The sequence below is a fragment of the Kribbella catacumbae DSM 19601 genome (assembly GCF_000372465.1).
In the GTDB taxonomy this organism is placed as follows: domain Bacteria; phylum Actinomycetota; class Actinomycetes; order Propionibacteriales; family Kribbellaceae; genus Kribbella; species Kribbella catacumbae.
This window is the reverse complement of sequence record NZ_AQUZ01000023.1, coordinates 57,672-112,768: the sequence shown is the minus strand read 5'-3', so window position 1 is coordinate 112,768 and position 55,097 is coordinate 57,672. Positions and strand designations below refer to the sequence as shown.

Below are 55,097 nucleotides of genomic sequence, written 5' to 3'. Positions count from 1 at the left end.
GCCTCACTCGAGCGCCTGATCGAGCATCAGCTCGCGGCCGGCGTCCACGGCATCTTCGCTCTGGGCAGCTCGGGCGAGACAGTCTTCCTCACCGATGCGGAACGCGACCGCGCTCTCGAGGTCATCGTCAAGACCGTCGCCGGCAAGGTCCCGGTCATCGCCGGGTGCATCGAACCGTCGACGCAGCGCGTCATCGACCGCGCCCGTTCTTCCCTGCGCCTGGGCGCCGACGCGCTCGTGACCACAGCGCCGTTCTACGCGATCGTCGGACCGCACGAGACCGAACGACACTTCCGGTCCGTGGCGACGGCGACCGAGCTACCGCTGCTCGCCTACGACATTCCGGTGTGTGTGCACACCAAGCTGTCGGTGGACCTCGTCACGCGGCTCGTCGCCGAAGGTGTCGTCGCCGGCGTCAAGGACTCGAGCGGCGACGACGTCGCATTCAAGCAACTACTGCTGTCGGTGGCGGACAACGCCCCCGAGGCGAGCTTCAGTGCCCTCACCGGCCACGAGATTGTCGTCGACGCGATGATGCTCGCCGGAGCATCCGGTGCGGTGCCCGGTCTGGCCAACGTCGATCCAGCCGGCTATGTGCGGCTCTACAACGCCTGCGTCGCAGGCGATTGGGCTACCGCCCGGGTCGAACAGGATCGGCTGACTCGCCTGTTCCGCATCGTCGACGCCGCGGATCCGGCGACCGCCGCAGGCGCCACTCGGGGAGTTGGCGCGTTCAAGACGGCACTAGTGCTGCTCGGCGTAATCGACAGCAACGCGGTCTCCCTTCCCCTGCGACCGCTTGACGCGGAGGAGACCGGCCGCGTGCGCACGCACCTGGAGCAGGCGGGACTCCTCTAGCAATGCAAGTCACTGAAACGGTCGCCGCGGTCGATATCGGCGGTACCAAGACCGCGGCTGCCCTCGTCACTCGCGCAGGCGAGATCGTCACCCGGACCAGCACGCGCACCCCCGGCGGCGAAGGCGCCGCGGCGATCCTGCGAACCGCGGCTGCGCTCCTCCAGCACCTGCGAGCAGAGTCGGCTGCCCTCACCGTGCGGGCACTCGGCGTGGGTAGTGCCGGCGTCGTCGATGCCGGCACCGGACGAGTGCTCGGCGCCACCGAGGTACTCCGTGGTTGGGCCGGCACAGACCTGCGCGGCGCGCTGACCACCGCGACAGAACTCCCGACGACGGTGATCAATGACGTGCACGCTCACGCCATCGGCGAAGCCAGACACGGGGCGGGCGCCGGCGCGCCCACAGTCCTGTTCCTGGGGGCGGGTACCGGGATCGGCGGATCGTTCGTCATCGACGGTGAGGTGATGACCGGTGCCCACAGCGCCGCCGGACACGCTGGTCACCAGCCGAGCCCGTACGCCGCGAAGCTCCGGTGCACCTGCGGCGGTTCAGGGCACCTTGAATCCATCGCTGCCGGACCCGCTCTGGTAGCCGAGTATCAGCGTCGTTCTGGGGCAGCCGTTGCCGACCTGCGCGCCGTGTCCGCACTGGCTGGACAGGGCGACTCCATCGCCCTCGACACGATCGCCCTCGGAGGTGCTGCTGTCGGCTCCGCGATCGGAGGGCTGGTGAACGTCCTCGACCCACACATCGTCGTCGTGGGTGGTGGCGTCAGCATGCTCGGTGAGGTCTGGTGGAGCGCTTTGCGCACCGAGATGCGGCGCGAGACCCTGCTGTCGCTGATCGACGTACCGGTCCTGCCAGCCGCGCTGGGCATCGACGCAGCCTTGGTCGGAGCGGCCGAGCTCGCCTGGGGAGCCCTGAGGTGACCGAGTTGCTCGATGCTATTCGCGGAGGGCTCGTGGTGTCCTGCCAGGCCTACCCTGGTGAGCCGATGCGCAATCCCGACACGATGTGCCGGGTCGCCCAGGCGGCGTCGCTCGGAGGCGCCGCCGGCATCCGAGCACAGGGGCTCGACGACATCGCAGCGATCCGCGCCGTCGTCGACCTACCGCTGATAGGCCTGTGGAAGGACGGCGACGATGACGTCTTCATCACCCCCACGCTCGAGCATGCCCTGGCCGTTGCGAAGGCAGGCGCGCACATCGTTGCCATCGATGGGACCGCCCGGTCACGGCCGGACGGACTGTCGCTCGCCGAAGTGATCAGGGGTATCCACGAGTTCACCGGCGCACTGGTGATGGCCGACTGCGCCACCCTCGAAGAAGGCATCGCCGCAGCAGCGAGCGGAGCCGACCTGGTCGGTACGACGCTCGCCGGCTACACCGCGTACACGACGAAGGGCAGCGGGCCGGACCTGGACCTGGTCGCCAAGCTGGCGGCAGCGGTCGACGTACCGGTCGTCGCCGAGGGGCGCATCCACACCCCCCAGCAGGCGGCTGCTGCCATCAACGCAGGGGCGTGGACGGTTGTCGTCGGCACCGCCATCACCCACCCCACGACCATCACCGGCTGGTTCGCCACTGCCATTGCCACTGCCAACATCCAGTAGCCAGACATCCCCGCCCGGGTCAATCGGCGACGAGGTCGCCCTCAGGAAAGGTTCAGGCATGACAAGATTCCGGCGCGCTCGCGCCCTCCTGCCACCAGTCGTCGTCGCGATCGGCCTCGCCACGGCAACCGGCGCGTCAGCCACCGGTGGGGTGCCCATCCCCGACGGCGGCGCTCCCCTGTATGCCGAGCAGAACCTCGCGGTCAACGGCCAGGGCGGTTTCCCGAACTATCGCATCCCCGCGCTGACAACCACGCCGAACGGAGATCTGCTGGCCTCCTACGACGGGCGGCCTACTGCGATCGACGCCCCTGGGCCGAACTCCATCCTGCAGCGCCGCAGCACCGATGGCGGGCGAACCTGGGGCGACCAGACCGTCGTCGCCGCCGGCAAGACCACGCAGCCGATCAAGGGCTACTCGGACCCGAGCTACCTCGTCGACCGGCAGACCGGCGCGATCTTCAACTTCCACGTGTACTCACAGAATCAGGGCTTCCTGGGCAGCAGGCCGGGCACCGATCCAGCGGACCCGAACGTGCTGCATGCCAACGTGGCCAGGTCCACCGATGACGGCCACACCTGGACCCATCGGACGATCACGGCGGCGATCACGCCAGATCCGGGCTGGCGCAGCCGGTTCGCCGCGTCCGGCGAGGGTATCCAGCTCCGCTACGGCCCGCACGCCGGGCGACTGATCCAGCAGTACACGATCATCAATGCCGCGGGTACGTTCCAGGCCGTCAGCGTGTTCAGCGACGACCACGGTGAGACCTGGCGAGCAGGCGAGGCCGTCGGCACCGGCATGGACGAGAACAAGACCGTCGAGCTCTCGGACGGGCGGGTCATGCTCAACAGCCGGGACTCGCAGCGCAGCGGGTACCGCAAGGTCGCCGTCTCGACCGACGGCGGTCAGACCTACGGGCCTGTCACGATCGACAGGCAACTTCCCGACCCGACGAACAACGCCTCGATCATCCGCGCCTACCCGGACGCGCCCAAGGGCTCGGCCCGGGCCAAGGTGCTGCTCTTCTCCAACGCAGGCAGCCAGACCGCGCGCGCCAACGGGACCATCCGGCTGTCCTGCGACGACGGCCGGACGTGGCCGGTTTCCAAGGTCTTCCGGCCCGGCTCCATGTCCTACTCGACCCTCACCGCCCTTGCCGACGGCACCTACGGGTTGCTGTACGAACCCGGTTCCGGAATCCGGTACGCCAACTTCAACCTCGCCTGGCTCGACGGTATCTGCGCTCCCATGACCATCGATGACGTCGCCGTAGACGCCGGCGGCCAGGTGACCGTGCCGATTGCCATCGACAACCAGTCCGGCCTGACCGTCCCCCGTCCGGAGCTCACGCTCTCGACCCCCGACGGCTGGAGCGTCCGCGACGCCGCCTCGGACCGCCTCATGCCCGGGCAGCCATCAAGGGCGCGCGCGACCATCTCGGTACCGGCCGGCACTGTGCCGGGTGAGTACCCGATCACCGCGACCCTGCGTACAGACAGAGGAACCACCTCGCAGGCATTCACGGTCACCGTCGGCCTGCTCGACCAGAGCCGAATGAGCATCGCGGAGGTCAACAGCGAGGAGGTACTCGGCGAGAACGGCCGCGCAGCCAACATCCTCGACGGTGACCCGGCCTCGATCTGGCACACCCAGTGGTCGACAACGGACCCCGACCCGGGCTACCCGCACCACGTCACCGTCGACTTGGGCGGCACCCAGCCGATCAGCGGGATCCAGTACCTCCGCCGAGCTACCGGCAGCAACGGACTGGTCGGCGATTACGCCATCTACACCAGCCTGGATGGCCAGAGTTGGGGCGAACCAGCTACCACCGGTCGGTTCACCTCGGCCAGGCCCGCCCAGCGCGCCACCTTCCCGCAGGTGGAGGCCCGCTTCGTCAAGGTGGTGGCGCTTTCCGAGCTGAGCAGCCAGAGGTGGGCCTCGATCGCAGAGCTCAACGTGGAGGGCAAACGCTGAACACGGCGGCCTCGACCGGACTTCGTGGCCACCATGGTTTCCGGGCCGGTACGCCGCTGTGCTCTGGCGGCACACGAGCTACAGGCGCGTCGACCGGACCTTACGCCGAGCGTGCAGATCGACGGCGAGCTCGTCGCATCCCATTAGGTGCGGGCCCGCCGCTGGCCAGCAGTTTTTGCTGTACCCGGCGGCCTTGCGCGACCACGAGCGGCGTGGCGGCGAGGCCGAGCGCCGGCACGGCGTCGGCGAGTCGGGCTGCCAGGCCACGCCACCTCGGTACGGGCGCGACGAGGTGCGGCTTGTCGAGCACCTTGCCGATCGCCTTGACTACCTCCTCGGGGTACAACAGCTTGCCGGAGAAGGACATGGCCGAGCCGGGGTCGTCGAGCTTGTCGTGCAGCATCGGGGTCCAGATGCCGTCGGGGCAGACGCAGGAGATGTTGATGTCCTTGATGTTCGCGGCCCGCAGGTCCGCCATCGTGCTCAGGCTGAATCCCATCGCGGCGTGCTTGGAACCGCAGTAGACGGCCTCGCCGGTGACCGCGGTAAGGCCCGCGAGCGAGACGATGTTGACGATGTGGCCCCCGCCGGAGCCGCGCATCGCGTCGATCGCTGCCACGGTGCCGTTGATGGTACCGAGGGCATTGACCTCGAGCATGAGCCTGCGCACGGCGGGATCCTGCTCCCACGCCGGGCCGGTGGCAAGGACGCCGGCGTTGTTGACCCAGGTGTCGAGTCGGCCTGCCCGGTCGACGATCTCGTCTCGGGCTGCCTCGACCTGGGCATGGTCACGCACGTCCACGACCCGGGCGAAGGAACGCGTACCCAGTTCCGCCGCGGTTGCCTTGGCCGCTTCTGCGTCAATGTCGGTGACAAGCACGGTGTGGCCCCGGGAGACGAGCAGTTCGGCGATCTGCTTGCCTAGTCCGCGGCCGGCTCCTGTGACGACGGCGCCGGCGAGTACGGGGTTCATCGCAGCCCAGCCCGGATCTCGCCGTACTCGATGCCACCGTGGAAGAAGGTCGGCACGACGGGCCAGAACCGCTTCCACGGCGCCAGTTCGCTCGAGGGGAGGATCTGCAGCCAACGCGGGTCGCGCACGCAGGGGTCAGCGAGTGTCTTCTCCTTGACCATGGAGTCGTACTGGTCGAGGGAGTCCTCGAGGGTGTTGGCGTTGGGGCAGACCTCCCGGCCGAAGTCCTCGTGGTAGCGCCGGACACCGGGAATCTTCGAGAGCTCAGGCTGCCAGTTGTCCAGCGCGACGCCGTTCTCCGAGGAGACCCAGACGCCGTCGGCGGTATTGATCGCGAGCGAGTGGTTTCCGTCCGTGTGGCCCGGCGTCCACAGCAGCGCGATGCCCGGACCGAGTTCGATATCGCCGTCGAAGGTGACGAACCTGGCAGGGTCGACGCCGTCAAGTCCACCGTCGACGTACCACGCCCATTGCATCGGGTGCAGCGACTGCAACGTGGCGAGCTCCCGGCTGTGCACCAACATCCTGGCGTCGCCGAAGAGCGGTCGGCGAGGCCCGGCCTCGCCCGCGATCACCTCGGTCGAGCCGAGGATCATCCTCGGGTCCTGCACGTGGAGGTGGTCGAACGTGCAGAAGTCGATGTCACCGGCGGACAGCCCGACCTGGGCCAGTCCGTTGGCCGGCTCGTTGTAGTACTTGAGCACCACCTTTTCGATGAGCTTGCCCCCCGGCACCCTTCCCATCAGCTTCTGAAGGTTGCGATAGAAGGGAGCCTCGGCCGACCCGTCGGGCACCGTAGGCTCGAAGAGCAACGTGCGTGGGCTTCCTCTCCAGTCGTCGTACTGCACGATGATCATTCGGTTGATCATCGAGATCAGGGGCAGGCTCGGCATCGATACAGCGTCGTGGAACGCATACTTGACCGGGTACGGCGCTGCCGCGATGTCGACGGACTTCACGGCGTGCACCTGGCCCTGGCTCTTGAACCGGGTCTTGTACGCCGCGGCGGCCGCGCGCACCGCCTGCAACCGTTCGCCGCGCGGCCAGACGTCGTGGACGCCGTCGAACTCGGGAATCGGGCGGGCGCCGATCTCAGTGAGGTCCTGCTTTGCCGACTGCTGCGTAACCATGCTGCAAGCCTGCGACGCCATGAGGTCCGAGACTTGTTTCCAGACGACAATCCCTCAGGGATGTTGCCGCGCTCTAGCCCGCAGCTCCCGCGGGCTGGTCCCGTGCCATCTATGCACGGCATGGCTGAGGGTCGATTGCTCGGTGAACCCGATGAGCAGCGCGATCTGGCCCAGCGGGAGGTCGGTGGTGGTGAGATAGCGGTGGGCAGCTTCCCGCCGCACCTCGTCGAGGATTTCCTCGTACGTGGTTCCCTCCTGTGCCAGCCGCCGCTGGAGGGTACGCGGGTGCATCGCCAACAGCCGGGCACAGTGGACCAGCGACGGTACGGCGACACCCAAACTCTCGGCCAGGGCCCACCGCACCCGCACCGACACACGGCCTCCCGGGTCGGGATAGTGCCGAGTGAGGTACTCCACGGCGACCTGCCGGACCGCGGCGTCGGCACTCGCGAATCGTGCGTTCAGCAGTTGGTGCTCGACCCGCAGGGCCGCCGTGGGCGCCCCGAACTTCACGTCGGCGCCGAAAAACTCGGTGTAGCGGTGCACGGGCGAGAGCGGCTGGTGCGGGATCTCGACCGACCGCAGGCCAGTGCTGCCACCGACGAGGCGCACGGCCAACTGATGGAAGAGTCCGAGGCCGAGCTCTGTCGCCTGAGGGGAGTAGGAGGATTCGCGCAGGTCCTTGCCGTAGGTCAGGGCGACGACACCTCGCCACCCCCGCGGGTCGGGCTCGACGCCGACGCTGAGGGCAGGACTGTGCACGAACATGAAACGGCACGCGCACTGAAGGGCCTCGGCCGCCGTCGCCGATGACTCGATGGCCAGCGCGAGTGGGCCGAGGATGGCGAGGTCCTGACAGACCGCCAGTCGCAGGCCCAAATCCGGACAGCCGAGCTCCTCGGCCGCCGCGTCGAGCATCAGGTCGTGCTCGGTGATGGGAATCAGCCCGTCGTCGGAAGCCAACGTGGCGGCGGAGATGCCGAATCGCCGCAGATAGTCCTCAGGGTCGCCGGAGAGCGCTCGGACGAGCGGCACGAAGCCGCGCAAGCTCGCGGCCCGGATCATCGGCGCCATGGTGCACAGGGTAGGTCCGGAATCTACTGATTCGAAGCCGACGCCGAAGTCTTGACGGGGCACTAGCCTCTCAGGACCGTCGGTGAGGTGCGAGCGACCCGCAGCGCCAACTGCAGTGCGAGACGAGTGTCGCTGTGCGCCAAGGAGGTACCAAGAATCGTTTCGGCGCGCGCGATCCGGTGGGCCACGGTGTTCCGGTGGACGCCGAGTACCCGCGCGGTTTGCATCGTCGAACAGGATCGGTCCAAATATGCTTCCAGCGTCTCGAGCACTTCGCTCTCGGCAGCGTCGACCAGCGGCCGAAGGATTTCGGCGGCGTAGTCGCCGAAGGCGCTCCCAGCCGTCCGTCCGCTCGACCAGCGCGTTGAGGTGCACTCCGGCATCGCTCAGCCTGGTCGCCAGCGTCCCAGCGGCGAAGGCCGGTACCGCGCTGCCCTCCGGAAAGCGGAAGTGGATCCCGGTGTGCCATCCCGACAACTGCCACCCGGCCATGGTCGCCTGCTCCGCGACGCCCTTCGGAATCGCGTCACCGTGCTCCAGGATCTCAGTGAGCAACGTACTTCGCAGGCGGGCGTCACGCTCCGCATCGGACTGGCGATGGGCCAACCAGCCAAGGATGCCGCCGCGGGCGAGGGTGAGCGCTTGCACCGCGGTACGGCGCCAGAGCAATCCGACGTTCCGGCGTTCCGCCACCACCCACAGCGATGGAGCCGCGCCGATGCCGGTCACCGGCAGCACCGCGGTACTGATGCCGTCTTCGTCGAAGAACACCGGTGACCGGGCAGTGACGATTCGGCTCAGCTCTGCCCAGGGCCTCATCCGCCGCTGACTCAGCAGCAACAGCAGTCGAGGCAGGAACTACTCGCGGCCGCCGCACCCGCAGGGCTGACCTGTACGCCGGGGGGTGTACGCCGTCCGGCGTACCCGCGTCGCCGTCGGGGTCCTGACCCACTCCCCCGGCACGACGCGCCGACCCCTTGCCGGCGACGAGGGTTGGGCCATGACCACTTCACTTCTCAGCCGGGCTCTGAAGGCCCTCCACGCAGCCCCACGTCGTTCACTCGTGGCGATCTTCTTCTTCGTCATCGTCGCCGGCGTCCTCGGCGGCCCCGTCGCCGGTGCTCTCGAGACCGAAGGCGGCTTCGTAGCCTCGAGTGCCGACTCCGTCCGCGCCGTAGAGCGGGTCGAGGCCGCCACGGGACGCAGCCCGTCGGCCGGCATCGTCCTCCTTGTCAATGGCGGGTCCGAAGGGCCCGCGATCGACGCCGCCGCCAACACCCTCAAAGCGGTCGACGGCATCGCCGCCGTCGACCGGGGTGGGTCCGCGACGGATGGCTCCTCGAGCCTGGTCACCGGCACCCTCCGGGCCGGCGCCAGCAGCGACGAGGTCGCGACCGACGTCCTGGAGGCGTTCGCCGACGACCCCGCCGTCACCGTCGGCGGCCAGGCCGTCGCCGGCGTCCAGCTCAGCGAGCGGGTCGCCGAGGACCTCAGCCGCGCCGAACTGATGGCCTTCCCGATCCTGATCGTGCTGTCGCTGCTGATCTTCGGCGGTCGCGCCGCGGTCCTGCCACTGGTCGTTGGCATCACCACCGTCATGGGCACCTTCCTGGCGCTGGCTGGGATCAACCAGGTCTACGGCCTCAGCGTCTTCGCGCTCAACCTGGTGATCGGTCTCGGGCTCGGGCTGGCCATCGACTACACCTTGTTCCTGGTCAGCCGCTACCGCGAGGAACTGGATCGCCAGGGGCCGACGTTCGGCGCCGTTGCCACCACCATGCGCACAGCCGGCCGCACAGTGGCCTTCTCGGCAGCCACTGTCGCGGTCGCGCTGATCACGCTCACGGTGTTTCCCCTGGGCTTCCTCAAATCCATGGGCCTGGCCGGCGCGGTCGTCGCGGTCGTCGCCGCCGTCGCCTCGCTCGTCGTCACCCCGGCGATCTTCGGCCTCTGGGGCGCGAAACTGGCCCGCCGGTCCCGGCGTACGTCGGGATCCGAGCGCCGCTGGTACCGCCTCTCGCAGCTGGTCATGCGCCGCCCCGGGCTGGTCGCCGTCGCGACCGCCGCGGTGATGGTCGCGCTCGCGGTACCGGCGCTGCGGGCCGAGTGGACCCCGGTCGACGGCACTGTGGTGCCCACCGATCTCAGCGCCCGCGTGGTCAGCGACACCGTGGCGCAGAAGTACGACGGCTCTGGCAACACCCCCGTGACCGCTGTGGTGAGCACCGGTGACGCTGCCGAGGCTGCGGCCTTCGCTGACGCGGCCTCGTCCGTGGAAGGTGTCGAAGTCCCTGCCAAGGCCGTAGACCTTGGACAGAACACCTGGCAGATCGACCTGGTCGTCGTGGGTGACGCCGCCGGGGACGTCGCCCAGCAGGCCGTCGCCGACGTCCGCGACCTGGCCACCGACCAGGGGGTCGACGCCCTGGTCACCGGACCCGCCGCCGAGTTCCTCGACCAGCAGGCGGCCATCGCCGACGGCCTGCCGCTCGCGATCGCGCTACTGGTCGGGCTCACCATGCTGGTGTTGTGGCTGATGACCGGATCGGTGGTACTGCCGGTCAAGGCGGTGGTGATGAACGCCCTGACCGTCGGTGTCGCCCTCGGAGTACTGACCTTCATCTACCAGGACGGACGGCTGACCGGCCTGCTCGGTTACACCCCCAACGGCGGTGTCGAACCGACCGACTTCCTGGTGGCCGCCGCTGTGGTGTTCGCCCTGTCGACCGACTACGGAGTGTTCCTCCTCGGCCGCATCCGGGAGTCCCGCGAGGCCGGGCTCTCGGAGCGTGACGCGGTGGCGACCGGTCTGAGCCGCACCGGCAGCGTCGTCACCGCGGCGGCGATCCTGCTGGCGGTCGCGATCGGAGCGTTCAGTACCAGTTCGATCTCCTTCATGCAGCAACTCGGCCTGGCCACCGCGGTCGGCGTCCTGGTCGACGCCTTCGTCGTCCGCTCGCTGCTGGTGCCGGCCCTGATGGGGCTGATGGGCAAGTGGAACTGGTGGGCGCCGATGCCGCTGCGCCGGCTCCACGACCGGATCGGCCTGTCGGAGGGCGAGTCTGACGCGGACAAGCACCTCGCGCAGGCTGAGGCAGACCGCCTGGCACATACTCCCTGAGGACGACGCCGCTCGGGTCACGCCCCGCTACAGTCGGGGCGTGACCCGGGCCGCTGAGCGTCGCGATCTCTTCCGGTACGCCGTCGCTGACGGCGTACCGGCGCTGCTGTGTGTGGCGGCCATGGTGGTGGAACTGATGCTGCTCGACCAGGCCCGGGCGAGTGTGCTCGCGGTGGCCACGATCGTGGTCGCTTCGCTACCGCTACTGCTGCGCCGACGGGCACCCGAGTGGGCGCTGGCCCTGGCGATGCTCACGCTGGTCGGCGTCCTGGTGACCGCGGAGATCTACAACACCGTGGCGTTCCCCGCCGTGCTCTGCGCCTACGCGCTGGCCACCCGGCGAGGCCGCCGGACCGCCCTGGCTGCGGCGATCCTGCTCATGCCGGTAGTGATCGTCATCCTGCAGACGCGCAGCCCGCACGGCGTGCTCACGTGGGACACGGTGCGCAACCTCAGCCTGGTCGCGCTCCCTCTCGCACTCGGAGTGGCGACCCACGAGCGGCGGGCCTATACCGCCGCTCTGCTCGAGCGGGCCCACACCGCCGAGCGCACCCGGGAGGAGGAGGCTTTGCGCCGGGTTGGAGAGGAGCGGCTCCGGATCGCTCGCGACGTCCACGACGTCGTCGCTCACGCGATGGTGGCGATCAACGTGCAGGCCGGCGTCGGAGCGCGCCTGCTTGACCGGAACCCCGAACAGGCTCGCGGCACGCTGCAGGACATCAAGCGCGTCAGCGGCGCCGCTCTGAACGACCTGCGCTCGATGCTGGGGGTACTACGCGAGAACGACGGTCCCGATGCATCTGCGCCGGCGCACCCGACCCTCGACCTCGACGGTCTCACCGACCTGCGCGAGAGCCTGCGGTCCGCCGGCCTCGACGTCGACATCGCGATCGATCTCGGCGCGGAAGCCGAGGCCGGGGCTCTCCCGGCGACAGTAGGCGCGACGGGCTACCGCATCGTGCAAGAGGCGCTGACCAACGTGCTCCGGCACGCGGGCCCGACCTCGGCGCACGTGCGGGTGACCCGGCGCGATGACCTCGTGGTCTTCGAGGTAGAGGACGACGGGGGTTCGGCCGGGGCTCCGGCCGGCGCCGGTACCGGAGCAGGCCAGGGCCTGCGAGGGATGCGAGAGCGGGCTGCCGCTCTGGGCGGCTCGCTGGAGGCCGGGCCGCGCCCGGGCGGCGGCTGGCGGGTGGCCGCGTCGCTCCCCGTTGGGGCCCCATGATCCGGGTGCTGCTGGTCGACGACCAGACATTGGTGCGGGCCGGCTTCCGGGCCCTGCTGGACGCCGAGGACGACTTCGAGGTAGTCGGCGAGGCCACCGACGGCGGCGAGGCCGTCGAGCTGGCCGCACGGACCACGCCCGACGTGGTTCTCATGGACATCCGGATGCCGCGGGTCAACGGGCTCGAGGCGACCGCCCGCATTACGGCCGATCCGCAGCTCACGGGCACCCGGGTGCTGGTGCTGACGACCTTCGAGCTCGACGAGTACGTCTTCGGCGCGCTGCGCGCCGGGGCCTCTGGCTTCCTGCTCAAGGACGTGGACCCCGCCGCCCTGCTCGACGCGGTGCGGCTGGTCCACGACGGGCAAGCGCTGTTGTCCCCGCAGGTCACCCGGCGGCTCATCGAGGCCTACATCGCCGCCACCCCCGTCGCCACGCCAGAGGTTCCCGCGGCGGTGTCTCCAGATCGCGACGGGCGCCTCGACATGCTGACCCCGCGGGAGCGGGAGGTCCTGGGCCTTGTAGGGCGGGGCCTCTCCAACCAGGAGATCGCCGAGCACCTGGTGCTCTCGCCGCTGACTGCGAAGACCCACGTATCGCGGCTCTTCCTCAAGCTGGCCGCCCGAGACAGGGCCCAGCTCGTAGTGACGGCCTACGAGACAGGCTTGGTAACCCCCTGAAGCAGAAGGGGTAGTGCCTGCTCTACCCCCGGCTGGCCAGTAGGCAGCATGGTCCCGCCATAGTGTTTTCCGTGTGCTCACCATCCAGAGCACGACCACGGAAAGGATAGACCTCACTTAGCCTCGCCGACTCAGTTGCTGATGCGCTCAGCTCGCGACGGGGAGTTCGGCTAGGCGCCACTCGAGCATCCCGTCGCTCAGACGCGCCGCGGACAGCCCTTTGGCGGCCAGAGTGCGCACGGCTTCGTGGGCCATGACGCAGTAGGAGCCGCGGCAGTACGCCACGATCGCCGTACCGGCAGGGAGCTCGGCCAACCGGTCGGTGAGTTCGTCGAGCGGGATCGAGACAGCGCCGGGGATGTGTCCAGCGGTGTACTCCTCGCCGGGGCGGACGTCGACGACCGTGACGTCACCGGCTTCCAGCCGGCGCAGCAACTCATCTCGGGTCACCTCGGCGACGTCATCGTCGCCCAGATAGGCGCGACGCGCGCGATCCACCTCGGCCAGGTGCGCCGAGGCAACGTCGCGCACCTGCGACCACAGCGCGGCGACATCGCCGCCTGCCAGCCGGTAATGGACCTTCGTGCCGTCCTTGCGACCGACCACCAGCCCGGCCTGCCGCAACAACTGCAGATGATTCGATGCCGTGGTCAGCCCCAGCCCGGCCCGCCCAGCGAGCACCTCCACCGACCGTTCACCTTGGGCAAGTAGATCCAGCAACTCAAGCCGCTTCGCACTGCCGAGCGCCTTGCCGACCTTCGCGAACTGCTCGAACAGTGCCGCCTTGGCCACCTGATCACCCATTGACATTCCTCCAAAGATTCATGGAATAGTGTAGGAGTGGATGGTGAGCCGAGCAAGAGGATCGTTTCGCTGGTAGATGGTGGGCTGGGCAACTCGTCGTACCTGGTCGATCTGGGCGACGGGCGCGCTCTGGCTGTCGACCCGTCGCTGGATCTGCGCGATCTACGGATCGCGGCGGAGCGCCGCGGTCTGACGGTGGCGTTCGCTGCCGATACGCACCTGCATGCCGACTTTCTGTCCGGTGCGGTACAACTTGCGGCGCTGGACGGAGCGAAGCTGCTGGCATCGGCCGCGGGCGGCCGGGAGTTCAAGCATCAGCGGCTGGCCGATGGTGATGAGGTGGACCTGGGCGGTATGACGTTGCGGGCTTTGGCGACGCCGGGCCATACGGGTGAGCATCTGTCGTTCGAGCTGCTCGACGGGCCTGCTCGCCTGGGAGTGTTCACCGGTGGATCGCTGATCGTCGGTGGCGCCGCCCGGACCGATCTGGCCGGCGCCGATCAGACGGAGCAGTTGTCCCGGTTGCAGTACCGGTCGCTGCGGCGGCTGGCCTCGTTGCCCGAGGCAACGATGGTGTGGCCGACTCATGGGGCCGGATCGTTCTGTTCAGCACCGGGAGGCGGTAAGCGGACCACCACGATAGGCCAGGAGAAGCGGACGAACCCTCTGCTGCAGGCGCCGGATGAGGACGCGTTCGTCGAGCAACTACTCGCCGGGCTGGGCAGCTTCCCGCCGTACTTCCTGCACCTGCCAGAAGCCAACCGTCGCGGTCCCTCGCTGCTCGCGGACCCACTGCGGGTACCGGCGCTGCCCGCCGACCAGTTCACCGCCGCTGTCGCCGCGGGAGCGGTGGTGGTCGACGTGCGCCCGATCGGCGACTTCGCCGCCGGTCATATCCCCGGCTCGATTTCGATCGCCCTGCGCGCACAGTTCGCGTCCTGGCTCGGCTGGCTACTTGAGCCCGCGACGCCCTACTTGGTGGTGCGCAACCGCGATCAAAACCTGGATGACCTGGCCTGGCAGGCGGTGAAGATCGGCTTCGGAATACCGCGGGGTGAACTCGCCGGCGGGATGGCCGGCTGGAGTGGCGAAACCGCCCTGACTCCGCTACTGCAGCCTGCTCAGGTTGCCGACGGCCGCGTGCTCGATGTCCGCCAGGACAGCGAGTACCACTCCGGGCATGTCCCGGGCGCAGAGCACCTCGAACTCGGAGCGCTGCCCGGACGTGCTGGCGACCTCGAACCCGGCCCGTTGGTGGTGATGTGCGGGCACGGCGAGCGGGCGATGACCGGCGCCAGCCTGCTGCAGCGGGCAGGACACCGTGAAGTGCGAGTGCTCGACGGCGGCCCTGACGACCTGGCCGCCGCTTCCGGCCAAGCCCTGGTATGACGACCTCGGCCAAGAACCCGCACCTCGGGCTGCGCGCCAACCTCGCCCAGTTCGTCCTGCTGGTCGCGGTCAACGCTCTGGTCGGCGGCATGCTCGGCCAGGAACGCATCGTCTTGCCTTTGCTGGCTGACCAGACCTTCGGTCTCACCAAGTACACCGGGGCGCTCACCTTCATCCTCGCGTTCGGCGCCGTGAAGGCCGCGACCAACTTCTTCGCCGGTACGTGGTCGGATCGCTACGGCCGCAAACCGGTCCTCGTCGCCGGCTGGTTGATCGGCCTACCCGTTCCGTTGCTGCTGATCTGGGCTCCGAACTGGGGCTGGGTGATCGCCGCCAACGTCCTGCTCGGGATCAACCAGGGGCTGACCTGGTCGACCACCGTCATCATGAAGATCGACCTCGTCGGCCCGGCCAGGCGCGGCCTGGCCATGGGGCTGAACGAAGCCGCCGGGTACCTCGCCGTCGCCGCCACCGCCATGGCCACCGGCTACCTGGCCGACGCCTACGGGCTGCGCCCAGCACCGTTCCTGCTCGGCGCCGCATTCGCTGCACTCGGCCTGGGGCTGTCCACGCTGGCTGTGCGCGAGACCCGCGGCCACGCCGACCACGAAGCAGCGCGCGCCACACCGGAAGGCGCAATGACGACCGCGCAGGTCTTCAAGCAGACCAGCTTCACCGAGCCGGCTCTGTCCTCGGCCTCGCAAGCCGGGTTGGTGAACAACCTGAACGACGGCATGGCCTGGGGCCTGTTCCCCATCTTGTTCGCCACCCATGGCCTGTCCGTTGCACGCATCGGACTACTGGGCGCGCTGTACCCAGCGGTCTGGGGATTCGGCCAGCTCGCGACCGGCGCCCTTTCGGACCGGTGGGGACGCAAGTGGCTAATCGCGACCGGCATGCTGCTGCAAGCTGGTGCGCTGGCCCTAGTAGCCGCCGGCGACACCTTTGGTCAATGGACAGTCGCAGTGGCACTGCTCGGTCTCGGGACCGCGATGGTCTATCCGACGCTGCTGGCCACGATCGGCGACGTCGCGCACCCCGCCTGGCGCGCCCGGGCTGTCGGTGTCTACCGGCTGTGGCGCGACGGTGGCTTCGCCGCCGGCGCACTGCTCGCCGGAGGCGTCGCCGACCTCTGGGGGATCCCGGCCGCCGTCTGGACGGTCGCGGCCCTGACTGCTGTGTCCGGCCTGGTCGTGGCCGCCCGCATGTACGAAACGCATCCGAGGAAGAACAGGACCGACCGCGCCTAGAGCCACGGCCTGGACGCCAAACCTCGCACGCTCCGGAAACTCATCGAGCGAACTGTCGTATTCGCTGCCGTGCCGATTCGTCTCCCTGATGAGAGCCAGGAGGAGACGCAGATGAAGTACGTGCTGATGTTCATTGAAACTGAGCAGTTCGCCAAGGACCTCGCGGCGATGAGCCCGGACGAGCGCGAACAGGCGTACCAGCGAGTGAACCAGTGGTTCATCGACCACGCCGACAAGATCCGCGGCGGCCGCAAGCTCCAGGGCCCGCAAAGCGCCACCACCCTCCGGCTCGACGGCCCGGCGCCGGTAGCCACGGACGGCCCATTCATGGAGGGCAAGGAAGTGGTCAGCGGGTTCACCGAGATCGAGGCCACCGACCTCGACGAGGTCCTGCGGATCGTCAAGAGCTGGCCGGGCTGTCCTGTCGTCGAGATCCGTCCAGTGGAGTCATGACGAGCAGCCCGGCCGCCGACGAGTTGGCCCGCGTGGTCCGCGACCAGGCGGGTCGGCTCGCGGCATCACTCGTCTCGCTGCTCGGCGACTTCTCCACCGCCAGGAGAACTACCGGTCCAAGCTGGCGCAACTGCAGTGGCCGGTCCGGCCGGCGGCCGATGACCGGCTGCGGCTGATCTTCACCTGCTGCCACCCGGCGCTGGCCCGCGAGGCGCAGATCGCGCTCACCCTGCGCGTGGTCTGTGGACTCACCACCGCTCAGATCGCCGCCGCGTTCCTCGTGCCCGAGGCTACCCTGGCGCAGCGCATCACCCGTGCGAAACGCAAGATCGCCAATGCCGGCATCCCGTCCCGGGTCCCCCGCGCCGACGAGCTACCCGAACGCCTCGGTGAGGTACTCACTGTCATCTATTTGCTGTTCAACGAGGGCTACCTGTCCAGTACCAGCGATCGTGCCCACTCGCGCGACCTGGTCGACGACGCCGAATGGCTCACCGCGAAACTGCCCTTAGCGAGTTGCACCAAATGCAGAGCGAACTTGACAGCTATCCGCTCTACCACGCGACCCGTGCTGAACTGCTTCGCGCGATCGGCGACGCAGCCCAGGCAAACAAGGCGGACCGCCGCGCCCTCAAGCTCACGACCAACCCCGCACAGGCCGAGGTACTGCGGGAACGGCTCGCCAGCACTGTCCAGTCGACAGGCACCGTCCACCGGCGAGATCCCACGGCCTGCCAGATCCCGTAATCTCCACGCCCTGCCATGACATCGGCAGCTGAACGACGCACAATGTGGGCTGAGGCTTCGAGAAAGGCGGCAGGACCGGTGTTGAGGGATGACCTGATCCCGCCCAGCGAGGAGGAGCGGCTCGCTGCGCTACGCCGTTACGACGTACTCGATACCCCGCAAGACGGCGCATTCGACCGGATCACCGCGCTCGCCGCCCGCTATCTGCAGGCACCGATCTCGGTCGTTTCCCTGGTCGATGCCGACCGGATCTGGTTCAAGTCCCATCACGGACTCGACATCGACCAGACCGGCCGCGACCCCGGCCTGTGCGCCTCAGCGATCCTGCAAGGCGAACCGTGGGAGATCTCCGACGCCGCAGTCGACCCGCGCGCCCTGCTCAACCCGCTCGTGACCGGAGAACTCGGTCTGCGCTTCTACCTCGGCATCCCACTGACCACTCACGACCACCACAACCTCGGCACCCTATGCGTGATCGACCGCGAACCCCGGCAGGCGACCGCCGACCAAATCGACACACTCAGCGACCTGGCCGAGATCGTGATGGACGAAATGGAGCTGCGTCTGTCGGCACGGCGACTGGTTGCCCTGGAAGAACAAGCCCGACTGGATGTCGAAGCCCTAGCCGCTGCCGCGCAGCGTGAAGCGGACACACTCCAAGGCGGGATCGACACCAACCGGCAGATCGGCCAGGCACTTGGACTGCTGATGGAGCGCTACCAGATCGACGCCGACCGTGCCTTCGAGGTCCTCAAGCGCTACTCCCAAGACAGCAACCGCAAACTCGTCATCGTTGCCGAGGAGCTCATCCTCACCCGCGAACTGCCCCCAGATCCACAGGCCTCATCGAACCAAGAAGACCGCTGACCGGCAGGCTGGTCCGGTGGACTATGACAGAGACCGCCGGGCGCGGCTCACTGCGCGACTACCCCCTTCGCGAGCGATCTTGCTGACGGGTCGGCACGAGGCTTCTTGTCGGCAGCGAGGTTCGGAAAAGACACCTGGATACAACACCGGAAGCAACCGGCGAGTTCCGGCTTGGTCAGCACACGGACGCAGTTCTCGAAGGTCATCGAAGGCGGTGGCGGGTCCACTCTCGAGGCGCTGACGGATCTGCGTGGCGCACTCCTACGGAGTGAGCACGCTGGTGTCAACCTCGAGGTCGTAGGAGGTCTACCGGGCCGACACCGCGCACTGCTTGGCATACGCAGATTCCGGCAGGTCCTTGAGCCCCAGGATCAGTCCGCCGTCACCGGTCAACTCGACCTCGCCGGCGTCGATCCTCGACCGCATCCAACGCGCCAACTGGCGGGGTTGGCCCGGGCTGGCAGGGTCGCACTGATCGAACGTTACGCAGACAGATCGCCAACAAGCGGCGACGTGAATGGCTCGATGGGGTGGATCTGTACCGGCGGCTTGCCAGCGATGGTCGGGTCGCTTCGTCTGGCTGCGTAACAGACGATTGCCACCTCTTCCTAATCCGGCTAGACCTCCTAGCGTGGACAGCGGGGTGGGGAAGTGATCAGAATCACGTCGGATGCGTTGCAAGCTGTCCCGGCAAGGACCCGGAAATGCGGCGCGATATCGATAGCTGCGGCCGCGGAAGTCCGTGGCGCTGGCCAATGTCGGGAGGGCCCACTGGCCAGGTGCGCTGGTTAGCGTCACCGGGTTGCGACCGATGCGCGATCAGTCGCATAGGAGCCCTCGTCGAGGCCGCCGCGATCGATCCAGGCACTCTGCAGTGGGATCTGGCGTGGGTCGCTCGGGGGATCGGTTGGGCGGGCTCGCTCTTCGATCGCAGTACGGGATTTCCCCGGCCCAATTCCTGGCGCCGCATTCGTGGCGTCTATCGATCGTTGGAGGGGTGGGAAATGAATCAGTCACGTGCCTTGATGGGGCTCGCCGGCGTACTGGCGCTTGTTGCGCCTTTGCTCACGGTCCCCGTGGGATCAGCGTCAGCCTTCGTGGACATACAGTGCAAGTTCACGACCAGCAATCTGAAATGGAAGGATTCCACCACGCGGTCCAGTTACGCCGTGCCCGGCGCGAACGCTACCGCTGCGTGGCACGCCACGCCGACCGCCATTGTGCTCACGCAGGTCTCCTCAGGGGCAAATATTTCTGTCGCCGACGGCAATTTCGGTCCAACCACCTTCGACGGCGTCACATTCAAGACCTGCCAGAACGGCTACAACACTACGGGGGCCGTATCCTGGTGGAATCGGCAGTATACCGATGGCTATGCAAGTGTTGTGCGAAAGTCGCTTATGGTGCACGAGGTCGGCCACGCTCTGGGGTTGGGTGACGTAGACGCAAACAGCTGTGTCAATGTCCCAATCATGCAAGAAGACACAGCTACGCGATGGACTGCGTGCCTGCGGCAGATTCCTCAGCCCGACGACATCAACGGGATCAACTTCCTGTACTAGCTGCAGCGTGCACGAATTCGAATCAAAGAGAGAGGCGGTCGGAGTGATGCGTTACATCCGGAGTTTGCTCGCCGTGTCGCTAGTGGTAGGGATCGGTCTCGTCCTCGTGGCGGCCGGAGTCAGCAATTCTAAGATACTACCGGCTTCCGCGGCTGAGGATCCGGTCCGAGGTGAAATACGAGTGAACTACATAAAGAGCTACTCGACCTTCGCCGCCCTGCGGGCCGATAGTTCCGCGATCGTCAAGGTCACTGCCGGGGAACGGAAGACAAGTGAGGTCGATGGACTCCCGGTCACGGTCACGACCGCGACGGTCAATAAGGTCGTTTGGGGGGAACTCGCCGGTGGGCCAGTCATCGAACTGAGGCAGGTCGGTAATACGGATACTGTTGGAGTCAATACATCAAGGCTTCTTGAGTCCGGGGGTGAGTATCTTGTTTTTGTGGTACCGAGTACAGGCGCCACCGATGCCTCACCCAATCGCTACCTGATCGCGGGCGAAGCCGGCGTGTATCAACTGCAGGCTGATCAATATGTGTTTCGCGGAGGGAATGTTCCCCCCGGCGGAAGCAGACCGTTGCCTGCAACCCTTCAGGGCGCCGGGGCCGAAGCTATTGTGATTTCGTAGGCTCCCGATCGGAGGCTCGGGTCGGAATCGTTGAAGCTGTCCCCGATGAGGGGACGGCCGAGGAGGCTACTCGCCAGGACACCCCTAGGAACAGCCGAGGTTGTCGAAACAGCCCGGAACGCTGCACGAGCGGCTTCAGCAGCTTGTGCAGCCCCGGGTGCCGGGTTCTGGCGGACGTAGGGGTGCGGGAGGTGCTCGGACAGGGATTCGTCAGGTCGGCTCCGCGTTGGTGCTTCGCTCGCTGCCGCGACGACTGGGGCGGCGTGGGACACCGGTTGCTCAAGATCCGGTGAGCGCGAACGCTGGATCGTGTTGCCGACAAGTACTTTGTGCGATGACTGCAAACGTGTGACGCGGACGGTGAGGGAGATGGATCGCGACGAGGAGCTGATGGTGCTATCTCGCCGTGTGCCGTCCGCTTTCGAGCCACTGGTGGAACGCCTAGGGCCGGCGGTTCACGCATACCTGGTTCGGCGTGCCCCAGATGCCGCTGACGAGTTGCTCTCAGAGGTATGGCTGGCTGCCTTCACTAGCCGCAGTGGCTTCGATCCAGCGCTTGGCAGCGTGAGGGGTTGGTTGTTCGGCATCGCACGTCATGTTCTCTTGGCCCATTACCGTCGAGCGGCCCGCCACGTTGGAGTCGCCCTGCCCGAGCCGGCGAGCACCGATTGGGCAGCAGTCGATGCTCGCCTGGATGCTGTCGCTTCCGGGCAGGCGCTCAAGGAGGCGTTGGCCGCCCTGCCGCAGGTCGAGCGGGAGTTGCTCCTGCTCGTGGCCTGGGAGGAGCTCACTCCGAGTGAAGCCGCACGCGTGGTTGGCATCCCGGCGGGTACCGCTCGCTCGCGGTTGCACCGGGCGCGAGAACGGATGCGCGAACGCTTGACTCGCAGCGAACAAGTATTAGGTGAGAGAGGTTTGGACGGGGAGGGAGATCCACCGTGAACGACGAGCCGATAAACGATCTGTCCACCGTGCCCGGATGGGAGCAGTTGGTTGCTGCTGGCAACGTGACGTCTGTGGATCCCCAGGTGCTGGAGCGCGCCCGCGCCGCAGTGCAGCGCGCGGCGGTAACCCAGGAAACGGCAACCGTCGTCGCCACTCCGAGGTCACGTCGTCGGCGTCGGCGCAGCCTCGTCTCGGCTCTGGCGGTCGCGGCGTCGACGGCCGCAGCAGCCGTGGTCGTTGTCGTGGCCCAAACCTCCCCGCCGCCGGTCGCTGGACCAGATCAGCTCCCAGGTTCGGCGAGTGCGACACCTCGGCAGACAATCCTCAACCCTGGGCAGAGCACGAGTTGCGTCGAGAGCTACACCCTCACCAACCTCGCGCACCGAACGTTCGCTTTCGACGGCACCGTCGAAAGCATCACCCCGGTTGCCGAGCCACCCGACGCCCGGTTTGGGCGCGCCGAGGCGACCTTTGTTGTCAACCAGTGGTTCCGAGGCGGTGCTGGCGCGCGTGTCACCGTCATCATGCCCGGTAGCGGCGATTGGCCGAAGAACGATCTAACCTACCGGGCTGGCACCAGGTTGTTGGTCTCCGGCGAGAACCAATCCCACGGTGAACCGCTGGCCATGCCGATCGCCTGGATGGGATGCGGCGGATTCACCCAACCCTACGATGCTGCAACGGCCGCCGACTGGGCATCCACCCTGAACAGATGAGCAAACAGGACGCACTTAGGTGATCTGGCGGCCAAGGATTGTCGGAGGGGCCCGCTGGCGAGCCGGGCCGGAACGGTGAGGAACTCCCGAGGCTTCAAGTGGCTAGCGTGGACCGGCGCCGGTGTTGAGCCGGGTCATGAGTTCGCGGTTGGCTGCGCGGGCCGCCGCGAGTTTGTCGCTGCGTTCTTCGAGTTGTGGGGCGCAGCTCGAGGAGTTTGTTGCTCGCGGTCTGTGAGCGCGATCTGCAAGCTGCGGATCTCGTCAGGTGCGCCGAGGCCGCTGTCGCGAAAGACCGCCTCACCAAGGCTTTCCGACAGCCGGTCTCCAGGGTCCGGATGTGTTGCTGCAGCCGGGTATTGTGCGCGCGAGTGTTGAGCAGGTCGGCGCGAAGAGATGCGACGCTGACTGCGCTGTTGCTGGCGGCCGGTTCTGCTGGGAAAGCGGCTGCGGCCAGGACAGCGGCGTGCAGGTCTGGGTGGCGGTGGATGACGCTTCGATGTACTCGGGCAGCACGCGCGACCGATGACACGGTGATCTCGGCACCGGCGGAGATCTGTTCCGCGATCGCGTTGTGGACCTGCAGACGTCGCCGCGCGGTGTCGCGCCGGCGAGCCACACCATGACCTGGCCACCGGGTATGTCATGGCGCTGTTCATCGCCACCCAGTTCGTTGGCTGGGGCGAGGAAGGCATGTTCCGCGGCATCGGCGTCACCACGCTCCGGTCCCATGGCTTGACCGAAGGCAAAGTCGCGCTCTGGTCCAGCGCCATCTTCGGCGCGGTGCACCTGTCCAACGCCCTCACCCACGGCGCACAAGCCATCCCGCAGGCCTTCGCGGTCAGCTGCGCCGGCTACTTCTTCTACCTGACCCGCCGGGTCGCCCGCACCAATGCCGTCAACTCGATCCTGCACGGCCTCTTCGACTTCTCGATCCTCAGCGGCACCGTCGTCCTCGTCGACCAGGATCCCTACATCGGAGTCGCCGCTGCCATCCTGGCCTACCTCGTCGTCGCCGCCGTCCTTCTCGCTCGAAGGCACCACATCGAGCCACACGCACAAGCACACTGACCTATCCGGGACAGTGTGTGGTTCGAACTAGTGATGTCGGTCAAGCTTTCCGGTGCCGGGCCTGCCATCCGATGCAAGGTGCACTTTGAGGAAGGGCTGGTCGCGCTACGCGACGGCGACCTCGCCTACCTGCACGTGCACCCCGCAGGCGCACCTGAACTTCAAGCACAACGGGAAAGTCCGGACGGCCGAGTTCACCATCAACACCGCAGCCCGCAGTACTACGACGCCGTCCGCCACTACTGGCCAGGCGCACCACGGCGGTCATGGCTGAGAGAACTGATCGCGGACGGCGCGGCGATACCGCCTTTGACCGAATCGCCGCCCGCGACCGCAAGCTGATCATGTTGACCCGCCGTTCCGCTGCAGGTACTGCGGTTGGGGGTGCGCCTGCGTTGGCAGTTCGGTACGACGTCTGCTCGCTCCCGGGGGAGGCGGGTTTCGGGCCCGAAGTCGAGGACCACGCTTTGCTCTTTGTCTGCTCGGAGAGCAAACCGCACCGCGCTCGTCTTTACGAACTTGTGGTGCAGATGCTCCCGTCGTCCTACGACCGGGTCGGGCCGGCGGTGGATCGTCGGCTGGAGCGGCTTGCTCTCGCTCGCTGACGTAGCAGGGACGGAATGCAGCGGGCGCGGTCGGTCACGGGAACTGCCCTCCGCGCCAGGGGCAGGTCGCAATTGCAGGGTCGGTCGCGAGGCATCGGTCCTGGCAGGGTGGGCGCCTACTCTCGGTTCGCGCGACGGAGGAGCGCATCACCGGGTGGGTGGGAGCGTCGAGTGGTGAGCGGCGGAGGAGCGAGCGGCGAGGCAGCGCGGGGTTTCTTTGGTTACTTGAGGTCGGCTGAGGTTTTGCCGAGGAGTTTGCGGGCGATGATTAGTTGCTGGATTTGTTGGGGCCTTCCAAGATGTCGAGGACTTCCCGGTACAACAGAGGACAGGTCGGCCATCACCGCCGATTTGCCCTCTGACCTGCGGTTTGTACCCATCCGTTCCCAACCCTGATCATCCTTTGCCAACGTCCCACGGAGCAGTGACGGAGCAAGCCAGGTCTCCCACGACAGTCACACTCGCCTCCTGCACAAGCTGGCACTCCTCTAGGAGAGGCGCAAGGCCGGCTTGGCGGCAGCAGGCGCGCCGTCGCCACCGACGACGTACTGGTTGTCAGGTCATCGTCGGCTGGCGGCGCCGTTCGAATGTTGCCCTGACAGGTTCGCGGTGAACAGCTGCGCAAGTAGGACGTAAGCCGCGCCGCTTGCCAGGGCCGAAGGCGCTGCGACGGTCACCTCGATGTGTGGCGCAGCGGTGTAATGCGGATCGTACTGCCGACGAAAAGCCCCCTCGGTTCGGGTGGTGAGACCCGGGAGGTTCATCTCTGGGGCGAACGCGAGTACGACCTGTTCAGGCCCGAAGATCTTGGCCGCGTTGGCCATTGCCTTGCCCAGCTGCAGGGCTCCGGCTGCCAGCACCTCGTCAGCAGGCTCGCGGCCCAGCTCGGCAATGCTCACCTTCCGACGCTTCAGCTCCTGCTCGATTCCCCATCGGCTCCCCCAGCACTCCAAACAGTCGGTCGCGCCGCAGTGGCATGGTCGCGCCATGCCGTCACCGACATCGACGCGCGAGTGCGCGAATCCGCCGGCTGAACCATTGAACCCGCGGTGAATGTGTCCTCCCACCACAACGGAGGCTCCAAGACTGGTCGCCACGCTGAACACCAGGAGATCCCTACCGTCCAAGCTTCGATCGAACAGCAACAGGCCCAGCGTCAGGGAGTTCGCATAGCTGTCGATCACAACCGGAGCGTCGAGCATCTCAGCCAGTTGGGCCTGGAACGGCACCGTCTCCCAGCCAAGGGCCCCACTGTGCCGCACAATCCCTTCGGCATGGTCCACTACACCGGAGATGGCGACCCCGACACCGAGTAGCGTCGCCGACGCCCGCCCGGCCGCCGCCGCGTCGACTGCCTGCACGATCGCCTCGGCGGCCAGATCAGGAGAGGTCGAGGCCAGCGGCGCTTGACCGGTGGCAACCACCTCGCCCCGCAGGTTGACGAGCACCGCAGAGGCTTCGCTGCTCGACAGCCGAACACCGGCAGCGAGCACCCGGTCGTCACCCAGGTCCAGCAGGCGGGCGGGACGTCCTCCGGTATCGCGCTGCGTCTGGGTCTCCACGAGCAACCCCGCCTCCACCAGTTTTGCGGAGATACCGGTGATCGTTGCGGGACTCAGGCCGGTCTGTGCCGCGATCGTCGACCGCGCCACCGGACCGCGCGCACGCACCACGTTCAGCACGAGAGCCTCGTTGATCTCCCGGATCAACGCCTTGCTGCCGGGCCGCAACTTCAGCGTCGCGGGGCCTGTGGAGTCAGTCGCCATAGATGAACCTCTACCAGGTCGATGGGGCGGGACGATCACATCGTACTTTATTTTGTCATTGACAGAACTACTTGGACCCACCTACGTTGACGGACCATGAGCCACCGTCACGACGCGCCACCTCCTTCCACCCGGTCCAGGCTGCTCGTCTGTGTCCCTGCTGCCGAGACGGATGCCTTCTTCCCGCCGGCCACCCAAAACGCCCTGGAGAAACTCGGCGACGTCGTACGCCGTGAGCCGGTGGATCTCCTGAAGCCCGAAGCGTTCCAGGAGGCGTTGAACGGCGTGGAGGTGCTGATCACCGGCTGGGGCTTCCCCCGGCTCGACGGCGCCCATCTCGCGCTGGCGCCGCAGTTGCGGTTCGTGATGCACTCCGCATCGTCGTTGCGGGCGCTGATCAGCGATGCGTTCTGGAACTCCGGCATCCCGGTCTCCCAGGCCGGCGCCGCGATGGCGCCCGCCGTCGCCGAGCTCTCCTTGACCTTCACCCTGTCCTTGCTGCGTCGCACGCATCGTCTCGACCATGCCTTGCGCTCCGGCCAGGGCTGGCAGCAAGCACGCCGGATCGAGCGGGCAAGAGAACTGGGACAGGCGCGGATCGGAGTGATCGGTGCATCGCGAACCGGACGGAGCTACGTTGCCGCGTGCCAGGCGCTCGGCGCCGAGGTCCAGCTGTACGACCCGCACCTGTCGCCCGACGACCCGCTGTCCTCCCTGTCGGTGACGTTGCCCCAGTTGCTCGCGACCAGTGACGTCGTCGCCGTCCACGCGCCGGCCACCGCCGAAACCGCGGGCATGATCGGCGCGGGCGAGATAGCCGCCCTCCCGGACGGTGCCGCCGTCGTGAACACCGCACGGTCCTCGATCCTGGACATGGACGCGATGTTCGAGGCAGTGGCCAGCGGCCGGATCGACGCCGCGCTGGACGTGTTCGACCTCGAACCGCTCCCCGAGGCGGATCGCTGGCGCTCCCTCCCCAACGTCTTGCTGACACCTCACCTGGCTGGAGCGACCAGGGAATCGCGGTGGCGCGCGGGGTGGATCGTGGTCGACGAGATCCGCCGCTACCTCGCCGGCGAACCGCTGCAGCACGCGGTGAGCCGGGCGGACTTCGAGAGGATGGGGTAGCCGGTATGAATAGAAACATCCTGCTGCTGCACTGCCACGACCTGGGTCGATTTCTCGGCGCGTACGGCGTGCCGACCGTGGTCACCCCGGCCCTTGACGCCCTCGCTGCCGAGTCGGTGGTGTTCGATGCCGCCTTTTCCACCGCACCGACCTGCAGCCCGGCTCGGGCGTCGCTGTTCACCAGCACCTATCCGCAGACCAACGGCGTGCTCGGTCTAACCCACCAGCCGTTCGAGTGGGACCTGAGCAATCCGACCGCTCACCTCGCTCACCGGCTGAAAAGCCGCGGCTACCGTACCGAGCTCGTCGGGGTGCACCACGAGTCCCGGGCCCTGCCCGACAACGTGGTGGCTGATCGCCTCGGCTTCGACCGGGTCCGCACCGGAGGTGACCGTGATGTGGTCGTCCAGCGCACCGTCGAGGCGTTGGACCAAGCGGCTGCGGGGGCTGCCCCCTTCTATCTCCAGGTCGGCTTCCACGAGCCACATCGAACCCCCTCCAGCCAGGATCCGCCCGGTGTGATGGGGTTCCTGGGTCACAGCATCGAGCCCGACAGCTCCCTCGGGCACACGGTCCCCGCATTCCTTCACGACGACGCCGGCGCACGGGCGGAGATCGCCGAACTCCAGGGCGCGGTGCGCCACTTGGACGAAGGAGTCGGCCGGATCCTGGCCCATCTCGCGAGCCTGGGACTGGACGACGACACGATCGTCGTCTTCACCACCGACCATGGTCTGGCGTTGCCTCGGGCGAAGTGCACCCTGTACGACGCCGGTCTCGGTGTCTCACTGATAGTGCGCGTACCGGGACGCGTCGAGTGGGCGAACCGCCGGGTCGACTCCATGGTCAGCCACCTCGACGTACTGCCCACTCTGTTCGAGCTCGTCGGCCTACCCGTACCGATCGATGCCGCCGGGAAGAGCCTGGTGCCGGCGGTCGAGGGTGGCGGCGGGGTCCCGAAGTACACCTTCGGGCAGCAGAACCACCACACGTACTACGACCCGAGGCGTTCCGTCCGCTCGACGAGGCACAAGCTCATCGCGAACTTCGGCAATGCCCCGCGGGTGATGGATCCGACCCAGTCGTGGGCGCCCCGCAGCCAGCCGGTGGACATGCGACAGCCGACGATCGCCAGCAGCCCGACGTTCGAGCTCTACGACCTCGTCGAAGACCCGCACGAACTCGACAACCTCTTCACCGACCCAGCCCGCGCCAACGTCTTCGCCCGTCTGGCGGCGAAGCTACTTGGCTGGATGCGCGAGACCGAGGACCCGCTCTGCACGGCCGATCCGCAGTTGCCACGCCATCAATTCGCCCTCCGCACGCTCGAGGACGCCGCTCGACGCGGCGGCGAACCAGAAAGAGAAACAGCATGAACAAGCTCCTGCCGTGCGTCGCCGCGGCCACCGCTGCCACCCTCGCCGCCCTCACCGGCTGCGGGCCCGGCGCCTCCACCGGGGGCGACTCCGGGCGCACGACCGTGACGCTGTGGATGTATCCCGTGATCAAGGACGGGGCCGTCGGAAAGAAGTTCTGGACGGAGGCCGAGGCCGACTTCGAGAAGAGCCACCCGTCGGTCGACCTGACGATCGAACTGCAGACGTTCGACAAGCGCGACGCACAGATCTCCGCCGCTCTGGCCGCGAACTCCGGGCCCGACATCGTCCTCGTTACCCCCGACCAGGCCGCCACCTACCGCAACGTCCGCGGGCTGCTCCCGGTCGACGAGGCGGTCAAGGACCAGAAGGACTCGTTCTACCCGGCGACCCTCGACGCCGCGACGTTCGACGGCGAACTGTATGGCGTCCCGCTGTTCCAGAACATCAACACCACTGCCTACAACACCAAGATCTTCAAGGCTGCCGGTCTAGGGCTGCCGAAGACCTGGGACGACGTCCGGACCGCCGCACCGGTGCTGGCGAAGAAGGGCATCGCGGTGATGGACTACGCCGGCAGCCCGGAGCAGACGCTCAACCTGTCGTTCTACCCGCTGCTGTGGCAGGCAGGTGGCCGCGTCTTCACCGAGGACGGCAAGGACATCGCCTTCGACTCCGACGCCGGTCTGGCCGCGCTGCAGTTCCTGGTCGATCTCAAGAAGCTCGGCGGGCTGCCTCCCGACGTCGCGACCGACGGTCCCAAGGTCGAGGGAGCACCCATCGCCGCCGGCAAGGTCGGCCTGCGGGCCACGACCTCGTTGCCTGAGCTCAAGCAGCTCCGTGCCGCGCTGGGCAAGGAGAACGTCGCCCTCGGCCAGCCTCTCAAGGGCGCGGTTCAGGCCACGTACGGCAATCCCGGTCTACTCGCTCTCACCTCGATCAACAAGAAGGAGAACCGGAACGCGGCCTACCAGGTGCTGTCGTATCTGACCTCCGCCGAGCACCAGAAGGCGCTCAACGCCGCTGCGGGCAATTTTCCGACCCGGACGGACGTCGGGATACCGGGTGACGGGCCTGACTTCGCCACGATGTCCGAGGCGCTCAAGTCGGCCAATCCTGGCGAGCCCTCCCCTGCGGCCCGCCAGGTGATGGGCGCGTTGGCGCCCAATATCCAGGCCGCTTTGCGCGGCGACCTCACACCCAAGGAGGCCTTGACTCGTGCAGCCAGGGAAGCTCGTGGCATCGTCGAGCGCTCCGCCCCGCGCTGATCGGGCACTGCCCGGGCCGTCATCAGGCTCGGGCAGTGCCGCCGGCAAGACCGACGCGACCGCTGACTCCCCCGCGCCGTATCAGCGGGACCGCCGCAGGCAGCGGCGACGAGAGGCGATCTCAGGGCTGCTCTTCGTCCTGCCGACACTCGTCATCTTCGGGCTTTTCAAGTTCCTGCCGATCGCGGGCGCGGCCGCGATGAGCCTCACCGAGTACCGGCTCAACGGCGACGTGACCTTCCTTGGTGCCGACAACTACACCAGGCTCGCCACGGACCCGAACTTCTGGCAGAGCCTGCGCGTCACGATCGCCTACGTCCTCATCTTCGTCCCGCTCATCATCGTCGTCTCCCTGGCCGGCGCGGTCCTGCTGGACAAGCTCGTCCGGTACGCCGGGGCCTTCCGGTCGCTGCTCTTCATCCCCTACCTGAGCTCGTTCGTGATGGCAGGCATCATCTGGACCTGGATCTTCTCCACCGACGGCCCGGTCAACGCGGCCCTCGCCGGGATCGGCGCCGGCAAGGTGCCGTTCGTCTCCGGGCACCAGCTGCTCGTCCTCGCCTCGCTGGCCGCGGTCTCGGTGTGGAAGGGCTTCGGCTACTCGATGCTCATCTTTCTCGCCGGGCTGAAGTCACAGCCGGCCGAGGTACACGAGGCGGCCCGCATCGACGGGGCGGGCCCGTGGAAGGCGTTCTGGCACGTCACTCTTCCGCTGCTCAAGCCGGTCACCTTCTTCGTCCTGGTGATCGAGACCATCGTGGGCTTCCAGGTGTTCGACACCATCTACGTGATGACCGGAGGCGGACCCAACCGGGCCAGCCACAGTCTCATCTACTTCCTCTACGACGAGGGATTCAAGTTCTTCGACTTCGGCTACGCCGCCGCCATCGGTGTCGTGCTGTTCTTCATCGTTCTCGTGCTGTCGCTGGGGCAGCAGCGTCTCGTCGAGCGGAACGAGACCTGATGACCACCGCGCCCACCACCGCCGGCACCGTCCGCCGCCCCAGCCCGGAGCGCCGCCGGCAACGGGTCCTGACCGTCGTGCTGGGCGTCATCTCGCTGTTCACGGTCGCTCCGCTCTTCGCCGTCGTCGTCCTCGCCGTCTCCCCCGCGGACGCCCCGACCATCCCCTACGCCCTCCCGGACTCGCTGACCCTCGACAACATCGTGCGGGTCTTCACGATCGGAGAGTTCCCGCTCTGGCTCTTCAACTCGTTCGTCTACTCGACCGTTTCGGTGATCGTGGTACTGCTCACCGCGTCCATGGCCGCCTACGCTCTTGCCCGCAAGCGGTTCCCGGGTCGCAACGCGTTGCTCTGGGCCATCATCGCCACCCTGATGGTGCCGCTGCAGGCCACGCTCATCCCTACCTTCATCCTGGTCGCCCGCCTGGGTGGGGTGAACACGCTCTGGGGCATGATCCTGCCGACCTTGGCGAACGCGCAGGCGGTCTTCCTGATCCGGCAGTTCATCCGGGAACTTCCGGACGACTACTTCGAGGCCGCCCGTCTCGACGGCGCGGGTGAGTGGCGCACCTTCGTGGCGATCGTCCTGCCCCTCATCCGGCCCGTCCTGGCGACGTTGGCGATCTTCGTCTTCCTCTGGCACTGGAACGACCTGCTGTGGCCACTGGTCGTCGGACAGTCCGACCAGGCCCGGACCCTCACGGTGGGCCTGGCCACCCTGAACACCGAGACCGTCTCGACGGCCAACGTCATGGCCGCCACCATGGTCAGCTTCATCCCCTGTCTGGTCATCTTCGCCATCCTCCAGCGGCAGATCGTCGCCGGGATCACGGCCGGGGGCGTCAAAGGATGACGGCCACCAGCAGCCGGCCGCTGCGCTTCGGCCTGATCGGCGTCGACTCGTCCCATGCCCCCACCTTCACCCGCCTGCTCGGCGACGGCCTGACCGGCACGGTGCGGGGCGGCACCATCGTGAGCGCCTGGAAAGGAGAACCGGCCGCCGACTTCCCACCCTCGCGCGACCGCATCGATGCCCTCAGCGAGGAGGTTGCCGGCCTCGGCGTCGACTTCCGCCCCACCGCGGAGGAGGTGGCCGAGCACTGCGACGCGCTCCTGATCGTCGCCAGCGACGCTCGCACCCATCCCGGGTACTTCGACCGGATCGCGCGGTACGGCAAACCGGTCTACGTCGACACCCGCTTCGCGCTCACCACCGGCGACGCGCGGACGATGCTCGCGACAGCGAGCGCGTACGGATGCCTGACGCTGGCGGGCTCCCCCAAACGGTTCGCCGACGCCTACTGCGTTGCCTTAGGCGATCACCCGGCCGATGGCATCGACCTGGTCGGTCCCCTGCCCATCCAGCCAGGCCATCCGGGCCTGGCCTGGTACGGCGTCCATCTGGTCGAGCTCGCGGTAGCAACTCTCGGCCCGGGGTGCGTGCTCGTCGACGCCACCAGGCGACCGATCGTCCTGACCTGGCACGACGGCCGGACAGCCAGCCTGGATGGAGAACAGGAGTGGTCGGCCGTCACCACCGGGCGGATCAGCTATCCCGGGGGCACCCGCGACTTCACCATCGAAGCGGGTCCCGCCATGCTCACCGGCCTGCTCGAGTCGATAGTCGAGGCGTGCCTGACCGGCCGCCCAAACGTTCCGGCGGCCGAGGTGTTCGAAACCGTCGCGATCGTCGAGGCTGCTCACCGCAGCAAGACCCGCGGCACCCCGGTGATCCCGGAACGCCGTTAGTGCCAGGTCAGTTCGTCAGCACGGGGATTCAGCGATCGAAGGAGAGAACCCTGATGCGAGTCGGACAAAGGCGACATCATCTTCCAGGCAAGCACGCCGGCGGCAGCTCGGGAAGCAACTATCCGTCGTTCTACCTGATGACCAAGCGCAATTCGATCGCGTTCAGGTCACCTACCCTCGGGCTCCAGGCCAACGTGGTCCAGGACTTCCGGTCCTACCTCGACCAGTGGATGCACTTTCAGATCGACGTGCGCTGGACCGAGGACGCGACCGGCTACTACCGGGTCCGGACCAAGCTGCCCGGGCAGTCGAGCCACCAGTTCGCGCTGGAGTACACGCAGGTACAGACCTGGCATCCCGCGAATCCGACCGACCACGGATACCTCAAATGGGGTCTCTACCGCCCCGGACAAACCCTTGAGGGCGGCGACGTGCCGACCCGGGTGATTTACCACGATCAGCTCCGCATCCTCGACCTGAACAACTCGCGGGGCACCAGTGGGGACAAGCAATCCAGAGAGCGTACCCATGACTGACAAGCACCTGCTGAACCGCCGCCGGCTGCTCCAGCTGACTGTGGCGAGCGGCCTCGCCACCGCAGCAGGTCCTCTACTGACCCCGACGGCGCACGTCGCCGACTGCCCGCCCGTCGTCACCGACCTCGGACCAGGGGTGATCCAGTTCGGGTCCAAGAGCGCGGTCCAGGTCGGCGACACGATCTACATCGGCTCGCGCAACCTGGAGCCGACCTACGTGGCGGCCTTCCACCTGCCCACCCGGAAGGTGACCGCCCTGGCGGAGATCCCGGACGGGCGGTCGATCCAGGGGATCGACGCGGACTCGCAGTACCTGTACTTCGCCATCGAGAACCCTGCCGCCAAGGCCGGCACGGTCTATCGCTGGAAGCTCGACGCTCCGCAGGAGCCGGCCGAGGTCCTCGGCCGGGCGGGCAACGTGACGCTGTGGACAGTAAGCGTGGCTCCGGACGGGGTCGCCTACTTCGGCGGGAAGGAAGAACCGCCCGCGCTGTGGCAGTACGACCCGGCGACCGACGCCATCACCAGCCTCGGCAGTCCGGAGCCCGCGGCGACAGCCGGCGGGTCGGGCCCGTCCCACATCGCGATCATGGACCTCGGCAACCCGGCCACCTCCACGGTGGTGGAGAACCCAGGCGTCACCACCAAGGCGATGCTGGTGCACGGTGACGACCTGTACTTCGTTGCCGGCGCCAACGATGTCCGGGTGCTCTCACTGACCACCAAGCTGCTGACCAAGCTCGAGGTCGCCGGCCCGGACTTCGGCGAGGTGTGGGGAATGGGGTGGTTCGAGGACAAGCTGCAGGTGGTATCGGCGTACGGCTTCGTCGCGCACGTCGACGTCGCGTCCCGGACGGCGAGCACGACCGACCTGATCGAGGCCGGTGCGCCGGCGCAGCCACAGCTCGGGATGAGCATCACCGTCGGTGGGGGTTTCGTGTACGTCGCGGCGAACGGTGTGCCGGCCCGGCACTCGTTGGGTACCGGCGCCGTCCTCAACCTGGCCGTTCCCGGGGAGGCGAAGGACGCCCACCTGGCGAAGGGGATGCTCTACATGGCGCAGTACAGCGGCCTGGGGCTGTACGGCTACAACCCGGCCAGCGCGGCGCTTCCGGCGCAACGGCGGATTCTGCGTGATCGACCTCGAGACTCAGGCCATCATCCCCTGACCGCCGACGAACGCGGCCGCCTCTACACTCTGCGCGACCGCAACCTCATCCGCATCGACACCTGACCGTCGGCCATGGTGCTGTCCTGGCACACCGCGTCTCGACCGACCTGGAGACCCTGCAATGAACCCGTCCCGGCCCGGCGCGCAGCCGACCTGCTGCGCGCCGGCCCGTCCACCGATCGACGCGCCTGCGGTGACTCGGTCGACCACAGCGCGGGCCGACCCGCACGTCATCCAGACACCGATTCCTTTGGCGGGCGGCGAGTTCTCCATGGGAGACCCGTTCGGCGAGGGGTACCCCACCGATGGCGAGACGCCGACGCACCCGGTGCGGTTGGCTCCGTTCGCGGTCGACCCGACCGCGGTCACCAACACGGAGTTCGCGGCGTTCGTCGCGGCCACCGGCCACACCACGGACGCCGAGCGGTACGGATCGTCCGCGGTCTTCCACCTGGTCGTGGCGGCCGCTGAGAAGGACGTTCTGGGACAGGCGACCGGGGCCCCCTGGTGGCTCGCCGTCCGGGGTGCGGACTGGAACCACCCCGAGGGTCCTCGTTCCGATCTGACCGGCCGGCTCGACCACCCCGTTGTCCACGTCTCGTACGACGACGCGCAGGCGTACTGCCGCTGGGCGGGCAAACGCCTGCTCACCGAGGCCGAATGGGAGTACGCCGCCCGCGGCGGACACCACGGCCGACGGTTCGTCTGGGGTGACGACCTCGTCCCGAACGGCGAGCACCGCTGCAACATCTGGCAGGGCCACTTCCCTACCACCAACACCCTCGAGGACGGTCACCTGACCACCGCACCAGCCCGGAGTTTCGAGCCGAATGACTATGGCCTCTGGAACCTGGCCGGCAACGTCTGGGAATGGTGCAACGACTGGTTCTCGCCGTACTACTACAAGCGATCCCCAGCTGAGAACCCGCTAGGCGCCCCGTTCGGCCAAGCACGGGCGATGCGAGGTGGCTCCTACCTGTGTCACGCCTCGTACTGCCACCGCTATCGGGTCGCCGCCAGATCCAGCAACACCCCCAACTCTTCCGCCGGGAACCTCGGCTTCCGCTGCGCCCGCGACCTCACAACCTGAACCTGCCGTCCTCAGGTGAGGTCGCGGAGCTGCCTACGGGACGTGATGTCGAGTTTGCGGAAGATGTTGCGCAGGTGGGTGTCGATCGTGCGGGGGCTGAGAAAGAGCGTTGCGGCCACTTCCTTGGAGGTCGAACCGCCGGCGACCATTGTCGCGATCAGCCGTTCTTGCGGGGTGAGGCTGTCCAGTGGGCGGGTGCCGTCGCGGCGCGGACGCTGGCCGGTGGCGGACAACTCACGGGCGGCACGTTCGGCGAAACCGGCTGCGCCGATCGTGGACAGGGACTCGTGCGCCGCCTGGAGTTCGACGCGGGCCTCGGCGCGACGGCCTTCGCGGCGCAGCCATTCGCCGTACGCCAGACGCGCGCGGGCGTGGCATACGCGGACCTCTGTCTGGCCTAGCAGGTCGACGGCCTCTCGGTAGTAGCTTTCCGTGCTCGCCGACCCTGGATCGACGAGCGCCTGCGCGAGCCGGTGTGTGGCGACGGCCCACGGGGTGGGGCTGGTGCGGGCCAACGCGTCGAGCCGCGCCAGCGCCGGTGCGGCGTCATCGGGGCGCCCGGCGCGGGCGGCGGCCTCGACGAGTTCGGCGTCCAGGGGCCAGACGACGTACGAGCCGCGCTGTAGTTCCTGCTGGGCGGCGAGTCCGGCCTCGAGAGCCGCGGCGTAGTCGCCGAGTCCGTTGCGCAGGACCGCTGTGGCGTACAGCTCCGCGACGACCTCGTCGCGGCCGACGCGATCGCGCAGGGAGGCCCGCAACTCGTCGACCTGCTCGGCATTGCCGCGCCAGGCGGCGAGGATGAGCTCAGCGAAGGCGAGGTTGACGGTACCGGCCGCCTCGTCGACCGCGCTTGCCTCGGCCAGACTCGCATCCGCGTCGTCGAACCGGCCGAAGAGCGTCTTGCCGATCGCGTAGAACCGCAGTGCCTGGGGGAGTACGGCGAGCGCCGACTGCCGGCGCGCCAGTTCGACCTGCAGGGTGGAGATCTCGGCGGTCGCCTCGGCATCGCGCAGGTCGAGCGCCATCAGGCAGGCGAGCTCCATCCACCACGGGCTCACGGTCTCCGGCCGACGGAACGCGTCCACCGCGCGGAGCATCGCGGGTACTGCCTCCTCGACCGAAAGCATGGCCTGGTCCAGGAGCGCGTCCAGCAGCAGATCAGGGGGTCGCGGCGCCGACGAGCGCGGTGGCACTTGCTCTCGAATGCGTACGCCGAGTTGCCGCAGACGGCCTGGCAGCCGGTCGATGAACATCGAGGTAGAGAAGGCTTCGATGTAGGTCTCTGTGGCCTCGTCGGGTCCGAGGTCGGCCGCGGCGCCGACGAGCGCGGCAATGGCATCGGCGCTGCGGGTGACGTAGAAGTCGACCAGGGCAAGCTGCAGCTGCGCGTCGGCTCGCTGCTCAGGTCCGAGCGGGCGACGCTCGGCCTGCATGACCAGCTGGCGTACGTCGGCGAACGCGCCGAGCTTGAGCCGCAACCGGGCTGCGGAAAGCAGCCGCCCGGCCTGACGGGTCGACTCGGGAGTCAACCGGGCCGCACGTTCCAGGAACGCCGAGGCAGAAGCGAGATCACCGCGCAACTGGGTCCGCTCCGCCGCTCTGGTCAGCTCCGCGGCAACGTCTTCGTCGGTGTCGATGACCGCGTGGGCACGGTGCCAGGAACGGCGGTCGGGATCGATCTCGGCGTCGGTCGCGTCGGCCAGCGCGGCGTGCAGACGTCGGCGCGTGCCGGGAGTGGCGGACTGGTACGCCGCCGAACGCACCAGTGGATGACGGAAACGCAGCCGAGGTCCGAGGACCACCAAGCCGTCGTCCTCGGCGTCTGAGAGTGCGGTCAGGTTCAGCTCGAGTCGCTTGGCCGCGCGGCGCAGCAGACCGAGATCGCCGACCGGCTCGGCCGCCGCCAGCGCCAGGAGCGTCTGTGTTGCCCCGGGCAACCGCCGTACCCGCCAGGTGAATTCGTCCTCCAACGCCTCGACTACATTGGCCCGCTGCCGATCCTGGCCGGTAGGAAGGCGCAGCGCCTCGTGCCCGAACTCCAGCAGAGCCAACAGATTGCCGCGCGCCTCGGCCAGGACCCGATCCAGCACGTCGGCGTCGAGACCAGCGCGCCCGGTCGAACGCAACAGCGCCTGGGCGTCCTTCTCGTCCAGCCCGGCGAGCGGCAGCTGTGGGAGATCGGGGAACCCGGACTCCCCGGTGCGCCCGGCCAGTACCATCGCGATCCGCTCGGCGGACAGGCGCCGCGCGACGAAGGTGAGCACCTGCCGCGTGCCCGCGTCGATCCACTGGATGTCGTCGACGACGCAACACACGGGCTGCTGCCGGGTGAGCTCGTTCAGCAGACCCAGTACGGCGAGTCCGACCAACAGCGGGCTCGGTGTCGTACCTTCGGCGAGCCCGAACACCGACCCGAGCGCCTGCTGCTGCACGGCGGGCAGCCCGGCGCGCGCCTCGATGACGGGCGCGCAGAGCTGGTGCAGTACGGCGTACGGAAGGTCCCGCTCGAACTCAGTGCCGTCGGCCCGGAGGATCAGCCACCCATCGAGCCCCTCAACCACGGTGTCGACAAGCGTCGACTTGCCGATCCCCGCCTCGCCGACCAGCACGACCGCCCCGCCGCGACCGTCGTTCGCGCCGTCGGTGAGGCCCTCGATCACCTGCAGCTCCGCCTGCCTCGCCACGAACTGCATTGAGCTGGTTCTCCTGGGTCATCGAAGTCTCTGCGCCGCAATGGTAGTGCGGCTGCGTAGGTACGCGATCTACGTAGTTCTCGCCGACGCGGCCGACACGGTCCCCACGGCATCGTCTACCTCGTCAGCACGACACAGGAACTCGAGGCAGGGAGGCCGCATGATCACCGAGGTGGAGCTGCCGGGGATCGTCGAACCGGATGGGCTGCAGCTGCGACGGCGGGAGACCCCGCGGGTCGCGCCCGGGCAGGCATTGGTCCGGATGGAGGCGACCGGAGTCTCGTTCGCCGAGCAGCAGATGCGCCGCGGCAAGTACTACGACCAGCCGCCGTTCCCGTTCGTGCCTGGGTACGACGTCGTCGGAGTGGTCGAAGCCATAGGTGAGACCGAGTCCGGGTTCACCGTGGGGCAGCGAGTCGCCGCGGTCACCAAGACCGGCGGCTGGGCAGACCGGCTGGTACTCGACACTGCCGACCTCGCTCGTGTGCCGGACGGCGTGGGCGCCGAGGAGGTCGAAGCGGTGATCGTCAACGGCGTCACCGCCCGGCGGATGCTCGCGATCGCCGGCGTCGGCCGTGGCGACACGGTCGTCGTACTGGGTGCCAATGGCGGTGTCGGATCGCTCCTGGTTCAGCTCGCCCGGCACGCCGGGGCCCAGGTCATCGGAGTCGCGTCCAAGCGCCACTTCCCGTATCTGCGGGAACTCGGCGCGATCCCGGTCGATCGGGAGGAAGACACAGCCGCCGCGGTCGCAGCGCTCGCCCCGAACGGCGTGAAGGCGGTCTTCGATCACGTCGGCGGCCCCGGCATTCGCCGGTCCTGGTCGATGCTGGATCGTGGCGGTGTCCTCATCTCGTACGGCACCGCGGCCACCCGCGACCAGCAGGGCAACGCCAAACTCCCCGTCCTCGCGCTGATCGGCCGGTTGGTGCTCTGGAACCTGATGCCCAACGGCCGGTCCGCCACGTTCTTCAACCTGTGGTCCGGCCGGAAGCGTCTCGAGCGTCATCGCGCCGAACTGCGGACGGACCTCGAAGCCGTCTTCGACCAGCTCGCCGCCGGCGAGATCACCGCCCGCATCGCCCGTGCCTTTCCGCTGTCCGACGTCGCCGACGCCGTCCGGTACGCCGAATCCGGCTCAGCCGCCGGCAAGGTCGTTCTGATCCCCTGATTCACCAACCCTGAAAGGAAGTTCTCCGATGTCTCGCACCACCCGCCTATTCACCGCCGTCGCCCTAACGGCCGGCCTCGCCCTGGCCGCCGTACCCGCCTCCGCGCACAAGGTCTCCTCGGGCACGAGCATGTCCGAGCAGGACCAGAGCCGCCGGATGCCGCGCATCGTCCATCAGTGGGCCGACGCCTGGAACACCGCCAACCCCACAGCGATGAGCAAGCTGTTCGACCAGCGCGGCGTCTACACCGACCACGCCTTCCAGGCCTCGTTCACCGGTCCGGCCGGCGCCAAGCAGTGGGTCGAACTGACCAAGGCGAGCATCAGCCCCGTCAAGATCACAGTCCACGACACGATCAGTGCGGGTGACCGGATCGCAGTGACCTGGACGTTCTCAGGCACGTTCACCGAGCGCGTGCCCTTCACACCTCCTTACAAAGCGACCGGGAAGTCCTTCTCGGTACCGGCGACCTCGGTGTTCACCGTCCGGCGCGGCCGCATCCAGTCCGTCGACGACTACTACAACCTGGCCGACATTCTCCGCCAGGTAGACCTCCCTGCAGGCCCCTTCACCCCACCGTCGAAAGGCTGATGGCTATGCGGATCATGACCAGCTTGGCCGCCGGCCGAGGTCGGAGAAGATCCAGCTGTCGCTGGTACGTCGCAAGGCCGGGGACCCGGCACAGCGCGTGGGAAGCCTCCTACTCAACAACAGCGCGGGACGATCGAGCATCGAGCAACTGCGGTATGCGCTCGATCGTGGGGGAATCGGGGACAGCGTGCTGGGCAAGCGCTTCGATCTCGTCGCCGTCGACCCGCGCGGGATCGGTCACAGCTCCCCCACGACCTGCGCGGGTACGCCGCAGCGTGCACCCGGAACCACGTACTTTCCGGCGAACGAAGCGGAGTACCGCGCTCTCGTGAAACACAACCGGGCGCTGGCCGCGGCGTGCGAGAACAAGGCGCTGCTGGCAAATCTCGATCTGGCGAGTGTTGCGCGCGATCTGGAGGCGGTCCGGATCGGACTCGGGGAACGACAGCTCAACTGGTACGGCATTGGGTGGAGTGCCGTGCTCGGCAAGACCTATGAGCAGATGTTCCCCGGCCGGGCAGGACGTGGCCACGGCATTCGATCAACTCGTCGCCAAGGCCGACCGTACCCCGATCCCCACCAAGGTCCCGGGCAAGGCGCTGAACGGCGAGGACATCCGCGCAGCCATGCAAGACAAGCTCAACCTCGGTCTCTACTGGCCGAAAGCGTCACAGGCGATCAAGAAGGCCATCGAGGGTGACGCCTCGGACCTGGCCACCGTCAACGACAAGACCCTCGATTTCGTCCAGGCCCAGACCCACGCCTGCGTGGACAAGCCACGCGCGGCGGCCAGTTACAACGAGTTCGCACAGCTGGCACGGATGGCCAAGCAGCTTTCACCGCACCTCGGCGGCGCCGTACTCGCCTGGCGGGCCGTGGCCGGCTGCCAGGGCTGGCCAGTGGCCGCGAACGTCCCCGCCCCGAAGCAGGTGCACCACTTCCCGCCCACGCTGATCGTCCAGTCCACGCATCAGTCCTCGACCCCGTACGCGTGGGCCTTCAGCCTGTCCGCCACGCTCCCCCGCAGCGTCGTGCTTTCCCGGGACGGCGATGACTACTCGATGTACCAACTGTCGCCGTGCGTGCAGCAGGCCGCGGACCGTCTCCTGGTCGAACGCCAATTACCCTCACCCGGCTCACTGTGCACCAACTGATCGTGCCGAGCCGCTTGCCGAGCAGTCCGGCGGACTAGGGCAGAGATCGCCGGGCGCGGCTCACTCCACGCCCGGCGATCAGCCATAGCAGGTCCCGCTAGCGTGGCCAGACGGCGTCGGTGACCTGTCCTCCGGTGATGTCCACGGTCAACTGCACTGGACCGGCAGGGCGGACGTACAGCTCGTAGTTGCCCTCGGCAACCTCGAAGAACACGGCCGAGTACACGGTTCCGCCTTCTGGTGAAGGACGCGGCACCACCGCCACATGCGGCAGACTGCTCGCGTGACCATGTCCGTGGCCATGCCCATGACCGACTTCGTCATGGTGCTCGTGGTCCTGCGCGCCCCCGGTCTCACCGGTGCTGGAGAAGATCGTCCGGCCTGCGGGACGCAGCTCGATCTCTGCTCCCTCGAGTTCGGCGGGCATGTCGATGACGAGAGCACCGATATCGCCGCCGATGTCCAGCAGTACCGAAGAACCCTTCCCCGCGTGCGGGTTCTCGGCCAGATTCACGTTGTCCTCGCTCATGATGCGACCGGCGTCCCGGGCTTGGACTGGTAACCACCAGCCGGCGTACCGAGGTACGGGAAGACCTTCAGGTAGTCGGAGTTCGTGTTCGACGTACCGTCCTTGATCGCCGCAGCAGCGCCGTCAGGGGTGAACGATGGGTCGACCAGGGGGATGGTCAGCCCCGCGACCGCCCGCAGTTCGACGGTCACGACATCGTCGAAGACCCTTCTCCCGTTAGGGAATCCGGCCGCGTCACCGGCCACCAGGCCGAGCGGATTCGGCGACTTCGACGGCGGTACTGCGACGTTCAGCCGCAACAGATCAGCCTGCACTGGTCCGGTGTAGTTCTGGAATCCCGGTACTACGCCCTTCGGGATACCCGTCAGCAAGATCGCCGCCAGGTCGGCACGGGGCTTCTTGTAGGCAGCGAGGTTCGGAAAGACACCTGGATACAACACCGGGAGCAATCCGGCGAGTTCGGGCTTGGTCACGTACTGCGCGAACCGCTTGTCCTCGCGCGGGGAAAGCCTGTTCCATTTGTCTTTCTCCGCCATCGGCACGATGACCTCGTTGAACAACGGGTTGCCCAGTCGCGATACCTGCTTGTGAGGACCGTGCCAGACCGAGGTACCCAGCAGATCGTCGAGGATCCTCGACTGCTGACGACTCGCCGAGGCGTATACGCCGATCACGGCCTTGGGATCTAGCACGTCCTTGGGCGCCTTGCCGTCACGGGTCAAGTCGGTGATCGGAACCTGAAGGGCGATGGTGTGGACGTTGGAGCCCTGGAGGCCGTTGACACCCATCGCCGCGGCCGACGGGATGAGGTGGGCCATCTGGAACGGCCGGAGGGTGCCGAGGTCGAAAATGCTTCCGAGGTCGGCGAAGAACCCGTCCGCTCGCTGCCCGGCGAACACCTTCCGGTTGCTGCCGATGGTGTGGATCGCCTCCCCCGCGAGCTTCGCGTAGTTCGGCGTACTGCGAACGCCGACGTTCACCGGAGGCGCCGCCAGGTCACGCGCCAGGATCCTGGACCGGCCGTTCTCGACCCTGGTGACCGAGTAGTACTGCGGCCTGTTCCAGGTCTTGTCCTTGATCGACGTGATCGGGCCGGTGTTGTAGAGGAAGGTCTTCTTGTTCCGGATCTCGGCGTGGAAGCGGAACTGGTAGCTGATGTCGGCCCGGCCGTCACCGCCGTTGGAGATGTGGATCTGGTAGAGCACGTCGTCGCCGAACTCGTAGAAGTTCGGCCCGCCGTACGGGTTCTGGAACGGGATGAAGTTGGCGATCAGTGTCACCGTGTCCGGCTTGTCCGGGCTGACGAACGCGTAGACGTCGGTGTTGTCCGCGACCGGATCCTTCGAGATCTCCGGCGCTTCGCGATGTGAAGACATAAATCCTCCTAGGCCTTGGTCACGCCGGCCAGCCTGGCGGCCAGCTCACGATCGATGACGGATACTTCGCGGTCGCCGACCAAGATCGCCAGCTCGCCCCTCTTCACGTCCTTGACATGCACGACGAACGATTCGGCGTTCGCCAGGTCAACGGCCTCGAGTTGGGTCGCGGCATCGGCGGACTGCTCACCGAAGATCTTCGGGGCGGCGACGGCGCCGACCGCTGCCGCGGTCCCCGCGCCGGCGAACACCAGGAAACCGCGACGTGTTGCGTCACTCATGTCTGTCCCTTCCCTCTCGATGGGCGCCGGCAACTGCCGCATCGACCGGCCTAGCTGCGACCCGGTCGCATTTGTTGTGATCTGAAACACAACAGCACCCGGTCGGGCCTTCGGAGCCGCGTCGCAGGCGGATGGGTGGGATTCAAAACATCACCGCCCGATTCCTCGGAGCCGTAATCCTGTGTCCGGACAGGGCGACCCATCCAGCACGCGTGGCTGCACCGAAGAACAAGTGTCCTGTCGAGCTACAGCCTTGGAGCGTTCCTGATGATCACACTGGCCTTCATCGGATTGGTCGGCGGTCTGATCACCGGGGTCTCACCCTGTGTCCTGCCGATGTTGCCGATCATTTTCTTTGCCGGTAGTACCGGCAAAACCTCCGGCCCAGGACCCGGCGGGAGAGCCTCGAAGGTTGATGGCGATCTGCTGGTCGAAGAGGTCGAGGTCGGCCGGCCGTCGCGCGACTTCCGGCCGCTGAAGATCATCGCCGGAATCATCGTCAGCTTTAGCCTGTTCACACTGGCCGGATCAGTGATTCTGTCCGCGCTAGGCCTGCCGGACGACTTCCTCCGCTGGGGCGGCCTGGTGATTCTCACCCTGGTCGGACTCGGCCTCATCGTCCCCGCGCTCGGCCACCTGATCGAGAAGCCCTTTTACCGGCTCCCCAAGATCAACAAGAACAACAACGGCGCCTTCGTCCTCGGGCTCGGCCTCGGCACCCTGTATGTTCCTTGCGCCGGCCCTGTTCTGGCCGCCATCACCGTCGCCGGCGCTACCGGCAATGTCGGCTGGCGCACCGTAGTACTCACGGTGTCGTTCGCGATAGGCGCGGCGCTGCCGCTGTTGATCTTCGCCTCGGCAGGATCCCGGATCTCTCAGCGGGTTAAGGCGTACCGCGATCACGCTCGCGGGTTCCGCATCGGCGGTGGCATCGTCATGATCCTGCTAGCAGTCGCGCTCGCGTTCAACGTCACCGACGCCATCCAGCGCTCCCTGCCCAGCTACACCAGCGGCCTGGAAAAGAAGGTCGCCGAGAACAAGACGGTCCAGGGCGCATTGGCTCCTGCCATCGGCAACAGCAGTACCGATCTGGCGAAGTGCACGCCGGGCGCGGCCCAACTCGCCTCGTGCGGTGCGGCTCCGGAGTTCCGTGGAACTCAGAAGTGGTTCAACACTCCCAATGGTCAACCCGCCACCATAGCTGGATTGAAGGGGAAGGTCGTCCTGGTCGACTTCTGGGCCTACTCCTGCATCAACTGCCAGCGCGCGACTCCACACCTGCTCGCCTGGGACAAGACCTATAGGTCGCTCGGGCTGGAGATCGTCGGCATCCACTCACCGGAGTTCGCGTTCGAGAAGTCAGCGGGGAATGTCCAGTCCGCGATCAGTAAGGAGAAGATCACCTACCCGGTCGGCCAGGACAACAACCTCGCCACCTGGACCGCCTACCGCAACCAGTACTGGCCGGCCAAGTACCTGGTCGATGCCGAAGGCACCGTCCGGTCGATCAAGTTCGGCGAAGGCGACTACGGCCAGACCGAGAACCAGATCCGGCAACTCCTGACCGCGGCCAACCCCGAGATCAAATTGCCCGACCCGGTCGACGGCACCGTCGAGGCCGACACCATTGGAGCCGACGGCACCACCCCTGAGACCTATCTCGGCTACTCCCGCTCAACCAACCTGAACGGCACCCTCGGCAAACTGACCCCCAACAAGGCCGTTGCCTTCGGCCTGAACCCGGCACAGCCCGACGACACGTTCAGCCTCGGCGGAACCTGGGCAGTCGGAACCCAAAGCGTCACCTCCACCAAGAACTCCCAAGCGCGGCTCAACTATCAGGCAGCCAAGGTTTTCCATGTACTTTCCGGTCAGGGCACCGTAACCGTCGCGATCCCAGGCGAACCCGACAAGACCATCACCATCAGCGGCACCCCGAACGCCTACCAGTTGGTCGACAAGGAAGCCGCGGAACGCAAGACGATGACCCTCACCTACAGCCCGGGCATCTCCGCCTTCACCTTCAGCTTCGGCTGAGCCGCTCCCCTTGACGAGGCACTAAGCGCGGATCTGACCTCGCAGGCCAGCGTCGAGAAGTTCTATGACATCAGACGCGGACACTCTCAGGAGATCGGCCACCTGCCGGTAGGTAAGCCCGCCTTGCCGCACGAGCGCCATCGCCACCAACTGCCGCTCCCTGGGCGTGCCTGATTCAACGGCTGCGGCACCCTCGCAGTGCTGGTACAGGCGATAGGCGAGATCACGCCGCAGATCGTCAGCAGGCACGTCTGCCACCGCAGGTGAACGGTAGGCGGCACAGATCGCATCGACGACTGCCGTCTCCGCCCGCTGGTGGTCGTGCAGCATGGCGACCGCTAGGGAGAACAGGGCCGCGCCGTGCCGATCGCAGATGCCTGCGGCCACTGGGTCCGGGCCGCTGGGGACCTCGCGCTGATGGTCGGTTCCCGGACGCCAACTTCGGACGCTCGTCCTCCGCATGAACCTGACTCCTCCCGACGAACCACTCCACAGGTGTACCGGGGTCTAGGGCAGTTGACATTCAAACGATTGCGTACCAACGATCAAGGCGACAGTACAACTCAAGCCAGCACCAGCGCATCACCGGGAGACCACGATGAGGTTTCCCGGCGGTCTCACCGGCATCACAGGCAGCGTCACGCCATCGGAATGATCACTTCGGCCGGCATCGTGGGTTGCTGGGATCCACCCTCCGGTTCCACCGTCACGCCGAACGCGACCTTCCCGGCGACTCCACCGGTGATGACCTTGGTCTGGTCACTGGAGGCCGCCTCGGCGAGCCCAACGGAATGCGCGGTCTTGGAGTTGTCGATCAGCCACAGCTGATACGTCCGATTAGACGGCAGCTCCGGCAAGCCTCGTAACACCACGATCGCGGCGTCCTCGCTCGTCGAGGCGACCATCGTTGCCTGGCCCCCGCCGTTCAGGGATCCGCGAACGGTGCGGGCGTCGGGCTGGGCCAGGACTGCGGCGATCCGATCGGTCGTTCGCTTGGTCGCGACGTTTTCACGGTATTGGTCGATCGCCACACCGCCCGCGCCGGCGATGATCACAGCGGCGGCAGCCAAGGCCAGCAGTGAGCGCCGGCTGAAGGCTGGACGCGAGGCCGGTACGCCGGACGCTGCCGGGCGAGCGTCCGCTTCAGTGAGAGGCGGCAACTGCTCGACCTGCGAGATCGAAGCCATCACCGCGGCCTTGAGGTCCGGCGGAGGCGACACGGCGACGCCGTGGCTCAGCTTGACCGCGGCCTCGCGGAACTCCGTGACCTCAGTAGTGCAGGCGGCGCAGTACGCCAGATGCTGCTCGAAAATAATGCGGTCGTCCTCGGGCAGGGCGTCGAGCACATAGGGCGCCGCGAGCGTGTGGAGGTCCTCGCTCATTTCCTCAGTCATCTCCTCACCACTTCCCAGCGATGCCCAGGCAGTCGCGCAGTCGCACCAAGCCGTCGCGCATCCTAGCCTTGATGGCCGGGAGTTTGGCGTCCAGCAGGCTGGCGACCTCCGGGTAGGTGTAGCCGCCGTAGTACGCCAGGGTGATCGATTCCCGCTGCAGTTCGGTCAGGGAGCCCAGACAGCGGCGAACCTGTTCGGCCTCGAGCCGATTGACGACCGTGTCGGTGACTTGGTCGAAGTCAGTCTCAGCTGATCGCGTGGCGACGGCAAGGTCGCGGTTGGTGGAGGCTTGCTCTGAGCGAGCCCGGTCGACCGCCCGCCGGTGCGCCATTGTCAGGACCCATCCGGTCACCGACTACCAAGTTTCGGGCGATGGCGAACAGCCAGACCCTCAGACTCGCCAAGGACGGATCAAAACGATCGGCGGCACGCCAGGCTCGGACAAAGGTCTCCTGTACTACGTCTCTGGCGGCGCCCTCGTCGTCGAGTTGCCGCAATGCGAACCGATAGAGCTCCGCGCCGTGCTCGGAGTAGGCCGCGCGAATGCCATCATCGCGACTGAGATCGTGCTCGGCGTGTGTACGGCGCTGTGAGCGTGGTGTTGGCAATGGCTGGTCCTCTCGCGAAGTGGACCGCCGGGGTGAGCCCGGCGGTCCGATGGGTCAGCGAGCGGCGTAGGCGAGGCCGACGACGTCACCAAGCCCGAGTGCCAGCAGGGGCGTCGTACGGCCCGAACGCAGGTCGACCCGCACCAGCTCAGATCCGCCCCCAAGCAGCCCGAACCCGCCTTGCACAGCTGCGATTGCGTCGTAGTCGCGCGCGTTGTACGAGCCCGCCTGACGGCCCTTGCCAAAGATGTCGAAGCCGTTCACGGCCGAGATGTTCACGCCGAGCCGGCCGACCGTGAAGAGCTGGCCGGTGTTCGGTGACACGGCCGGAGTGGCTCCCGGCAAGGTGCCTTGCGTGACCAGGGTGTCCCGGCGAGCGTCGAGGCCATACAGACCGGTCGACGTGGCGCCTGCAAAACTGTCCGTGTACGCCGCCGCGGCAACCCGCGGCGTGGAGCCGCCCGCCGCATAGGCCAGCGTGCCGTCAACAGCAGCGACGGCGCCGGTGTCCGGGTGCAGACGCAGGTTGCGTCCGCTGCTTGTAACGAGGCGGATCCGATCAACGGTCGGGTTGAAGTCGAATCCGACCGTGGTTCCCACCGCGCCGGCCGCGGAAGTACCTACAGCGGACGCGCGGCCCGATCTGGCGTCGAGCGTATACAGCTGACCGGACTTGGCGATCGCGTAAAGCTGGCCGGTGGCAGGGCGAACGTCGACGCCTACCAGTCGGTCATGTGTCTTGAGGCCGCGGACCTTGACCCGATGCTCGGTGAGCAAGGGAAGTCTGGAGTCCCTGACACTCAGCGTTCCATTGCTATCAAGCAGATAGATGTCGGGCGACGTGCCGCTGGTCACCGCCGAAGCGGCCGGAACCGCGGTCAGGCCGGCGACAATCATGGTGCCAACAGCAACAACCGCGGCCAACGATCTCTTCATGACAAGCTCCTTGTGTCTGGTGATTGACGCCAGTGAGTACGGCAACGCCTCCTACCGCGTTCAATCGGCGGCGAAGTTCTTTCCGCGAGCTCAGCCGCGGAACGTGAGGAAGATCAGTACGACGTAGCGACCGCCGCGACGAAGGCAGGTCCGAGAAGCAGCAGGCCTGAACGGTTCAGCTGACGTTTCAGTGGAGCCGGTGCATACATGAGCGCCAGCCTCTCGATCGACGACACGGTCCTGGGTCCTTCGGAGCCGGTCGCCGGTCAGATCGGCAGATCAGACCATCGGGATCAGGGCAGCCGGATGATGCGTCGGCTTGGCCGATCCGCCTTCGGGTTCAACCGTCAGGCCGAAGGCGACCTTCCCCGCGACTCCGCCGGCGATGACCTTGGTCAGTTCGCCGGCGGTTCGCCCGTCGACAAGGCCGATCGAGTGGGCTGTCTGCGTGCTGTCAATGAGCCACAGTTGATACGTCTGCTTCGATGAGAGTGGTTGCAAACCCTTCAACACTACGACCGCCGTGTCCCGGCGAGTCGAGGCGACAACCGTGGCCTGTCCGCCGCCACTCACTTTTCCGTGCACTGTCCGTGCGTCCGGCTCGGCAAGTACAGCTGCCATCTGATGGTTCTGACGACTGATCGCTGTGTTGTCGCGGTACTGGTCAAGCGCGATACCACCGGCGAGAGCAACTGCCATCGCGGCAGCGGCCAGGGTCAGGGACGGCCAACGGCAGAGGCTGCGACGTGGAGCCACGACCATGCCGTCTATCTCAGACTCAAGTATCGGGTGGTGTTGGCGGACTTGGCTGACCGCGGCGAGCACCCTTGCTTTCAGCTGGGAAGGTGGAACGGTGGCTACTCCCGAGGCGAGTTTGACAGCGGCTTCGCGGAGTTCATTCACCTCGGTACCGCAGGCGGCGCAGTCCACCACGTGCTGCTCGAATTCGAGTCGCTCGTCGCCGGGCAGTGCGTCAAGGACATAGGGGCCTGTGAGTGTGTGGACATCCGGCGTCGTGGTCATGGTCCGTCCACCTCCCTGCTAGGCCATGTCAGTTCTCGGCAGCCCGATAAGGCTGCCGCGCACTGCCCGTCGCCTGTGCCACCGAGCACTAGTTGAGTAGCTCGATGGCACAGGCCATGCTGTCGGCTGGTTCGTCAGGCTGCCGGGGGCATCAGGACGGTATCGATCAGGTAGACCGTGGCGTTGGCGGTCTTGACGCCGCCGCAGATGACCTTGGCGTTGTTGACCATCAGGTTGTCGCCGGAGCCCGTGACGGTGACGGCGCCCTTCTGGACGGTGGTCTGCTTGCCGACCACCGCGTCCGGCGCCAGCTGGCCCGGGACCACGTGGTAGGTCAGAATCTTGGAGAGCAGCGCGTCGTCGGTCTTCAGGGTGTTGATGGTCGCGGCGGGAATCTTCGCGAACGCGGTGTCTACCGGGGCGAAGACGGTGAACTCGCCGCCGTTCAGGGTCGAGACCAGGTCGACCTTCGGGTTCAGCTTGCCCGACACCGCGGCGACCAGGGTGGTCAGCAGCGGGTTGCCGGAGGCGGCGGTGGCCAGGGGCGCGGCGGCCATGCCGTCGACCGAGCCGGCGCCGGTGGGATTGGCCTTGGCGTAGTCGGCGCAGCCCGGACCGACCAGGCCGGACATGTTGTCGGCCGACGGGGTGGTACTAGGAGTCTCGCCCGGCGCCGAGGAGGTGCTGGTCGAAGGGGAACCGCTGGAGCTGCTGTCGTCGCTGCCGCAAGCCGCGGTGGCGAGAACCAGGGCCAGCGCGGATGCGGCGAGGCCGACGCGAACGGAGGTCTTGGACATGACGAACTCTCTTCCGGAAATGCCGTGAGCGGAGAAGTGCTCACAGCTGACACCGGTACTTCGCAGCCCTCGCCCAGGCGGATAGGTCTGAGCTTCAAAGTTCATTCGCAAGGCCATTGACCGCCCACATGAAGTTCCTCCGCAGCGCACGCCGCCAACATCCGCACCACGCTGGGGACAGGTGACCGAGATGAGTGACCGTGGAGGTGGCGGAGCTGCGGCCGCTGGTGGTGGCCGATCCTCCGCGGCCACGGAAACGAATACCGATTATGACGATCACCCGGCGACACGCCCTGACCTGGGCGCTGAGCGCGGCAGCGCTGACGACCGGCTGCGCTCGTACAGCTGACCGTGCAATGCATCAGGTCCATCGGGTCCGGTACGGCGCAGACGAATCACAAGTGGCGGAGCTTCACCTGCCAACAGGTGATGGCGTCGTTCCGGTGGCCGTGGTGATTCACGGCGGGTTCTGGACGAGCAGCTACGGCATGGAGCTGGCCACACCGCTGGTCAAGGATCTTGCGGCACACGGCATCGCCGGCTACGCGATCGAATACCGCCGCGTCGGCAACGGTGGCGGCTGGCCAGCCACGTTCGAGGATGTGGCGACGGCTATCGATGCGCTCAAAGCCCAGCGGCGGCTCGACCTCGGGAAGGTCGTCGCGGTCGGCCATTCAGCCGGGGGGCATCTCGCCGTCTGGGCGGCAGGTCGCCAGAACCTACCGTCGGCCGCGCCGGGCGCAGCTCCGAAGGTCATCCTCAAAGGAGCAGTCTCCCAGGCAGGCATCCTCGACCTCGTCGGCGGTGTTCGCGAGAACCTCGGCGGTCAGGCAGTGCAGTCCCTGATGGGTGCCGATCCGGCCGCGGACCGCGCCCGGTACGAGCTCGCGTCGCCTTACGAACGCCTCCCGCTCAAAGTGCCCGTTGCACTGGTGCACGGCGACCACGATCGCATCGTCCCCCTCGGCCAGAGCCAACGCTACCGAGACGCGGCCACTCGCGCCGGCGACAACGTGACCCTCACCGAACTCCCCAACGCCGGACACTTCGAACTGATCGACACTGACCACGCCGCATGGCGGATCTGCCGTGACGAGATCGAACGACTGCAACGGAGCTAGTACACCCGAAGGGCTTCAGCACTTCGCAGCCGACCAGCGCACCGTCACCGGACCTGGCGCGGTCTAGCGAGTCGGCCTGACGCGCTAAGCCTGGTTGCCCAGGTCACGGTCTCCGATTCGGTTGGATCGTTGTGGTCTAGACAAAAAACAGCAGATGCCGAGATAGTCAAGGACCACGGGTAGCGACTGACAACCCATTTCGGGGTGATCGAAGGTACGGATGCCAGCTTGCCCGAGCCCCACTCACCCTCCTGCTGCGTCGCACCGCTCGAGGGATTGGCTTTGTTTGCGGAGGAACTGGGTCGTGGAGCCGGTCCTGGCCAGCTCGGCGGCACGGGAGTAAGCCTCCGCTGCCTCTGTCCGACGTCCGAGTCGCTGCAGGATTGCCCCACGGGCGGCGTGCAGCAGGTGGTAGTTCGACAGTTCGCCGGCGACATCGTCGAGGAGTTGCAGAGCAGCGCCAGGCCCTTGGGTCTCGGCAACGGCGACGGCCCGGTTCAGCCCCACGACCGCTGTCGGCATGACCGCGATCAGCCGGTCGTAGAAGCGGACTATCGCCGCCCAGTCCGTGTCCTCGTAGCGGGCTGCCGCGCAATGCAGCGCCTGGATCGCGGCTTGCAGTTGGAACGGTCCGAGCTGGCGTCGGCGCAGACACGCCAGTACGAGCGCCTGCCCCTCCGCGATCAGGGAGCGATCCCACTGAGACCGATCCTGATCTTTCAGCAGTACTACGTCAGTGTCACCGCCGCGTGCGGGCATGCGCGCATCGTTCAAAAGCATCAGGGCCAGCAGACCCACGGCCTCTGGTTCATCCGGCATCAGGACCGTCAGAAGCCGGGTCAGCCGTATCGCTTCGGCGCGAAGGTGGCCGCGCCTGGCGTCGTCCGCGCCCGCGTTGTAAACCAGATAGAGCACCGAAAGCACCGCGCGCGTCCGGCCCGGCAGTTCGGCGTCGTCGGGTACCCGATAGGGAATGCGCGCCGCCTTGATCTTGTACTTCGCCCGCACCAGGCGTTTCGCCATCGCCTCGTCGCTCATCAGGAACGCCGACGCCACCTCCGACGGGGTGAGCGCCGCGATCAGCCGCAGGGTGAGCGCCACCTGGTGCTCGACCCGGATGGCGGGATGGCAGCACGTGAACACGAGCCGCAACTGATCGTCTCGCATCATCTCCCACGACTCCCACTCGGCGCTTGATTCAGTTCGAAGCCGATCCGACGCGATTCCCTCGGTCAGCTCTCGTCCGCGCCGGTTCCGGCGTACGACGTCGACAGCACGATTCCTCGACGTCGTGACGATCCAGCCGGCCGGGTTATCCGGAACACCGTCCCGCGGCCATCGATCGAGGGCGGTCACGAAAGCATCCTGTACGGCGTCCTCGGCCAGCGTGATGTCCCCGAAGATCCGGGTCAGTGTTGCCACGGCCTGTCCGTACGCTTCGCGGAATGCCTGCTCGACGTCGTCCATCCACCACCTCCGTCAGTGGCCGGCCCGTACGCGTCCGGTGGCCCGGAACGGCCGTACCTCGATGTCGTGGTTGATGGCCTCCACAACCTTCTCCGCCCAAGCCAGCGCGGCATCGAGGTCCTCCGCATTGATGACGTAGAAGCCGCCGATGTGCTCTTTCGCCTCCACGAAGGGTCCGTCGGTGGTCACCTTGTCCAGGCCAGTACCACCCGCCACGACGGTGGCCGCATCGGGGCCATGGAGCGCGCCGCCGAAGACGAAGGTGCCGGCCCGGTCCATCTCCTCCTCGAGCGCGATCACGCGGCCCATGAAGGCCTGCATCTCCTCGGGGGTGGAAGGTGCACCCGCGACATTTCCCTCCACCTCGTACACCGACAGCAGGTACTGACTCATCTCGACTCCTCAGGTCCGCGGGACCATCCCGCTTCGACCTAGTGACGAAAGACCGAGGCACGATCAGGACAACTCTCGCACCGAATCTCAATTTTCTGTCCCCGGCCGCGCCTAGCCTGACAGTTATGAACCGCATCGACCGTCTGTACGCCCTCGTCGAGGAGCTGCGAGCGGCGGGACCGAGGGGCCGTACGGCGCGGCAACTGGCCGGGCACTTCGAGATCAGTGTCAGGACCGTTGAGCGCGACCTGAGCGCGCTCGGCCAGGCCGGTGTCCCGCTCGCGACCAAACAAGGACGCACCGGCGGCTACACCCTCGACCGGTCGATGAGCCTGCCCCCACTCAACTTCACGCCCCGCGAGGCCACGGCGGTCGCCGTGGCGCTGAGCCGCAGCGACCACGTGCTTTTCGCCCGCGACGCCCGGAGTGCGTTGCAGAAGATCGTGGCCGCGATGCCGGAGCGCGCGCTCGAGGAAGCACGCACGGCCGCCGCGAAGGTCAGACTGCTCGTACAGCCGGTACCTGATCCCGATGCCGAGATCGCCGAGAGGATCTGGCTAGCCGTGCGGGACAACCATGTGTTGCGCATCGGCTATACGGACGTCGGCGGCATCGAGACCGAGCGGGAGGTCGAACCGCAGCACGTCGTCGTCGGGCCCAATGGTTCCTACCTCACCGCCTGGTGCCGCCTGCGGCAGGACGACCGGGTGTTCCGAATGGACCGCATCACCTGGGCCGAGCGCACACCGACGCCGCCACGCCCGCGGCACGCTGCCCCTGAGGTCAAGGTCGACGGCCACGACACGAAGCTGCCGGAATCGGCACTGCGTCCCGAAGATCTTCTGCCGAACACCGACATAGGGCTGTCGCGAACCCCTGCGACGGTGGGACCAACCCGCCGCTCCGGCGGGTGATCCACACGATGAAGGAGACAATCATGACCGCTCCCGGCACCCTGGCCTGGTTCGAGGTCGCCACCAGCGACCCCGACGGCGCCCAGAAGTTCTACGGCAGCCTCTTCGACTGGGCCTTTGACGCAGACGGCCCCGCCGCGGCCGGCGGCCTGGACTACCGCAACATCAAAGCCTCCGGCGCCGACGCACCGATGGGCGGCATCTTCGGCACCGGCGGGCAGGTGCCCGACCACGCGGTGTTCTACATCCTCGTCGCCGACGTCGAGGCCACCTGCGCCGACGCGGAACAGCTCGGCGGTTCGGTGCTCAGCAAGCACCTCGACCCCGGACCCGGTGCCCCGGCCTTCGCCTACCTGCGCGACCCGGCAGGCAACCAGTTCGGCGTCTTCACCCCACCGGCGGCCTGATGGCACAACCCCCGAAGCGCCCCTCCCCGCCGGACCGATCCGGCGGGGACGAGGCCCGCGACCTGTACGACGAGCTCACCGACGATCTGCTCTACGACCCCGCAGTCGGCCGGTCCACGATGATGGGCTACCCCTGTGTCCGGCTCGCTGGACAGTTCCTCGCCTCGTACGACGAGAAGGCTGCCTGCCTGGTCGTAAAACTACCGAGCGAGCGCGTAGCCGAACTCGTCAAAGCCGGCACCGGCGACGAGTTCGCCCCTGCCGGCAAGGTCTTCCGTGAATGGGTCGCAATCCCCACGAACGACCGTCAACTCTGGCGCACCCTGCTGGCTGAGGCCGTCGCCTTCGCCCGGAGCACCCTCAGCAAGAAACCGTGACTCGCGATCAGCGGGACTCGAGCAGGGCCTTCAGGCGGCTGAGGTCCTTCTGGTTGGCGCGCCGCATCGCGGCAGACATCAGCGGGGCGGCCACACCGGCGAAACCCGAAGGCTCGCCCCGGTTACGCAGCGACATCGAGGTGAACCGCTCACCCGCTGGCGACCATTGATAGCTGGTCTCCATCGGGAACGGGCCCTGCTCAGTCCGCATCACCAGCCGCTCCAGCGGCGCAAACTCGACGACTTCGTAGGTGTAGACGAGCCGCCGGCCGAGGAAGTGGGCCACAAACTCCATTCGCGAACCGACCGCGACCGGCGGCTCAGTCCGCCAACTGACCGACTCGATGTTGGCATACCACTCAGGCGCATTCGACGGATCCCCGACATACTCGGCCACCATCGGTAACGGCCGCTCGATCACGACCTCGGTCAACACGTCTACGGCCATCAGGCTTCCTAGTCGAAGCACGGCGCCGGACTACCGGCGGCCAGGTAGTGCTGCACCACGATGGTACTCGCCTCCCTCGAACCCAGGCATTAGACAGCCCCAGGCACGCCGCTGGGCTCTGTCGGTCAACCCAGTCAGATTCGGTGGCTGATGCATGGGTACCGGGGCCTGTCGATACCGAAGGTCTGGCCGCACCGGCTCGGCTCGGTATCGGAGCCTGCGAGAAAGGAGCAGATCATGAGCATGTTCGACGCGTGGAGCTACCGCGAGGACACCGGGTACGCCGAGGGAACCGATCTCGTCGGTTACAAGATCGCCGCGACCGATGGCGACATCGGCAAGATCGACGAAGCCACCTACGACACGGGGTCGGCCTCGATCATCGTCGACACTGGGCCGTGGATCCTGGGACGCAAGGTCATGCTTCCCGCCGGCATCGTCCAGCGGGTGGACAACGACGAGCAGAAGGTCTACGTCAACTGCACGAAGGACGAGGTCAAGGACTCCCCCGAGTACGACCCGGACACCGGCCGGACTCAGGAGTACCGCGACCGCCTGGGCGACTACTACGACCGCAACCGCCCTGGCCTGTAACAGTTGGCGCGTGCCGCCGGAGACCCAAATGCCTTCATCGGCGGCGCG

60 protein-coding genes and 2 pseudogenes (2 of these 62 cut by a window edge) are annotated in these 55,097 nt (G+C 67.2%); 40 read left to right on the top strand and 22 right to left on the bottom strand.

Features of this window, described 5'->3' with window-relative positions:
* The 4 genes and pseudogenes from A3ES_RS0123495 to A3ES_RS48125 all read left to right on the top strand — a co-directional run.
* Positions 1–858: the 3' portion of a dihydrodipicolinate synthase family protein gene (locus A3ES_RS0123495; RefSeq protein ID WP_020389294.1), read on the top strand. 81 nt of this gene lie to the left of the window's left edge; 858 of the gene's 939 nt are visible here — the last part of the coding sequence; its start codon lies beyond the left edge, outside the window; the stop codon is at positions 856–858.
* A gap of 2 nt (positions 859–860) precedes the next feature.
* Positions 861–1,787, top strand: coding sequence for an ROK family protein (locus A3ES_RS0123490; RefSeq protein WP_020389293.1), 927 nt, complete (start codon positions 861–863; stop codon positions 1,785–1,787).
* On the top strand, positions 1,784–2,470 hold the full coding sequence (locus A3ES_RS0123485; RefSeq protein ID WP_020389292.1) for an N-acetylmannosamine-6-phosphate 2-epimerase: 687 nt from the start codon (positions 1,784–1,786) through the stop codon (positions 2,468–2,470). The genes A3ES_RS0123490 and A3ES_RS0123485 overlap by 4 nt, the downstream gene beginning before the upstream one ends.
* A gap of 193 nt (positions 2,471–2,663) precedes the next feature.
* A pseudogene (locus tag A3ES_RS48125) lies at positions 2,664–4,451 on the top strand (discoidin domain-containing protein); the annotation flags it as partial.
* Positions 4,452–4,551: 100 nt separating this feature from the next.
* On the opposite strand, the gene A3ES_RS0123475 reads toward A3ES_RS48125, so the two are convergent.
* From A3ES_RS0123475 to A3ES_RS57140, 4 genes are all read right to left on the bottom strand, one after another.
* Positions 4,552–5,424, bottom strand: a complete 873-nt coding sequence (locus A3ES_RS0123475; protein WP_020389290.1) for an SDR family oxidoreductase — start codon at positions 5,422–5,424, stop codon at positions 4,552–4,554.
* A complete protein-coding gene (locus A3ES_RS0123470) occupies positions 5,421–6,554 on the bottom strand; it encodes an MBL fold metallo-hydrolase (RefSeq protein ID WP_157630704.1) in 1,134 nt (377 codons plus the stop codon). Before A3ES_RS0123470 ends, A3ES_RS0123475 begins: the two co-directional genes overlap by 4 nt.
* Positions 6,555–6,608: 54 nt before the next feature.
* Positions 6,609–7,628 (bottom strand): AraC family transcriptional regulator, encoded by a 1,020-nt coding sequence (locus A3ES_RS0123465; RefSeq protein WP_026163132.1) that lies wholly within the window; start codon positions 7,626–7,628, stop codon positions 6,609–6,611.
* Between the two features lie 62 nt (positions 7,629–7,690).
* On the bottom strand, positions 7,691–8,011 hold the full coding sequence (locus A3ES_RS57140) for a PucR family transcriptional regulator (RefSeq protein ID WP_020389287.1): 321 nt from the start codon (positions 8,009–8,011) through the stop codon (positions 7,691–7,693).
* Between the two features lie 79 nt (positions 8,012–8,090).
* Between A3ES_RS57140 and A3ES_RS54210 the strand changes: the two genes are divergently transcribed.
* From A3ES_RS54210 to A3ES_RS0123440, 4 genes are all read left to right on the top strand, one after another.
* On the top strand, positions 8,091–8,405 hold the full coding sequence (locus A3ES_RS54210) for a hypothetical protein (RefSeq protein WP_157630703.1): 315 nt from the start codon (positions 8,091–8,093) through the stop codon (positions 8,403–8,405).
* Between the two features lie 223 nt (positions 8,406–8,628).
* On the top strand, positions 8,629–10,749 hold the full coding sequence (locus tag A3ES_RS0123450; protein ID WP_157630702.1) for an MMPL family transporter: 2,121 nt from the start codon (positions 8,629–8,631) through the stop codon (positions 10,747–10,749).
* A gap of 40 nt (positions 10,750–10,789) precedes the next feature.
* The gene (locus A3ES_RS0123445; RefSeq protein WP_020389284.1) at positions 10,790–11,974 is read left to right on the top strand and encodes a sensor histidine kinase; all 1,185 of its coding nucleotides are present in this window, start codon (positions 10,790–10,792) and stop codon (positions 11,972–11,974) included.
* On the top strand, positions 11,971–12,654 hold the full coding sequence (locus A3ES_RS0123440) for a response regulator transcription factor (RefSeq protein ID WP_026163131.1): 684 nt from the start codon (positions 11,971–11,973) through the stop codon (positions 12,652–12,654). Before A3ES_RS0123445 ends, A3ES_RS0123440 begins: the two co-directional genes overlap by 4 nt.
* Before the next feature lie 147 nt (positions 12,655–12,801).
* Here A3ES_RS0123440 and A3ES_RS0123435 read toward each other — a convergent pair whose 3' ends face one another.
* Positions 12,802–13,458, bottom strand: a complete 657-nt coding sequence (locus A3ES_RS0123435) for an ArsR/SmtB family transcription factor (protein ID WP_020389282.1) — start codon at positions 13,456–13,458, stop codon at positions 12,802–12,804.
* A 36-nt stretch (positions 13,459–13,494) separates the two neighbouring features.
* Here A3ES_RS0123435 and A3ES_RS0123430 point away from each other — a divergent pair, with 36 nt between their 5' ends.
* The 14 genes and pseudogenes from A3ES_RS0123430 to A3ES_RS54200 all read left to right on the top strand — a co-directional run bounded on the left by A3ES_RS0123430 (position 13,495) and on the right by A3ES_RS54200 (position 23,688).
* A complete protein-coding gene (locus A3ES_RS0123430) occupies positions 13,495–14,847 on the top strand; it encodes an MBL fold metallo-hydrolase (RefSeq protein WP_020389281.1) in 1,353 nt (450 codons plus the stop codon).
* On the top strand, positions 14,844–16,097 hold the full coding sequence (locus A3ES_RS0123425) for an MFS transporter (RefSeq protein WP_020389280.1): 1,254 nt from the start codon (positions 14,844–14,846) through the stop codon (positions 16,095–16,097). The genes A3ES_RS0123430 and A3ES_RS0123425 overlap by 4 nt, the downstream gene beginning before the upstream one ends.
* 111 nt (positions 16,098–16,208) lie before the next feature.
* Positions 16,209–16,550, top strand: coding sequence for a YciI family protein (locus A3ES_RS0123420; protein ID WP_020389279.1), 342 nt, complete (start codon positions 16,209–16,211; stop codon positions 16,548–16,550).
* Positions 16,547–16,726, top strand: coding sequence for a hypothetical protein (locus tag A3ES_RS56195; RefSeq protein WP_020389278.1), 180 nt, complete (start codon positions 16,547–16,549; stop codon positions 16,724–16,726). Before A3ES_RS0123420 ends, A3ES_RS56195 begins: the two co-directional genes overlap by 4 nt.
* A 59-nt stretch (positions 16,727–16,785) precedes the next feature.
* A pseudogene (locus A3ES_RS56190) lies at positions 16,786–16,998 on the top strand (RNA polymerase sigma factor); the annotation flags it as partial.
* 77 nt (positions 16,999–17,075) lie between these two features.
* Positions 17,076–17,297, top strand: a complete 222-nt coding sequence (locus A3ES_RS56185) for a hypothetical protein (RefSeq protein WP_020389277.1) — start codon at positions 17,076–17,078, stop codon at positions 17,295–17,297.
* Positions 17,298–17,375: 78 nt separating this feature from the next.
* Complete coding sequence (locus A3ES_RS48115; protein WP_020389276.1) at positions 17,376–18,164, top strand: GAF and ANTAR domain-containing protein; 789 nt, start codon at positions 17,376–17,378, stop codon at positions 18,162–18,164.
* Positions 18,165–19,168: 1,004 nt separating this feature from the next.
* Complete coding sequence (locus tag A3ES_RS0123395) at positions 19,169–19,726, top strand: M10 family metallopeptidase domain-containing protein (protein WP_157630700.1); 558 nt, start codon at positions 19,169–19,171, stop codon at positions 19,724–19,726.
* Between the two features lie 181 nt (positions 19,727–19,907).
* Positions 19,908–20,354, top strand: coding sequence for a hypothetical protein (locus tag A3ES_RS54205; RefSeq protein ID WP_157630699.1), 447 nt, complete (start codon positions 19,908–19,910; stop codon positions 20,352–20,354).
* 369 nt (positions 20,355–20,723) lie between these two features.
* On the top strand, positions 20,724–21,296 hold the full coding sequence (locus A3ES_RS0123390; protein WP_040455318.1) for a sigma-70 family RNA polymerase sigma factor: 573 nt from the start codon (positions 20,724–20,726) through the stop codon (positions 21,294–21,296).
* Complete coding sequence (locus tag A3ES_RS0123385; RefSeq protein ID WP_020389272.1) at positions 21,293–22,015, top strand: hypothetical protein; 723 nt, start codon at positions 21,293–21,295, stop codon at positions 22,013–22,015. The genes A3ES_RS0123390 and A3ES_RS0123385 overlap by 4 nt, the downstream gene beginning before the upstream one ends.
* A gap of 642 nt (positions 22,016–22,657) precedes the next feature.
* A complete protein-coding gene (locus A3ES_RS48110; protein ID WP_020389270.1) occupies positions 22,658–23,083 on the top strand; it encodes a CPBP family intramembrane glutamic endopeptidase in 426 nt (141 codons plus the stop codon).
* 85 nt (positions 23,084–23,168) lie between these two features.
* The gene (locus tag A3ES_RS55100; RefSeq protein ID WP_169501793.1) at positions 23,169–23,357 is read left to right on the top strand and encodes a hypothetical protein; all 189 of its coding nucleotides are present in this window, start codon (positions 23,169–23,171) and stop codon (positions 23,355–23,357) included.
* A complete protein-coding gene (locus tag A3ES_RS54200) occupies positions 23,350–23,688 on the top strand; it encodes a hypothetical protein (protein WP_157630698.1) in 339 nt (112 codons plus the stop codon). The genes A3ES_RS55100 and A3ES_RS54200 overlap by 8 nt, the downstream gene beginning before the upstream one ends.
* A gap of 560 nt (positions 23,689–24,248) precedes the next feature.
* Here the strand turns inward: A3ES_RS54200 and A3ES_RS0123365 are convergent.
* Positions 24,249–25,370: an ROK family protein gene (locus tag A3ES_RS0123365; RefSeq protein WP_202806565.1), complete on the bottom strand. Its 1,122-nt coding sequence runs from the start codon at positions 25,368–25,370 to the stop codon at positions 24,249–24,251.
* 180 nt (positions 25,371–25,550) lie between these two features.
* On the opposite strand from A3ES_RS0123365, the gene A3ES_RS0123360 reads away from it, so the two are divergent.
* The 9 genes from A3ES_RS0123360 to A3ES_RS0123320 are packed head-to-tail and all read left to right on the top strand — an operon-like array spanning position 25,551 to position 34,737.
* The gene (locus A3ES_RS0123360; RefSeq protein WP_020389267.1) at positions 25,551–26,582 is read left to right on the top strand and encodes a hydroxyacid dehydrogenase; all 1,032 of its coding nucleotides are present in this window, start codon (positions 25,551–25,553) and stop codon (positions 26,580–26,582) included.
* A gap of 5 nt (positions 26,583–26,587) precedes the next feature.
* Complete coding sequence (locus A3ES_RS0123355) at positions 26,588–27,958, top strand: sulfatase family protein (protein WP_020389266.1); 1,371 nt, start codon at positions 26,588–26,590, stop codon at positions 27,956–27,958.
* Positions 27,955–29,226 (top strand): extracellular solute-binding protein, encoded by a 1,272-nt coding sequence (locus A3ES_RS0123350; protein WP_020389265.1) that lies wholly within the window; start codon positions 27,955–27,957, stop codon positions 29,224–29,226. Before A3ES_RS0123355 ends, A3ES_RS0123350 begins: the two co-directional genes overlap by 4 nt.
* The gene (locus A3ES_RS0123345; protein WP_020389264.1) at positions 29,195–30,190 is read left to right on the top strand and encodes a carbohydrate ABC transporter permease; all 996 of its coding nucleotides are present in this window, start codon (positions 29,195–29,197) and stop codon (positions 30,188–30,190) included. Before A3ES_RS0123350 ends, A3ES_RS0123345 begins: the two co-directional genes overlap by 32 nt.
* The gene (locus A3ES_RS0123340) at positions 30,190–31,044 is read left to right on the top strand and encodes a carbohydrate ABC transporter permease (protein WP_020389263.1); all 855 of its coding nucleotides are present in this window, start codon (positions 30,190–30,192) and stop codon (positions 31,042–31,044) included. The genes A3ES_RS0123345 and A3ES_RS0123340 overlap by 1 nt, the downstream gene beginning before the upstream one ends.
* A complete protein-coding gene (locus A3ES_RS0123335; RefSeq protein WP_020389262.1) occupies positions 31,041–31,940 on the top strand; it encodes a Gfo/Idh/MocA family oxidoreductase in 900 nt (299 codons plus the stop codon). The genes A3ES_RS0123340 and A3ES_RS0123335 overlap by 4 nt, the downstream gene beginning before the upstream one ends.
* A 53-nt stretch (positions 31,941–31,993) precedes the next feature.
* Positions 31,994–32,476, top strand: coding sequence for a heparin lyase I family protein (locus tag A3ES_RS48105; RefSeq protein ID WP_020389261.1), 483 nt, complete (start codon positions 31,994–31,996; stop codon positions 32,474–32,476).
* Positions 32,469–33,710 carry a hypothetical protein gene (locus tag A3ES_RS48100; RefSeq protein WP_020389260.1) on the top strand — a complete coding sequence of 414 codons (1,242 nt, stop codon included), beginning with the start codon at positions 32,469–32,471 and terminating at the stop codon, positions 33,708–33,710. Before A3ES_RS48105 ends, A3ES_RS48100 begins: the two co-directional genes overlap by 8 nt.
* Positions 33,711–33,768: 58 nt before the next feature.
* Positions 33,769–34,737 carry a formylglycine-generating enzyme family protein gene (locus A3ES_RS0123320; protein WP_020389259.1) on the top strand — a complete coding sequence of 323 codons (969 nt, stop codon included), beginning with the start codon at positions 33,769–33,771 and terminating at the stop codon, positions 34,735–34,737.
* Between the two features lie 11 nt (positions 34,738–34,748).
* Here A3ES_RS0123320 and A3ES_RS0123315 read toward each other — a convergent pair whose 3' ends face one another.
* Positions 34,749–37,430 carry an AAA family ATPase gene (locus A3ES_RS0123315; protein ID WP_020389258.1) on the bottom strand — a complete coding sequence of 894 codons (2,682 nt, stop codon included), beginning with the start codon at positions 37,428–37,430 and terminating at the stop codon, positions 34,749–34,751.
* Between the two features lie 160 nt (positions 37,431–37,590).
* Between A3ES_RS0123315 and A3ES_RS0123310 the strand changes: the two genes are divergently transcribed.
* Positions 37,591–38,601: a medium chain dehydrogenase/reductase family protein gene (locus A3ES_RS0123310; protein WP_020389257.1), complete on the top strand. Its 1,011-nt coding sequence runs from the start codon at positions 37,591–37,593 to the stop codon at positions 38,599–38,601.
* A gap of 28 nt (positions 38,602–38,629) precedes the next feature.
* Positions 38,630–39,193, top strand: a complete 564-nt coding sequence (locus tag A3ES_RS48095) for a nuclear transport factor 2 family protein (RefSeq protein WP_020389256.1) — start codon at positions 38,630–38,632, stop codon at positions 39,191–39,193.
* 109 nt (positions 39,194–39,302) lie between these two features.
* Here A3ES_RS48095 and A3ES_RS56790 read toward each other — a convergent pair whose 3' ends face one another.
* Positions 39,303–39,434 carry a hypothetical protein gene (locus tag A3ES_RS56790; protein ID WP_272944642.1) on the bottom strand — a complete coding sequence of 44 codons (132 nt, stop codon included), beginning with the start codon at positions 39,432–39,434 and terminating at the stop codon, positions 39,303–39,305.
* Positions 39,435–39,687: 253 nt separating this feature from the next.
* On the opposite strand from A3ES_RS56790, the gene A3ES_RS0123295 reads away from it, so the two are divergent.
* A complete protein-coding gene (locus A3ES_RS0123295) occupies positions 39,688–40,347 on the top strand; it encodes an alpha/beta hydrolase (protein ID WP_083933627.1) in 660 nt (219 codons plus the stop codon).
* Positions 40,348–40,444: 97 nt separating this feature from the next.
* Here the strand turns inward: A3ES_RS0123295 and A3ES_RS0123290 are convergent, their stop codons facing one another.
* Genes A3ES_RS0123290 through A3ES_RS0123280 form a run of 3 tightly spaced genes read right to left on the bottom strand, consistent with a single transcriptional unit; the run spans position 40,445 to position 42,533 of the window.
* Positions 40,445–40,876 (bottom strand): hypothetical protein, encoded by a 432-nt coding sequence (locus A3ES_RS0123290; RefSeq protein ID WP_020389254.1) that lies wholly within the window; start codon positions 40,874–40,876, stop codon positions 40,445–40,447.
* On the bottom strand, positions 40,873–42,252 hold the full coding sequence (locus A3ES_RS0123285) for a DUF4331 domain-containing protein (protein WP_020389253.1): 1,380 nt from the start codon (positions 42,250–42,252) through the stop codon (positions 40,873–40,875). Before A3ES_RS0123285 ends, A3ES_RS0123290 begins: the two co-directional genes overlap by 4 nt.
* A gap of 8 nt (positions 42,253–42,260) precedes the next feature.
* Positions 42,261–42,533, bottom strand: coding sequence for a twin-arginine translocation signal domain-containing protein (locus A3ES_RS0123280; RefSeq protein WP_040455288.1), 273 nt, complete (start codon positions 42,531–42,533; stop codon positions 42,261–42,263).
* Between the two features lie 267 nt (positions 42,534–42,800).
* Here A3ES_RS0123280 and A3ES_RS0123275 point away from each other — a divergent pair, with 267 nt between their 5' ends.
* Complete coding sequence (locus A3ES_RS0123275; RefSeq protein WP_020389251.1) at positions 42,801–44,570, top strand: cytochrome c biogenesis protein CcdA; 1,770 nt, start codon at positions 42,801–42,803, stop codon at positions 44,568–44,570.
* 21 nt (positions 44,571–44,591) lie between these two features.
* Here the strand turns inward: A3ES_RS0123275 and A3ES_RS0123270 are convergent, their stop codons facing one another.
* The 7 genes from A3ES_RS0123270 to A3ES_RS0123240 all read right to left on the bottom strand — a co-directional run bounded on the left by A3ES_RS0123270 (position 44,592) and on the right by A3ES_RS0123240 (position 49,328).
* Complete coding sequence (locus A3ES_RS0123270) at positions 44,592–45,032, bottom strand: hypothetical protein (RefSeq protein WP_020389250.1); 441 nt, start codon at positions 45,030–45,032, stop codon at positions 44,592–44,594.
* A 176-nt stretch (positions 45,033–45,208) separates the two neighbouring features.
* Positions 45,209–45,964: an anti-sigma factor gene (locus A3ES_RS0123265; RefSeq protein WP_026163128.1), complete on the bottom strand. Its 756-nt coding sequence runs from the start codon at positions 45,962–45,964 to the stop codon at positions 45,209–45,211.
* A gap of 4 nt (positions 45,965–45,968) precedes the next feature.
* Positions 45,969–46,316: a sigma factor-like helix-turn-helix DNA-binding protein gene (locus A3ES_RS53475; RefSeq protein WP_237745033.1), complete on the bottom strand. Its 348-nt coding sequence runs from the start codon at positions 46,314–46,316 to the stop codon at positions 45,969–45,971.
* Positions 46,210–46,461: a sigma factor gene (locus A3ES_RS56180; protein ID WP_237745034.1), complete on the bottom strand. Its 252-nt coding sequence runs from the start codon at positions 46,459–46,461 to the stop codon at positions 46,210–46,212. The genes A3ES_RS53475 and A3ES_RS56180 overlap by 107 nt, the downstream gene beginning before the upstream one ends.
* 165 nt (positions 46,462–46,626) lie before the next feature.
* Complete coding sequence (locus A3ES_RS0123255) at positions 46,627–47,508, bottom strand: DUF4394 domain-containing protein (protein ID WP_020389247.1); 882 nt, start codon at positions 47,506–47,508, stop codon at positions 46,627–46,629.
* 279 nt (positions 47,509–47,787) lie between these two features.
* On the bottom strand, positions 47,788–48,531 hold the full coding sequence (locus A3ES_RS0123245) for an anti-sigma factor (RefSeq protein WP_020389245.1): 744 nt from the start codon (positions 48,529–48,531) through the stop codon (positions 47,788–47,790).
* Positions 48,532–48,665: 134 nt separating this feature from the next.
* The gene (locus tag A3ES_RS0123240) at positions 48,666–49,328 is read right to left on the bottom strand and encodes a fasciclin domain-containing protein (RefSeq protein ID WP_020389244.1); all 663 of its coding nucleotides are present in this window, start codon (positions 49,326–49,328) and stop codon (positions 48,666–48,668) included.
* 269 nt (positions 49,329–49,597) lie between these two features.
* On the opposite strand from A3ES_RS0123240, the gene A3ES_RS0123235 reads away from it, so the two are divergent.
* Positions 49,598–50,449 carry an alpha/beta fold hydrolase gene (locus A3ES_RS0123235; protein WP_020389243.1) on the top strand — a complete coding sequence of 284 codons (852 nt, stop codon included), beginning with the start codon at positions 49,598–49,600 and terminating at the stop codon, positions 50,447–50,449.
* Positions 50,450–50,692: 243 nt separating this feature from the next.
* Here A3ES_RS0123235 and A3ES_RS0123230 read toward each other — a convergent pair whose 3' ends face one another.
* Entirely contained in the window at positions 50,693–51,916 is a 1,224-nt protein-coding gene (locus tag A3ES_RS0123230) for an RNA polymerase sigma factor (protein ID WP_020389242.1), read from the bottom strand.
* Positions 51,917–51,928: 12 nt separating this feature from the next.
* Entirely contained in the window at positions 51,929–52,309 is a 381-nt protein-coding gene (locus A3ES_RS0123225; RefSeq protein ID WP_020389241.1) for a YciI family protein, read from the bottom strand.
* 125 nt (positions 52,310–52,434) lie between these two features.
* On the opposite strand from A3ES_RS0123225, the gene A3ES_RS48085 reads away from it, so the two are divergent.
* The 3 genes from A3ES_RS48085 to A3ES_RS0123210 are packed head-to-tail and all read left to right on the top strand — an operon-like array spanning position 52,435 to position 54,007.
* Positions 52,435–53,223, top strand: a complete 789-nt coding sequence (locus A3ES_RS48085; protein WP_020389240.1) for a helix-turn-helix transcriptional regulator — start codon at positions 52,435–52,437, stop codon at positions 53,221–53,223.
* Between the two features lie 23 nt (positions 53,224–53,246).
* Positions 53,247–53,630 (top strand): VOC family protein, encoded by a 384-nt coding sequence (locus A3ES_RS0123215; RefSeq protein ID WP_020389239.1) that lies wholly within the window; start codon positions 53,247–53,249, stop codon positions 53,628–53,630.
* Positions 53,630–54,007, top strand: coding sequence for a hypothetical protein (locus A3ES_RS0123210; protein WP_020389238.1), 378 nt, complete (start codon positions 53,630–53,632; stop codon positions 54,005–54,007). Before A3ES_RS0123215 ends, A3ES_RS0123210 begins: the two co-directional genes overlap by 1 nt.
* Before the next feature lie 7 nt (positions 54,008–54,014).
* Here the strand turns inward: A3ES_RS0123210 and A3ES_RS0123205 are convergent, their stop codons facing one another.
* Complete coding sequence (locus A3ES_RS0123205; RefSeq protein ID WP_020389237.1) at positions 54,015–54,455, bottom strand: SRPBCC family protein; 441 nt, start codon at positions 54,453–54,455, stop codon at positions 54,015–54,017.
* Positions 54,456–54,692: 237 nt separating this feature from the next.
* On the opposite strand from A3ES_RS0123205, the gene A3ES_RS0123200 reads away from it, so the two are divergent.
* The gene (locus A3ES_RS0123200; protein ID WP_020389236.1) at positions 54,693–55,049 is read left to right on the top strand and encodes a hypothetical protein; all 357 of its coding nucleotides are present in this window, start codon (positions 54,693–54,695) and stop codon (positions 55,047–55,049) included.
* Positions 55,050–55,083: 34 nt separating this feature from the next.
* On the opposite strand, the gene A3ES_RS48080 is transcribed toward A3ES_RS0123200, so the two are convergent.
* On the bottom strand, positions 55,084–55,097 hold the 3' portion of the coding sequence (locus tag A3ES_RS48080) for a hypothetical protein (RefSeq protein ID WP_020389235.1). It continues 865 nt past the right edge of the window; only the last 14 of its 879 coding nucleotides appear in the window; the start codon falls outside the window, past its right edge — the gene reads right to left on this strand; its stop codon occupies positions 55,084–55,086.

Bases quoted from the DNA above. Each gene is read 5' to 3' on its own strand.
- A3ES_RS0123490 (WP_020389293.1), top strand. From the start codon at position 861: ATGCAAGTCACTGAAACGGTCGCCGCGGTCGATATCGGCGGTACCAAG.
- A3ES_RS0123475 (WP_020389290.1), bottom strand. From the start codon at position 5,424: ATGAACCCCGTACTCGCCGGCGCCGTCGTCACAGGAGCCGGCCGCGGA.
- A3ES_RS0123470 (WP_157630704.1), bottom strand. From the start codon at position 6,554: ATGGTTACGCAGCAGTCGGCAAAGCAGGACCTCACTGAGATCGGCGCC.
- A3ES_RS0123465 (WP_026163132.1), bottom strand. From the start codon at position 7,628: ATGGCGCCGATGATCCGGGCCGCGAGCTTGCGCGGCTTCGTGCCGCTC.
- A3ES_RS57140 (WP_020389287.1), bottom strand. From the start codon at position 8,011: ATGCCGGAGTGCACCTCAACGCGCTGGTCGAGCGGACGGACGGCTGGG.
- A3ES_RS0123450 (WP_157630702.1), top strand. From the start codon at position 8,629: ATGACCACTTCACTTCTCAGCCGGGCTCTGAAGGCCCTCCACGCAGCC.
- A3ES_RS0123440 (WP_026163131.1), top strand. From the start codon at position 11,971: ATGATCCGGGTGCTGCTGGTCGACGACCAGACATTGGTGCGGGCCGGC.
- A3ES_RS0123435 (WP_020389282.1), bottom strand. From the start codon at position 13,458: ATGGGTGATCAGGTGGCCAAGGCGGCACTGTTCGAGCAGTTCGCGAAG.
- A3ES_RS0123425 (WP_020389280.1), top strand. From the start codon at position 14,844: ATGACGACCTCGGCCAAGAACCCGCACCTCGGGCTGCGCGCCAACCTC.
- A3ES_RS0123420 (WP_020389279.1), top strand. From the start codon at position 16,209: ATGAAGTACGTGCTGATGTTCATTGAAACTGAGCAGTTCGCCAAGGAC.
- A3ES_RS56195 (WP_020389278.1), top strand. From the start codon at position 16,547: ATGACGAGCAGCCCGGCCGCCGACGAGTTGGCCCGCGTGGTCCGCGAC.
- A3ES_RS56185 (WP_020389277.1), top strand. From the start codon at position 17,076: ATGCAGAGCGAACTTGACAGCTATCCGCTCTACCACGCGACCCGTGCT.
- A3ES_RS0123395 (WP_157630700.1), top strand. From the start codon at position 19,169: ATGAATCAGTCACGTGCCTTGATGGGGCTCGCCGGCGTACTGGCGCTT.
- A3ES_RS0123390 (WP_040455318.1), top strand. From the start codon at position 20,724: ATGGATCGCGACGAGGAGCTGATGGTGCTATCTCGCCGTGTGCCGTCC.
- A3ES_RS48110 (WP_020389270.1), top strand. From the start codon at position 22,658: ATGGCGCTGTTCATCGCCACCCAGTTCGTTGGCTGGGGCGAGGAAGGC.
- A3ES_RS54200 (WP_157630698.1), top strand. From the start codon at position 23,350: ATGGCTGAGAGAACTGATCGCGGACGGCGCGGCGATACCGCCTTTGAC.
- A3ES_RS0123360 (WP_020389267.1), top strand. From the start codon at position 25,551: ATGAGCCACCGTCACGACGCGCCACCTCCTTCCACCCGGTCCAGGCTG.
- A3ES_RS0123355 (WP_020389266.1), top strand. From the start codon at position 26,588: ATGAATAGAAACATCCTGCTGCTGCACTGCCACGACCTGGGTCGATTT.
- A3ES_RS0123350 (WP_020389265.1), top strand. From the start codon at position 27,955: ATGAACAAGCTCCTGCCGTGCGTCGCCGCGGCCACCGCTGCCACCCTC.
- A3ES_RS0123340 (WP_020389263.1), top strand. From the start codon at position 30,190: ATGACCACCGCGCCCACCACCGCCGGCACCGTCCGCCGCCCCAGCCCG.
- A3ES_RS0123335 (WP_020389262.1), top strand. From the start codon at position 31,041: ATGACGGCCACCAGCAGCCGGCCGCTGCGCTTCGGCCTGATCGGCGTC.
- A3ES_RS48105 (WP_020389261.1), top strand. From the start codon at position 31,994: ATGCGAGTCGGACAAAGGCGACATCATCTTCCAGGCAAGCACGCCGGC.
- A3ES_RS48100 (WP_020389260.1), top strand. From the start codon at position 32,469: ATGACTGACAAGCACCTGCTGAACCGCCGCCGGCTGCTCCAGCTGACT.
- A3ES_RS0123320 (WP_020389259.1), top strand. From the start codon at position 33,769: ATGAACCCGTCCCGGCCCGGCGCGCAGCCGACCTGCTGCGCGCCGGCC.
- A3ES_RS0123315 (WP_020389258.1), bottom strand. From the start codon at position 37,430: ATGCAGTTCGTGGCGAGGCAGGCGGAGCTGCAGGTGATCGAGGGCCTC.
- A3ES_RS0123310 (WP_020389257.1), top strand. From the start codon at position 37,591: ATGATCACCGAGGTGGAGCTGCCGGGGATCGTCGAACCGGATGGGCTG.
- A3ES_RS48095 (WP_020389256.1), top strand. From the start codon at position 38,630: ATGTCTCGCACCACCCGCCTATTCACCGCCGTCGCCCTAACGGCCGGC.
- A3ES_RS0123295 (WP_083933627.1), top strand. From the start codon at position 39,688: ATGAGCAGATGTTCCCCGGCCGGGCAGGACGTGGCCACGGCATTCGAT.
- A3ES_RS0123290 (WP_020389254.1), bottom strand. From the start codon at position 40,876: ATGAGCGAGGACAACGTGAATCTGGCCGAGAACCCGCACGCGGGGAAG.
- A3ES_RS0123285 (WP_020389253.1), bottom strand. From the start codon at position 42,252: ATGTCTTCACATCGCGAAGCGCCGGAGATCTCGAAGGATCCGGTCGCG.
- A3ES_RS0123280 (WP_040455288.1), bottom strand. From the start codon at position 42,533: ATGAGTGACGCAACACGTCGCGGTTTCCTGGTGTTCGCCGGCGCGGGG.
- A3ES_RS0123275 (WP_020389251.1), top strand. From the start codon at position 42,801: ATGATCACACTGGCCTTCATCGGATTGGTCGGCGGTCTGATCACCGGG.
- A3ES_RS0123270 (WP_020389250.1), bottom strand. From the start codon at position 45,032: ATGCGGAGGACGAGCGTCCGAAGTTGGCGTCCGGGAACCGACCATCAG.
- A3ES_RS0123265 (WP_026163128.1), bottom strand. From the start codon at position 45,964: ATGACTGAGGAAATGAGCGAGGACCTCCACACGCTCGCGGCGCCCTAT.
- A3ES_RS0123255 (WP_020389247.1), bottom strand. From the start codon at position 47,508: ATGAAGAGATCGTTGGCCGCGGTTGTTGCTGTTGGCACCATGATTGTC.
- A3ES_RS0123245 (WP_020389245.1), bottom strand. From the start codon at position 48,531: ATGACCACGACGCCGGATGTCCACACACTCACAGGCCCCTATGTCCTT.
- A3ES_RS0123240 (WP_020389244.1), bottom strand. From the start codon at position 49,328: ATGTCCAAGACCTCCGTTCGCGTCGGCCTCGCCGCATCCGCGCTGGCC.
- A3ES_RS0123235 (WP_020389243.1), top strand. From the start codon at position 49,598: ATGACGATCACCCGGCGACACGCCCTGACCTGGGCGCTGAGCGCGGCA.
- A3ES_RS0123230 (WP_020389242.1), bottom strand. From the start codon at position 51,916: ATGGACGACGTCGAGCAGGCATTCCGCGAAGCGTACGGACAGGCCGTG.
- A3ES_RS0123225 (WP_020389241.1), bottom strand. From the start codon at position 52,309: ATGAGTCAGTACCTGCTGTCGGTGTACGAGGTGGAGGGAAATGTCGCG.
- A3ES_RS48085 (WP_020389240.1), top strand. From the start codon at position 52,435: ATGAACCGCATCGACCGTCTGTACGCCCTCGTCGAGGAGCTGCGAGCG.
- A3ES_RS0123215 (WP_020389239.1), top strand. From the start codon at position 53,247: ATGACCGCTCCCGGCACCCTGGCCTGGTTCGAGGTCGCCACCAGCGAC.
- A3ES_RS0123210 (WP_020389238.1), top strand. From the start codon at position 53,630: ATGGCACAACCCCCGAAGCGCCCCTCCCCGCCGGACCGATCCGGCGGG.
- A3ES_RS0123205 (WP_020389237.1), bottom strand. From the start codon at position 54,455: ATGGCCGTAGACGTGTTGACCGAGGTCGTGATCGAGCGGCCGTTACCG.
- A3ES_RS0123200 (WP_020389236.1), top strand. From the start codon at position 54,693: ATGAGCATGTTCGACGCGTGGAGCTACCGCGAGGACACCGGGTACGCC.